The 57,671-nt window shown below is 59.5% G+C and carries 46 protein-coding genes, 1 tRNA gene and 2 pseudogenes (1 of these 49 running past the window's edge); 27 read left to right on the forward strand and 22 right to left on the reverse strand.

The features are described from left to right. From Q0X21_RS04005 to Q0X21_RS04030, 6 genes and pseudogenes are all read right to left on the reverse strand, one after another. Positions 1–343: pseudogene (locus Q0X21_RS04005) on the reverse strand (DEAD/DEAH box helicase); the annotation flags it as partial. A gap of 4 nt (positions 344–347) precedes the next feature. Beyond that, complete coding sequence (locus tag Q0X21_RS04010; protein ID WP_297850466.1) at positions 348–1,466, reverse strand: restriction endonuclease subunit S; 1,119 nt, start codon at positions 1,464–1,466, stop codon at positions 348–350. Then, positions 1,466–3,052: a class I SAM-dependent DNA methyltransferase gene (locus tag Q0X21_RS04015; protein WP_297850467.1), complete on the reverse strand. Its 1,587-nt coding sequence runs from the start codon at positions 3,050–3,052 to the stop codon at positions 1,466–1,468. The genes Q0X21_RS04010 and Q0X21_RS04015 overlap by 1 nt, the downstream gene beginning before the upstream one ends. Before the next feature lie 10 nt (positions 3,053–3,062). Next, positions 3,063–4,982 carry an N-6 DNA methylase gene (locus tag Q0X21_RS04020; protein WP_297850468.1) on the reverse strand — a complete coding sequence of 640 codons (1,920 nt, stop codon included), beginning with the start codon at positions 4,980–4,982 and terminating at the stop codon, positions 3,063–3,065. Continuing rightward, positions 4,983–5,537 (reverse strand): NYN domain-containing protein, encoded by a 555-nt coding sequence (locus Q0X21_RS04025; protein ID WP_297850469.1) that lies wholly within the window; start codon positions 5,535–5,537, stop codon positions 4,983–4,985. Between the two features lie 212 nt (positions 5,538–5,749). Then, on the reverse strand, positions 5,750–6,319 hold the full coding sequence (locus Q0X21_RS04030; RefSeq protein ID WP_297850470.1) for a hypothetical protein: 570 nt from the start codon (positions 6,317–6,319) through the stop codon (positions 5,750–5,752). Positions 6,320–6,581: 262 nt separating this feature from the next. Here Q0X21_RS04030 and Q0X21_RS04035 point away from each other — a divergent pair, with 262 nt between their 5' ends. The 3 genes from Q0X21_RS04035 to Q0X21_RS04045 all read left to right on the forward strand — a co-directional run bounded on the left by Q0X21_RS04035 (position 6,582) and on the right by Q0X21_RS04045 (position 9,289). Continuing rightward, the gene (locus Q0X21_RS04035; protein WP_297850471.1) at positions 6,582–6,923 is read left to right on the forward strand and encodes a hypothetical protein; all 342 of its coding nucleotides are present in this window, start codon (positions 6,582–6,584) and stop codon (positions 6,921–6,923) included. Further along, a complete protein-coding gene (locus Q0X21_RS04040; RefSeq protein ID WP_297850472.1) occupies positions 6,905–7,444 on the forward strand; it encodes a DMT family transporter in 540 nt (179 codons plus the stop codon). Before Q0X21_RS04035 ends, Q0X21_RS04040 begins: the two co-directional genes overlap by 19 nt. A 132-nt stretch (positions 7,445–7,576) precedes the next feature. Beyond that, positions 7,577–9,289: an RNA-binding domain-containing protein gene (locus Q0X21_RS04045; RefSeq protein ID WP_297850473.1), complete on the forward strand. Its 1,713-nt coding sequence runs from the start codon at positions 7,577–7,579 to the stop codon at positions 9,287–9,289. A 558-nt stretch (positions 9,290–9,847) separates the two neighbouring features. Here Q0X21_RS04045 and Q0X21_RS04050 read toward each other — a convergent pair. Then, complete coding sequence (locus Q0X21_RS04050; RefSeq protein WP_297850474.1) at positions 9,848–11,143, reverse strand: glycosyltransferase family 87 protein; 1,296 nt, start codon at positions 11,141–11,143, stop codon at positions 9,848–9,850. 321 nt (positions 11,144–11,464) lie between these two features. On the opposite strand from Q0X21_RS04050, the gene Q0X21_RS04055 reads away from it, so the two are divergent. Further along, positions 11,465–11,698 carry a three-helix bundle dimerization domain-containing protein gene (locus Q0X21_RS04055; RefSeq protein WP_297850475.1) on the forward strand — a complete coding sequence of 78 codons (234 nt, stop codon included), beginning with the start codon at positions 11,465–11,467 and terminating at the stop codon, positions 11,696–11,698. 57 nt (positions 11,699–11,755) lie between these two features. Here the strand turns inward: Q0X21_RS04055 and Q0X21_RS04060 are convergent, their stop codons facing one another. Further along, positions 11,756–12,994 carry an HNH endonuclease signature motif containing protein gene (locus Q0X21_RS04060; RefSeq protein ID WP_297850476.1) on the reverse strand — a complete coding sequence of 413 codons (1,239 nt, stop codon included), beginning with the start codon at positions 12,992–12,994 and terminating at the stop codon, positions 11,756–11,758. A 290-nt stretch (positions 12,995–13,284) separates the two neighbouring features. Between Q0X21_RS04060 and Q0X21_RS04065 the strand changes: the two genes are divergently transcribed. The 13 genes from Q0X21_RS04065 to Q0X21_RS04125 all read left to right on the forward strand — a co-directional run bounded on the left by Q0X21_RS04065 (position 13,285) and on the right by Q0X21_RS04125 (position 32,272). After that, complete coding sequence (locus Q0X21_RS04065; protein WP_297850505.1) at positions 13,285–15,225, forward strand: glycosyltransferase; 1,941 nt, start codon at positions 13,285–13,287, stop codon at positions 15,223–15,225. Continuing rightward, on the forward strand, positions 15,215–15,733 hold the full coding sequence (locus tag Q0X21_RS04070) for a phosphatase PAP2 family protein (RefSeq protein ID WP_297850477.1): 519 nt from the start codon (positions 15,215–15,217) through the stop codon (positions 15,731–15,733). Before Q0X21_RS04065 ends, Q0X21_RS04070 begins: the two co-directional genes overlap by 11 nt. A gap of 2 nt (positions 15,734–15,735) precedes the next feature. After that, the gene (locus Q0X21_RS04075; RefSeq protein ID WP_297850478.1) at positions 15,736–16,719 is read left to right on the forward strand and encodes a decaprenyl-phosphate phosphoribosyltransferase; all 984 of its coding nucleotides are present in this window, start codon (positions 15,736–15,738) and stop codon (positions 16,717–16,719) included. Between the two features lie 10 nt (positions 16,720–16,729). Then, complete coding sequence (locus tag Q0X21_RS04080; RefSeq protein WP_297850479.1) at positions 16,730–18,535, forward strand: hypothetical protein; 1,806 nt, start codon at positions 16,730–16,732, stop codon at positions 18,533–18,535. Between the two features lie 90 nt (positions 18,536–18,625). Next, positions 18,626–19,639, forward strand: coding sequence for an alpha/beta hydrolase family protein (locus Q0X21_RS04085; RefSeq protein WP_297850480.1), 1,014 nt, complete (start codon positions 18,626–18,628; stop codon positions 19,637–19,639). Positions 19,640–19,857: 218 nt separating this feature from the next. Continuing rightward, a complete protein-coding gene (locus tag Q0X21_RS04090) occupies positions 19,858–21,822 on the forward strand; it encodes an alpha/beta hydrolase-fold protein (RefSeq protein ID WP_297850481.1) in 1,965 nt (654 codons plus the stop codon). Between the two features lie 4 nt (positions 21,823–21,826). Next, positions 21,827–22,309 (forward strand): DUF732 domain-containing protein, encoded by a 483-nt coding sequence (locus Q0X21_RS04095; RefSeq protein ID WP_297850482.1) that lies wholly within the window; start codon positions 21,827–21,829, stop codon positions 22,307–22,309. A gap of 17 nt (positions 22,310–22,326) precedes the next feature. Then, positions 22,327–23,256: a cutinase family protein gene (locus Q0X21_RS04100; protein ID WP_297850483.1), complete on the forward strand. Its 930-nt coding sequence runs from the start codon at positions 22,327–22,329 to the stop codon at positions 23,254–23,256. Between the two features lie 20 nt (positions 23,257–23,276). Further along, positions 23,277–25,058 carry a FadD32-like long-chain-fatty-acid--AMP ligase gene (locus tag Q0X21_RS04105; RefSeq protein ID WP_297850484.1) on the forward strand — a complete coding sequence of 594 codons (1,782 nt, stop codon included), beginning with the start codon at positions 23,277–23,279 and terminating at the stop codon, positions 25,056–25,058. Positions 25,059–25,138: 80 nt separating this feature from the next. Beyond that, positions 25,139–29,902: a polyketide synthase Pks13 gene (pks13, locus tag Q0X21_RS04110; protein ID WP_297850485.1), complete on the forward strand. Its 4,764-nt coding sequence runs from the start codon at positions 25,139–25,141 to the stop codon at positions 29,900–29,902. A 10-nt stretch (positions 29,903–29,912) separates the two neighbouring features. Continuing rightward, positions 29,913–31,454 carry an acyl-CoA carboxylase subunit beta gene (locus tag Q0X21_RS04115; protein WP_297850506.1) on the forward strand — a complete coding sequence of 514 codons (1,542 nt, stop codon included), beginning with the start codon at positions 29,913–29,915 and terminating at the stop codon, positions 31,452–31,454. Between the two features lie 240 nt (positions 31,455–31,694). Next, a complete protein-coding gene (locus tag Q0X21_RS04120; RefSeq protein ID WP_297850486.1) occupies positions 31,695–31,964 on the forward strand; it encodes an antitoxin in 270 nt (89 codons plus the stop codon). Then, complete coding sequence (locus Q0X21_RS04125; protein WP_297850487.1) at positions 31,964–32,272, forward strand: type II toxin-antitoxin system VapC family toxin; 309 nt, start codon at positions 31,964–31,966, stop codon at positions 32,270–32,272. The genes Q0X21_RS04120 and Q0X21_RS04125 overlap by 1 nt, the downstream gene beginning before the upstream one ends. Positions 32,273–32,381: 109 nt before the next feature. On the opposite strand, the gene Q0X21_RS04130 is transcribed toward Q0X21_RS04125, so the two are convergent. Both Q0X21_RS04130 and Q0X21_RS04135 read right to left on the reverse strand, forming a co-directional pair. Then, positions 32,382–32,744 (reverse strand): DUF3054 domain-containing protein, encoded by a 363-nt coding sequence (locus Q0X21_RS04130; protein ID WP_297850488.1) that lies wholly within the window; start codon positions 32,742–32,744, stop codon positions 32,382–32,384. Positions 32,745–32,945: 201 nt separating this feature from the next. Further along, on the reverse strand, positions 32,946–33,671 hold the full coding sequence (locus Q0X21_RS04135) for an IS3 family transposase (RefSeq protein ID WP_367172706.1): 726 nt from the start codon (positions 33,669–33,671) through the stop codon (positions 32,946–32,948). A 272-nt stretch (positions 33,672–33,943) separates the two neighbouring features. Between Q0X21_RS04135 and Q0X21_RS04140 the strand changes: the two genes are divergently transcribed. Together Q0X21_RS04140 and Q0X21_RS04145 are read left to right on the forward strand one after the other, a co-directional pair. Beyond that, a complete protein-coding gene (locus Q0X21_RS04140) occupies positions 33,944–34,630 on the forward strand; it encodes a hypothetical protein (RefSeq protein ID WP_259902279.1) in 687 nt (228 codons plus the stop codon). Between the two features lie 229 nt (positions 34,631–34,859). Beyond that, positions 34,860–36,443: a vWA domain-containing protein gene (locus tag Q0X21_RS04145; protein WP_297850489.1), complete on the forward strand. Its 1,584-nt coding sequence runs from the start codon at positions 34,860–34,862 to the stop codon at positions 36,441–36,443. Between the two features lie 51 nt (positions 36,444–36,494). On the opposite strand, the gene Q0X21_RS04150 is transcribed toward Q0X21_RS04145, so the two are convergent. The 4 genes from Q0X21_RS04150 to trmB are packed head-to-tail and all read right to left on the reverse strand — an operon-like array spanning position 36,495 to position 41,257. After that, positions 36,495–37,496 carry a YbhN family protein gene (locus Q0X21_RS04150; RefSeq protein WP_297850490.1) on the reverse strand — a complete coding sequence of 334 codons (1,002 nt, stop codon included), beginning with the start codon at positions 37,494–37,496 and terminating at the stop codon, positions 36,495–36,497. Between the two features lie 6 nt (positions 37,497–37,502). Then, on the reverse strand, positions 37,503–39,785 hold the full coding sequence (locus Q0X21_RS04155; RefSeq protein ID WP_297850491.1) for an MMPL family transporter: 2,283 nt from the start codon (positions 39,783–39,785) through the stop codon (positions 37,503–37,505). A gap of 30 nt (positions 39,786–39,815) precedes the next feature. Further along, complete coding sequence (locus Q0X21_RS04160) at positions 39,816–40,487, reverse strand: NYN domain-containing protein (protein WP_297850492.1); 672 nt, start codon at positions 40,485–40,487, stop codon at positions 39,816–39,818. Next, positions 40,484–41,257 (reverse strand): tRNA (guanosine(46)-N7)-methyltransferase TrmB, encoded by a 774-nt coding sequence (trmB, locus tag Q0X21_RS04165; protein ID WP_297850493.1) that lies wholly within the window; start codon positions 41,255–41,257, stop codon positions 40,484–40,486. Before trmB ends, Q0X21_RS04160 begins: the two co-directional genes overlap by 4 nt. A 306-nt stretch (positions 41,258–41,563) precedes the next feature. Between trmB and Q0X21_RS04170 the strand changes: the two genes are divergently transcribed. Beyond that, positions 41,564–43,378: a phosphoenolpyruvate carboxykinase (GTP) gene (locus Q0X21_RS04170; RefSeq protein ID WP_297850494.1), complete on the forward strand. Its 1,815-nt coding sequence runs from the start codon at positions 41,564–41,566 to the stop codon at positions 43,376–43,378. On the opposite strand, the gene Q0X21_RS04175 is transcribed toward Q0X21_RS04170, so the two are convergent. Beyond that, complete coding sequence (locus Q0X21_RS04175) at positions 43,375–44,124, reverse strand: class I SAM-dependent methyltransferase (protein ID WP_297850509.1); 750 nt, start codon at positions 44,122–44,124, stop codon at positions 43,375–43,377. The two genes, Q0X21_RS04170 and Q0X21_RS04175, sit on opposite strands and share 4 nt — an antisense overlap. Positions 44,125–44,190: 66 nt before the next feature. Between Q0X21_RS04175 and Q0X21_RS04180 the strand changes: the two genes are divergently transcribed. Both Q0X21_RS04180 and Q0X21_RS04185 read left to right on the forward strand, forming a co-directional pair. Next, positions 44,191–44,481, forward strand: coding sequence for a hypothetical protein (locus Q0X21_RS04180; protein ID WP_297850495.1), 291 nt, complete (start codon positions 44,191–44,193; stop codon positions 44,479–44,481). A gap of 163 nt (positions 44,482–44,644) precedes the next feature. Next, complete coding sequence (locus Q0X21_RS04185; RefSeq protein ID WP_297850496.1) at positions 44,645–45,718, forward strand: glycosyltransferase family 4 protein; 1,074 nt, start codon at positions 44,645–44,647, stop codon at positions 45,716–45,718. Between the two features lie 51 nt (positions 45,719–45,769). Here Q0X21_RS04185 and Q0X21_RS04190 read toward each other — a convergent pair whose 3' ends face one another. Next, the gene (locus Q0X21_RS04190; RefSeq protein WP_297850497.1) at positions 45,770–47,269 is read right to left on the reverse strand and encodes a hypothetical protein; all 1,500 of its coding nucleotides are present in this window, start codon (positions 47,267–47,269) and stop codon (positions 45,770–45,772) included. After that, a complete protein-coding gene (locus Q0X21_RS04195; RefSeq protein WP_297850498.1) occupies positions 47,256–47,885 on the reverse strand; it encodes a porin PorA family protein in 630 nt (209 codons plus the stop codon). The genes Q0X21_RS04190 and Q0X21_RS04195 overlap by 14 nt, the downstream gene beginning before the upstream one ends. Between Q0X21_RS04195 and Q0X21_RS04200 the strand changes: the two genes are divergently transcribed. Beyond that, positions 47,884–49,038: an acyltransferase gene (locus Q0X21_RS04200; protein ID WP_297850499.1), complete on the forward strand. Its 1,155-nt coding sequence runs from the start codon at positions 47,884–47,886 to the stop codon at positions 49,036–49,038. The genes Q0X21_RS04195 and Q0X21_RS04200 overlap by 2 nt on opposite strands. Before the next feature lie 1,117 nt (positions 49,039–50,155). Here Q0X21_RS04200 and Q0X21_RS04205 read toward each other — a convergent pair. Together Q0X21_RS04205 and Q0X21_RS04210 are read right to left on the reverse strand one after the other, a co-directional pair. Continuing rightward, positions 50,156–51,874 (reverse strand): annotated as a pseudogene (locus tag Q0X21_RS04205) (alpha-(1->3)-arabinofuranosyltransferase family protein); the annotation flags it as partial. A gap of 13 nt (positions 51,875–51,887) precedes the next feature. Beyond that, entirely contained in the window at positions 51,888–52,085 is a 198-nt protein-coding gene (locus Q0X21_RS04210) for a DUF2613 domain-containing protein (protein ID WP_297850510.1), read from the reverse strand. 71 nt (positions 52,086–52,156) lie between these two features. Between Q0X21_RS04210 and Q0X21_RS04215 the strand changes: the two genes are divergently transcribed. Both Q0X21_RS04215 and Q0X21_RS04220 read left to right on the forward strand, forming a co-directional pair. Further along, on the forward strand, positions 52,157–53,281 hold the full coding sequence (locus tag Q0X21_RS04215) for a glycoside hydrolase family 3 N-terminal domain-containing protein (protein ID WP_297850500.1): 1,125 nt from the start codon (positions 52,157–52,159) through the stop codon (positions 53,279–53,281). A gap of 56 nt (positions 53,282–53,337) precedes the next feature. Further along, positions 53,338–55,020: a VanW family protein gene (locus tag Q0X21_RS04220; RefSeq protein ID WP_297850511.1), complete on the forward strand. Its 1,683-nt coding sequence runs from the start codon at positions 53,338–53,340 to the stop codon at positions 55,018–55,020. Here Q0X21_RS04220 and Q0X21_RS04225 read toward each other — a convergent pair. From Q0X21_RS04225 to Q0X21_RS04235, 3 genes are all read right to left on the reverse strand, one after another. After that, entirely contained in the window at positions 55,017–55,757 is a 741-nt protein-coding gene (locus Q0X21_RS04225; RefSeq protein WP_297850501.1) for an alpha/beta fold hydrolase, read from the reverse strand. The two genes, Q0X21_RS04220 and Q0X21_RS04225, sit on opposite strands and share 4 nt — an antisense overlap. A gap of 9 nt (positions 55,758–55,766) precedes the next feature. Beyond that, positions 55,767–56,024, reverse strand: coding sequence for a hypothetical protein (locus Q0X21_RS04230; RefSeq protein ID WP_297850502.1), 258 nt, complete (start codon positions 56,022–56,024; stop codon positions 55,767–55,769). Between the two features lie 92 nt (positions 56,025–56,116). After that, positions 56,117–56,190: transfer RNA gene (locus Q0X21_RS04235), tRNA-Gly, on the reverse strand. An 86-nt stretch (positions 56,191–56,276) separates the two neighbouring features. Between Q0X21_RS04235 and dcd the strand changes: the two genes are divergently transcribed. Together dcd and Q0X21_RS04245 are read left to right on the forward strand one after the other, a co-directional pair. After that, entirely contained in the window at positions 56,277–56,840 is a 564-nt protein-coding gene (dcd, locus tag Q0X21_RS04240; RefSeq protein WP_297850503.1) for a dCTP deaminase, read from the forward strand. Positions 56,841–57,039: 199 nt separating this feature from the next. Further along, positions 57,040–57,671 carry part of the coding region annotated (locus Q0X21_RS04245) for a UDP-glucose/GDP-mannose dehydrogenase family protein (RefSeq protein WP_297850504.1) on the forward strand (this coding region is incomplete at its 3' end). The annotated region continues 521 nt past the right edge of the window, so 632 of the 1,153 annotated nt are shown.

The following is a 57,671-nucleotide window of genomic DNA, read 5'->3' on the forward strand; positions in this document are numbered from 1 at the left end:
AAAAGAACGTGATGGTGGGGTTTAGCCGTTTCCCATCTGCATCGACGTACTCAATGCCGCGGTATCCCTCAACGAGAACCTCATGCAAGCGACGGTTCTCCGCGATCGCACTCTGCGATTGAGGCGTAACCACCTCGGCCATCGCCTGGCGGAGGTATTCATCCGGTACCCCGGGATTGAGGTTCCGCAGGGCATTGAGGAGACGACCACGCAACACGATGTCATGCCAGTTCTCTCGTTCCCTGCTACCGGGAGCGAGCTTTCTACCCTCGACTGGCTTCCAGTCGAGCTCACCAAGCAGCTCAAGCACATCGATCTCAAGCATCGCCTCGCTGTAAACCATGGTCTTACGCCTCGCTCCCCTCACTCGGGACTTGTACCCCGGCTGCTGATGCTTCCTGCTCAGCTTCCCTCACTGAGATCTTCCCATTCATGAGCAGTGGAAGCAGCTCATCGCGGGTTCTAGCGAGGGTGATGTTTTCCTTCTCCAGGACGCTTGCGTTGACCCACAGGGATTCCGCAAGACACAGATCTTCTTCGCGGAATTGGATCGGGATTTGGACATGTGCGTCCAGGTCAGACCTCTTAATATGCCCCATGGTCGTGGCTTTACCGGCTGCGATCATCCTGAAAAACTTCAGCTGCTGTTCAATCACACAATCGAGAAAAGCGAGCGGAAATCCACGGTCTGGGATGACCTTGAAAATGTGCTGATTTACTACCGCTTCATCGTATGGCCAGCGCTTTGTCATGAGCGTTCCAGACCAGGAGAAGAGTAACTCTCCAGTTCTAACAATTTTTGTTTCAGGTACATCCAACTCGTTTCGCACAGTGTTGTTCCCGATACCGCTGTTCATCTCTGCAATGCGCACAACTACTCTGCCCGTACCTGTCGCATTTTTTGTAAAAGCACCGCCGTTAACGAAGGAAGCTAGCGACGACAGAGGCGCAAGCGTGGTGCCATCGGAGAGATTTCGGTCCCAGAGTGCGTTTCGAAGTCTGTCGATCGCACAAACTCCTTCGACATTCGCGGCGATCTTGTCGTCGAGGGAACGGAGAATCAAGGAAATCGCACGCTGAGTCTCGAGATTGGGGATTCGGACGGGTAGTGCTTCGGCTTCACCACGATTGAGGCCGGGCACAGCGCTGTCAGTATTCATCTCGGATAAAGGCAAGGTTTGAAGGAAGTAGTAGCCAAACCGCAGATCGCATAAATCGGATCCCGTGGTGTAGAAAGCCGTGTCTGTGGGCCAGCAGGGATCAGCGCAATACGTGAGTGAACCCACGGTTCCCTTACGGCCGATGACAATCGAAGAGCCATCGACGAACGGTTCACAATGTGAATCGACTACTCCTGCAGAAGTGACAACATCAAATTCGCCTGAATGTGACCGCTTCGCTGCTGGTAGGTTCTTTCCGTATTTGAGAGGGAGTACCTCACCCAGAGTGGTTTCAATCCAAGCCATTATGCCAACCTCCCCAGCTGGTCACGGACCACGGCGTCGAGGCGTGCGGACTCGTCGAGGGCTGCGGTGAGCTCCACGGTGAGGCGTGCGATCTTTTCGTCGATCGGCTCGTCGTCCTCTTCCTCCTCCGCGAAACCGACATAGCGGCCCGGCGTGAGCGCGTAATCAGCCTCGCGGATCTCGTCTAGCGAAACGGACTTGCAGTAGCCAGGGACGTCCTCGTACTCGCCCTGAGCGGACGAGCGGCCACGCCAGGTGCGGAAAGTGTTGGCGATTTTTTGGATGTCTTCATCCGAGAACGCACGCTCAGTGCGATCGATCATGTGGCCGATCTCGCGGGCGTCGATAAACAGGAACTCCCCGCGACGATCCACGGAGCCCTTGGAACCAGCGCCCTTATCCTTAGCGAAGAACCAGACGCACACCGGGATCTGCGTGCCCCGGAACAGCTGGGCAGGCAGCGTGACCACACAGGAGACAATGTCGTCCTCAATCATGCTCTTGCGGATCTCGCCCTCACCGGAGGTATTCGATGTCATGGTGCCGTTAGCCATCACCACACCTGCTTCACCCTGGAGGCTGAGCTTAGAGATGATGTGCTGCATCCAGCCGAAGTTCGCGTTCTTTTCCGGCGGCACACCGTAGATCCAACGCTTGTCATCGGTGTTGCGCGCCCAGTCTTTGATGTTGAAGGGTGGGTTGGCGAGGACATAGTCCATCTCCACGCCCGGGTGGATGTCACGAGCGAAGGTGTCGCCCCAGCGTTCGCCAAGGCCCTGTGAGTTAAGCGCGTGGATAGCCAGGTTCATGCGTGCCATACGCCACGTGCGCTCGTTGAGCTCTTGGCCATAAACAGCAATCGCAGACGGGTCCTTGTCGTGCGTGTCCAGGAACTTCTCCGCCTGAACAAACATGCCACCGGAACCACAGCATGGGTCGTAGACGCGACCTTCGGTTGGCTCGAGAATTTCAACAAGCGTGCGAACCACCGAGCGTGGGGTGTAGAACTCGCCACCGCGCTTACCCTCTGCAGAAGCGAAGCGCGCGAGGAAGTATTCGTATACCTCACCTAGCAGATCGCGGGCGCGCTCCGGGCCTTCTGCAGTGAAGCGAGTGGTGCTGAACAGGTCCACCAGCTCGCCGAGGCGGCGCTGATCCACGCTATCGCTGTTGTAATTGTGCGGCAGCGTGCCCTCGAGAGAAGGGTTGTCGGACATGAGGGCCTCCGCGGCCTCGTCGATGAGCTTGCCGATGGACTTGAACTCACCGCCGGCGTCCTCCGTTTTTCCCTTGGAGTGGCGCTGCAGGTAATCCCAACGGGCCTCCTTAGCTACCCAGAAAACGTTCTTCTCCAGGTAAGCGTCGCGGTCCTCGAGCTCCTCCGCGATCTCCTCCGTGGTGGCGCCTTCCTCCTCCAGCGCCGCCATGAGTTCGAGACGGCGAGCGTCGAAAGCATCGGTCACATACTTGAGGAACACTAGGCCGAGAACGATGTCCTTGTACTGGGACGCGTCCATGGAGCCGCGCAGCTTGTCGGCCGCTTTCCAGAGGGTGTCCTGGAATTCTTTGATTGGGGTGGCAGTCATATCTGGGAGCCTACTTTCCTGCAAAGACAAGGTTGAGCAAAGCATCGCTCGCTTGTTCGGCTTCGTGCTCAAGCTGACGGGCAGCCGTCCGTGCATTATTGAGTGAACGGTGAGCTTCAGCGATAAATGAGCGTTGCTCGCGGTCGAGTTCTGGGATCGCAATTCGAGCTAGTGGATGGCGCTTCGCGATCATGCCTTGGGTGCTGATGTTCGTTGGTGCATTGAGGCACGCGGCGATGAAGTACGGGTCGTATTCATCTGAGGTGGGACGCAGGGCGATGAGAGCATCGGATGCGACCCATTTCTTATCGTCTTCCTCATGGACCCACGCGGGCAATTCGCCGATGCGTGGCATGAGGATATCGCCGGGGCGGAGAACATCAGTATCGTTGTATTCATCAACGAAAGCTGGACCTGCGCTTCGGTTAGGGCGAGCAAGGTACACATCGCCACTTTCAAGTTCGTTGTCTGCACGGTAGCGCCCATTGATGCGCTTGAAGTGCCCGTCCTTGATGAGGTCAGCGAGCATGGTGGAGGACGTAGCCGTTGGGACGGTGCTTGCGGTGATGCGAGGGGTGCGCATGTGTGAAAGATCCTTCGTAGTTGTATTGAGTGAATGAAGCGCTGCGTCGAAAGCAACTGCTGCTTCATGAGGGTTGCTGGATTCGGTGAGATAGATGGATGGGGAGAGCGAGCCGTCATTGGTAACCACATCCGCCAAGGTGACTGCCTTGTACATCACGTCGGTGGTTTCGTGTCTGCGGGCTGCATTCAGCCATTCACCGATCCGAGATGGAACCGAATCGGGTGACTGGTTCGAAGCGTCGATGAGCAGTGGCTCCGCAGCACCTCCTGCGCGCAAAACCCACAGCGCGACAGGAATGCGAGTAGCTGAGAGCACTCCACGCGGAAGCTCAACGAGGGCTTCGATCTGGCCTTGTGCGATGAGGCGCTGACGCTGCTCTTTAAATCCGCCCTGGTAAGTCGGTCTCATGCTGGTGATTAAGTACGCCCGACCTTTTTCGGTCAGATGCTGAGCCGCGTACAGAATGAATAGCTCTTCGCTGCCCAATCCTCTCAGGGGATATTCGGGATTATTCCGCTGCATTTGCTCCAGATCGCTCCTGCGGAAACGCATGGCTAGCGGAGGTTCACAAACCACGATGTCAGCTCGCACATCCGGAAACTGATCGGACATGAGAGAGTCTGCTGTTTCAATAGTTGCCTCGTTCCCAGTGAGATACGTGAGCAACCGCGCAAGGCTCGCAGTGGAAGGATTTATCTCAGTGCCCAGTAGTTGAGCCTTTGGGAAATGACTGCCGACACCAAGAAGCGTTCCGGCAATGCCACAAGCTGGGTCCAACACGGTTTCTGCGTTCTCGTGCGTACTGGAGGCTGCCGCCACGATAGCGGCGCTCGATAAGGATGCTTCCGTTCCGTACTGGCTGCGATCTCCACGTGAACCGATGCCGAGGAATCGGTCCACTACCAGTTGAGCAGCTTCACCGTGATTGTCCACGTGCAGTTTGGGGATGGCTCGCTGGACTTCATCGAGTTTTTCAGTGCTGATCCGTGAACTGAGCACATCGAATTCAGCTGATGGTTTGAAAGCGGGATCTTTGTCGATTGCCAGCAGTGTCAGCATGATCAGCGGAATGTCATCGATCGCTATCTCATTTCGCAACAGATTCGCGGCTGCCCAGAGGCTTGTGAGCTGCAAATGTTTTTCAGCATCCTCCGGGAGGAACTCGTTGGCCTTGAGCCACGAAACAACGTCAGCTGCTTCGAACAATGGTTTGTTCGGAGCGGACGTTTCCAGTGGCGTAGGAAAGTCGCTGTACCGCTTGCGCCAGTTGCTGACAGCAGGCCGCGATACCTGTGCGAGCTCAGCGATGTCTTTGAGAGTGAGGTGTCCGGTGGTTACAACCATTTACGCAGTTTCCTTGGTGTACGAGTGGAGCTGAATGATGTTGGTATTTGTAGAAGGGGAGCCCTGCTGCTCAGCAGCGCTTTGCGAGTAGCCGTCCTCCGCTAAGTAAACCTCAGCGGCAGCCATTCGCAGGCGCTCTGACAAGGTGAATCCGTGGGAATACACCTTGGTTGGCACTCCAAGCGCGGCCGCGCGTGCAACTGGGCCGGAGAAGATTCCATCTCCTGAGACAAGTGCAATCTCATCAAATTGGCCAAGGTTCATACGCTCAATCTCTTCGATGAGTCGAAGATCTGCGCCATCTGGGCCCAATCCCATAAGCAAGCGGGGGCCTTTCCAACCTGCATACACATTAAGGATGCCACTCTTGTCGGATGCGATGACGATGATTTCTCCTTCCTGGATGTTCAGCCAGGAAGTGAGCATCCTCTTGCACCATTTCGCTTCAGCGGGGCGCTGAATTGGGCTGCAGTTGAAATTCTCGATGTCAACGAGGATGAGACGTCGAGAGGGGCGGCTGTCCTGCTGGGGAGCGACAGTTTGGAGTGCGGTCATTGTTCGTGAGCCTTTCGCTGATCTTGCATCTACGTTCACAAGGTTAACCTACGTTCACAAGCCTGTCAACTAGATGTATATTCACAAAACAAAAAACCAGCTAAATGCGCTAATGTTCCCTCGGCGCCTGGAAGAGTATCTACGTTCACACGGTTTGTGAATGGGCCTTCATTCGAATCATCTGATGCTCTGTTGGCAGAAGGATGTTGAGATTAACGCCTCTTCCCCATACCGGGCAGGCCACCACGGAAACCGCGCATGCGCTCATGCGGTTCGAAACCGTCGTCACTCTGGCCGAAGCTGTCATGAGCGTAGAGCGCGTATGAATCTGAGAGACGGGCTTCGCGGCGTCGTTCAGCAGCTTCTTCTCGGCGCCGTTCGCGAGCTTCGGCGCGCTTAATGGCTGCACGCTTCTCCGAATCTTTCTTCGCTTGTTCTTGTTTATAGTGGTAGCGGCGAGTTTCGGGATCGCGGATCTTGTACTTCTCGACGTTCGCCAGAATTCTCTTCTTTCTCGCCCGCTCTTCGTCGGTAAGCACAGAATCCGGAGCTTTCAAGAGGGCCAAGCGGTTGTCGCGCTTTTTGCGTTTCGGTGGCACCCAAGGGTTGAAGATGAACTCTCTATTGCTTTCTAAGCAGAGATGGCCACGGTTGACATCATTGTGCTTCGGGAGAAGATTCGAAGACAGATCAGGTGATACCACTGTCTTGCATGACGGACACTTCACAGTACCGTCTTTGCGTAGCTGCAGTTTCCCTGTCGAAGGGGAAGTAGAACCCATGGTCTCCTCCAGGCTCGTGCTCTATGCGTTGATTAGAACATAAGCGCTTGGAGGGAAAACGTCATGCGTTTGGTGTTTTCGGTTGGGGGCGAAGGTCGTATGATCATCAACGTCCAAGTTCTTTACTATCTCTTACTATTTTTACTATTTTTACTATTTCGACGCGATGGGCCTTCTGGCGAAATGCCCCGTCTTCCTCGCATGCACTACTCTTTCCCGGGTGTCGCGCGAAAGTAGCCAAACTCGATTGACCCGGCAAGGCATGAATACGTTCCTTGCCTTGCCGGCGGCCCCGGTTCTTATGGTGCTCATCGGGTCGCTGGGCACACAGGCCGCCGCCGTGATAGTCACGGACATGCTGGCCACCGTCGGCGCGCCGGGGGTGTCGGGTCTGCGCATGGCTGCTGCGGCGGTGATCATGGTCGCGCTGTTCCGGCCGAAGCTCACCGGCATGACGCGCGCCCGCGCGATCAACATCGTGGTCTACGGCGTGGCCATGGGCATGATGAGCATGATGGTCTACGCCGCCATCGCGCGCCTGCCACAGGGTGTCGCCGTCACTATCGACTTCCTTGGCCCTGCGTCGTGTCGTTTCTCGGCCTGAAAATGTGGCGCTCCCGCCTGTGGGCCATCGGCGCATTCATCGGCGTCGCCCTTATCGCGCAGCCATCAAATGACCTGGACATCATAGGTATCGGCTTTGCTGTCACCGGTGCAGTCTTCTTCGGTGCCTACACACTCTTTGCTGAACGCATGGGCGGCAGCGAAAGCGGTGGCCTGCCGGATCTCGCCTTGTCGGTGGTCGTCGCCGCGCTCATTCTCATGCCATTTTCAATCCCCGCAGTGCCGCTTATTAGCAGCCCAATGTGGGTCACCCTCATCATTTCCGGCTTCATCGGCGCCGTGATTCCCTACGTCATGGACACGATCGCGGCGGGGATTGTGTCGGCGGCAGTCGTCGGCACGCTCTTTGCCCTTGATCCCGTGATCGGTGCGATTCTGGGCTGGGCCTTCTCCGGCGACGAGCTGACTGCTTCCATGGTCGCGGGCATCGTCCTCATTGCGGTTGCCGGCGCCATCATCACGTGGCGTGGGGCTCAGGAGTCGCCGAACATCGGGGAGTAATAAACAACTCGAAACAACTATGCCTGCCTGCATAAATGTGCTGTTTTCGGTGTGTTTTTCGAGGAGTTGTTTGCCTAGTTGTTGCAGAGTTGTTTGAAACAACTCCTAAACAACTATTGCTAAACTGGACGCATGCTGGACGCAGGTTTTGAGGTTGTGGAGGAAGCGCTATCGGCGATTGAGGCAGGTGATAGCGCTGGTGATTGGGAATCCCAGGTGCTGGATTTCAAGGAGGATCCTGCTGTTCATCCGGAAAACAAGAATCCTGATGCGGGATTGGTCGAGTTTCTGGTTGATGAGGTCATCTGTTTCTCCAATGCTGATGGTGGCGTTGCCTATATCGTCCTGGGTGTCAACGACAAGAAGGCGGGACATTCCGCATTCACTGGGACCGTCCGTCCTTGTGCGTGGTTGGTGGAGACGATCTACCGCAAAACTCAACCCCACATCCAAGTTGAAGCCTTTGAAATTCAACGGTGCGATGCCCGCTTAGTAGTCTTGCGCATTCCTCGCGGGATGGCGTTGTATCAACGCCCTAAAGGCCAGGCAAGCAAGCGCGTTGGCAAAAGCTGCGTCCCCTTGAGCGAAGACCAGCGCCGGATTATCCACTTGTCGCGGTCTAACCCTGATCTCAGTGCGGGAAGGTCACGGCGCGGGCCCGAAGATCTGGACGTGCCCGCTGTTGAGCGGGCGAAGGCTCTGCTTGCGAACCGGAAGAGCGCGCTCGGTGACACATCGCCTGCCCCTCAGACAGGTCTTGAACTATGCAGCGAGCTGGGTTTGCTCACGTCCGATGGTGCCCTGACTTTCGCGGCAGAAATACTGTTCATGCAGCCGTTGCACAATCGGACTGTGGTGCGCCATTTGCTTCGCGACGTCCCCAGTGGCGACCCCAAAGTCACAGAGATTTCCGCGCCGCTAATTACCGCTTCTGAACAGGTACGTGCGCTAATCAAGGCGAATACAACGCAAGAAATTGCTCGGGTTCACCTCCCGAATGGGCAGGAATTCCCAATTCCAGCATTCCCCGCCACCGCTGTGGATGAGATTGTGTCCAATGCCTTCGCACACCGTGATTGGGGAGCGATCAACGCGATCGTCGTTGATCAGTCACCTACTAGTTTGACCGTGTGGTCTCCCGGTGGTCTTCCTGTTGGTGTGGCTGAAGAAAAGATCCTGACTACCCAATCCATTCCCCGCAATCCGGTTCTTATGGGGGCATTGCGTCAGTTGGGTCTTGCGGAAGAATCTTCCCGTGGATTCGATCGTATGTGGGTATCCATGCTGTCTAGTGGCAGGCAGGCTCCGAGCCTGAACGCTGATGGGCCGTTCGTTGAGGTGACTCTGCCATCGGGAAGTGTGGATTCAAGTTTCATTAGAGCGTTGTATCTGCTGCGTGCTGAATTCGGCGAGGCTATTTTCGACAGTGTTAATGGCCTCTTAGTCACCAGCCATTTAGCCCACAATCAGATCCTCATGACATCTACTGCCGCTCGGCTGATGCAAGTCTCGGAAGCGCAGGCCCAGGAAACCTTGGCGTGGTATTCAAGCCAGGGCTTCCTGGAGCAGCTGCGGGATGCACCGGAGTGGATCCTCTCTGCACGTGCCCGGGTTGCCTTTGATGGGGAGCCGTCCACCGTGGTTAGCGCTGTCACCACCGAGGATTGGGTCCTCGCCCAACTCCGTGACGGCAAATCTTTGAGTGCCCGCGAGGTTGCTGATGAACTGGGCGTTGATCAAAAGTCGGTCAGTGCACTCCTGCGTCATCTGCGTGACGTTGGCAAGGCGAAGAAAGCTAGTGATAGCCCTGCGCGTGGCCCGAGTGTGCGCTGGGTGTCCACATAGTTTGGGTTTCACCTAAGTGAAAACAACTCCAAACAACTCCAAACAACTATGTCTGCCTGCGTAAATGCGCTATTTTCGGCCTGTTTTTCACAGGAGTTGTTTGAAACAACTCCTGCACGATTCGTGCGTTCTAGCCACTCACAGGCACGAACGTTGTCACCAAGTATCGGTTGGTGTCGGAGCGGTTGATGATTCCGCTGATGATCTACGTGGACGTCATCACTAGGTACAACGGCTTGGTGTTGAAGTCGGCCATGATCTGGTTGCAGCCGACGTTTAGGAAAGTTTCATTGAAGTTAGCATTCAATGCGCAAATCAATTTCGTTTCAAAACGCCAAGCAAAAGGTTTTCAAAACGCAAAGTGAAGGCGTTTCAGAATGCAAAATGCACAGGTGGATCGGGCGGGTCTGCATCGCTGAGTGAGATTGCTCATGGCAATGCTCCTGAATCTGCGACATCTTCCCTGACCTTGGATGAGCTTGCGGAGCGTATGTGGCGTGGCGGTTTCTCTGAAGCGATTCGCTGATCACGTGAAGCAGGAAACCGTGGAGGTCATTGTTACCTCCGGTGGTCCGGCGCATCGTCGTGCTGACGGGGTGATTGTCGTGCCAATTGGTGCACTCGGCCCCTAAATCCGTCTTCCTCTCGCGGCCGGTTCACTGCCGCCCACGCCGCGACTGCAAGCGGTAACGCGATGAACATGAACGACGGAAGGAACGCCAGAACGAGGCCGGCGGTTGGGTTTCCGGTATCCGGCCAGGTCCAGTTGGCGTACATGAATAGCAGGATGAGAACAGTGATGGGCCAGTGCATCGGGGATTTACGCTGAGCGATGGTGAGCACGAGTGGAATGAGCCAGATGGAGTAGTAGTTCTGCATCAATCCGCTCGCCATGAACCCGCCGGCAAAGCACACGCCCGTGGCGACGAAGTTGAACATCACCGGGTCGATCTCTTTCCACCGCCACAGCAAAGCGACGGCACCGAGAGTCGTGATGATGACGAAGATCGTCAGCACAGTCACCGCAGCATCTGGCCAGTCGAGAACGATGCCGAGGCCGCCAACAGAACCGTTGAAGCGGGGGCGGGGCTCGCTCAAGTAGGGGACCAGGTTGGTGAAGAACAGCTCCGGCTCGGCGATAGTGAACCAACCAATCGTGAAGAGCGCAGCGGCGACGAGGGCAGCAACGACGACCACTGCTACCTGCCAATAGGCGAGAGACACGATGAACAGCACCGCGAACTGGGGCTTGATCGACAGTGCCACGCCCGCGATCGCGCCCGCTGCCCATGCTTCAGGGCGATTGAAGTGGTTCAGCCAGCCGACATTCTTTTCCCGCAGACGTAGCGAGAACCAGATGAACAGCACCTGTAACAGCAGCATGAAACCGTTGATATTGGTCAACGCCAAAGTGGTGCGTGCCGGCTCCGGAGTGATGAAGAAGAAGCTCACCGCGATCGGAACAATCACGTGGAACCAACGCGGTCGGACCATGCGCGCAGCCAAGGCGATGGCGGCGATGATGCAGAGTGCACCGAGCGCAGCCATCACTGCGCGTGCAGTTTCCTGCGAACCGAACAGCGCGACCGGTGCGATCAGTACTGTTCCCGCAGGTGTGTACAGGTAGTGCGGCATGTCGATCGTGTAGTCGGAATTGAACACCGGCTCACCCGAGACATATTTATTGGCCGCGGTCCAGATCGGTGTGAAGTCCGTACCAGGGTTCACTTGTGGGAACACCATGGCTGAACGGAGCAGAACGAAAGCCATCACCGCATAAAGAAGCGGGATAGCTATGCGCAATGCCGCTGGGGTGGGGGAGTGGTTGGGGCGCTGGGGGCCGTCGATAAGCACAGCGGGGACGTTAGCACGCAGAAATGACTCTCTGAACCTGCCTTAGTTAACCAAAAGGTTAACGATCGGGAAGGTTAACCATCTTGAAAGTAAACACTGTGTTAACTTGCGCGGTGCGCAAAAAGTTGTCTATTTACATTCATGCCCTTCATGCAGGTCAACGGTGCTGCAATTGAAGTGCGCCACCTAATGATTGTCGTTCACCAACCATCTGCTAAAGTTAACGACAGGTTAACAAAGAGCGACGCTCAAACCTTGCCGGAGGTTCCCCTCCGGCAAAGCACAATTTCATGGCAGTCAGAAACACGAAAGGAGGATGCCATGATCGCACTGAATAACATTTCTAAGGACCTGCACGCACGGTTCGACGGAGAGGTCGGCGCGCACGTCGTCGAAACGATCTTCCGTGAAACCGTGAACGAGCATCTGCAGCGAGCAACCGTGACCGAGTGGGTTCCCGTTCTCGCCGGCCGCGACGCAGCTGAAAAGCTCGCGGGCTTCGCAGACGGCACCCTCGATGCCGGTAACTACTCCGGTAATCTGATCGCCGCATAACGCGTCTGCGAATCGAGCCTCGTGCCAGTACTAGCTGGGCGAGGCTTTTTTCGTGCGCTAAACATTGACCGGTTCCCGGGCGGTATCGGCGAATGAATCCGCGTCGTCCCAATCCTCACGGTGCGGCTGCGGCTTTCGGGAGTTGTCCTTCCTGGTCATCGAATGATTGTCGGAGACGAATGCGGAACCGTCGCCCATGAAGAAGCAGATCTGGTTGCCCTGTCGCTCAATGAGCGCCCAACCGTCGGTGACTAGCGAGTGGCACGCGCTACACAGGGGGACCAGGTTGTCCATATTGGTCTCGCCGCCATCGGCCCATTCCTTCATGTGATGGATCTCCATGAAGCGGGTATGAGTGCAGCCGGGCATCGCGCACTGGTGGCCCCACATGGTCATCAAGGCATTGACCTGCGCGTCAGTGGCCAAACGCTGGGCCCGGCCGACATTCAAAATCAGCCCCGAACTATCGCCGACATTGAGCCTGCTCAAGCCATTCGCAACGAGATTTGCCAGTGCTGCGGAAGGAACTTTCGGTGAGGCGGGCATATAGGCATGCCCATCAGCGTTGAGCACGATATTCACGTGCGCACCGGGCGTGCGCAGCGTGTTCGTGGGCTTGCTGCGCACCATGTTCACCATGCCCATGAAAGCCTGCAGCAAGGACCGGCCGATGGGCATGCCGTAACCAGACACAGTCTGTCGCGCCGGGCGGGTCTCCTCGGCGGAAGCCTGCTGCTCGGTGTGTTCCTGCTCGTAATAGGCCATTTCGCCGATCTTGAGCGCAGCGCGAAACAGTGCGCCATCGGTGCTACTCATCACGATTTCAACGCGGACCTTGCCGTTGGGTAGATCCTTGATGCGCAGGTTCGGATCGGGGCTTTCCTTCTTGGGCTCGGTGGCCTCACGGCCGGCGAGGTACTTCTTCATCTGCTCGTGGCCGAGTTCTTGTGCCATCTCGACGAGCTCCACTTCGTTATCCGTGGTCAGATACTTGAGCAGGAGGCGGACGGTGGAATAGTCAATCTCAGCTGCGCGGAAAGCGTCCATGAGAAAGGTGAAATCCACCGCTTGTCTGGCTACGCGGAGCCACTCATAAGCGGTGGAATAGGCGATGCCGAATTCACGGACCATCCATGCAGACGTGGACGAAGCGCCGAAGGCTTGGGCGAAATCGTTGCTGTCGAAGTCGTAGATCAGTTGGAACAACTCGGCCTTATTCTTCGTCAACGCCCGGACCAGATGTCGGATCCGGTCAACGAGGAGGATGACGTCTTTGTAGTATCGGAGGGTGCGCATGGTTCTACCTGCCATTTCAGTGTTTCTCGTGTGGTTGGTTTTGGTGTTGAAAGCACCATACAAACCGAGGTGAACCATCGACTTCGCGTCGAAGAGAAAGCCTGTGGATAACTACCAGTGACGGCACTATGCCCTGCATAGTTGCTGGGGTTTTGGGGGAGGGGCGGGGAGGCGTCGATAAGCGTGCCCACTATGCGCTGCATAGTTCCTGCGGTTTTTCGAAGCGGGGCTACCCGCGCGCCGGGGAATGGCAGCACGAGACAGCTATTAGTGTTGAGGCCGTGAATGACATGAAAGCCGTCGATGTCCTGCAACGAATTCTGCTGCCCCGGAAGGGCGAACCGCACGATGTGCGGATGCTCTACCTCGTTGAGTCAGAGCAGAACACCAAACGTGTGATCTGGCCAGATCGCTCGCGCGCGACGCTTCCCGAAGGCTCGGAAGTGTCGTTTGAGACCTACTTCAACGCCTTCCCCGCGTCCTATTGGCGCCGTTGGTCCCAGCTGGACACGGTTGTGTTGGGTATGGATGTGGAAGGCGCGGCGACGATCTCGGTGTACCGCTCGAAGCACGATGGTGTGCGCGTGTCCGTGCTCAATGTCGATGCTGCTGATGAGCGCGTGGAGATCCCGCTGCCGCTGCGCAATTTCGAAGATGGTGGCTGGCTGTGGTTCGACGTGACCACGGGTGAGGGCGACGCGACGATCAGCAATGCTGGCTGGTACGCCCCGCACGAGCCGAAGGCGCAGGTGCTCCCGGACGGAACGACGATTGATCCGTCGGAGAAGAAGGTCGCGGTGGGGATCCCGACATTCAACCGCCCGCGCGATGCGGTCAATGCGCTCCACGCGTTGGCGGAAGATCCGTTGGTGCTCGGTGCGATCACGGACGTGCTCATGCCTGACCAGGGCAACCAGCACCCGGCGGATGAGCCGGACTTCGCGGAGGCAGAAGCCAACCTGCAGGGCCGACTCAAGATCTTTAGCCAGGGAAACCTCGGCGGTTCGGGCGGCTATTCCCGCATCATGTACGAGGCGCTGCACCAAACGGATGCGCCATTCATCCTGTATATGGACGATGACATCGCGATTGAGCCGGACTCCATCCTGCGCGCGGTACAGGCAGCGCGTTATGCCAAGAGCCCGATTCTTGTGGGTGGTCAGATGCTCAACCTGCAGGACCGCAGCCAGTTGCGCACCTCGGGTGAGCGCGTCAACCGCGCGGACTTCATGTGGGGTGCGGCGCCACACGCGGTGTACGACCATGATTTTGCCAAGTACCCGCTGAGCTACGTGGGCACGGAGGAAGAGGACCTCGACCCGCGCAAGACCACGTCGCGTCCACTGCACAGGCGTATCGACGTCGAGTTCAACGGTTGGTGGATGTGCCTCTTCCCGCGCGTGGTCGCGGAGAAGATGGGCCTCCCGCTACCACTGTTCATCAAGTGGGACGACACGGAGTACTCGCTGCGCGCAGGGCAAGCAGGCTTTCCGACGGTCACCTGGCCCGGCGCCGCCATCTGGCACATGGCCTGGGCTGATAAGGACGATGCGATTGACTGGCAGGCATACTTCCACCTGCGCAACCGTCTGATCGTCGCATCGATGTACCACGATGGCGACCCGAATGGGCTGCTCAAGTCCATGCTGAAGTCCAGCTACAAGCACATCATGTGCATGGAGTACTCGACGCTGGCGATCCAGATCGAGGCGATGAAGGACTTCTTGGCGGGCCCGGATCAGCTCTTCGAGATTCTCGAGTCCTCGCTGCCGCGCATCCAGGGGATCCGCAAGGACTACTCGGATGCGCAGGTCATTGAGTCGGCAGCGGATCTGCCGGCACCGACGGGTGCGCCGGGCGTGCCCACGAACAAGATCGGTGGGCGCTTGGCCAAGATCAAGAAGATTCCGTGGGCGATCAAGTCGCTGCGCCACCTCGCTTCCACTGAGGACCGTGCGCACTGGGAGGCGCCGCAGCTCAACCTCACCGCGGAGGAAGCTCGTTGGTACACGCTTTCCCGCGTCGATTCCGCGACGGTGTCTACCGCGGGCGGCACGGGCGTGGCCTTCCGCAAGCGCAACAAAGCACTGGCGGATGACCTGCTCAAGCAGACGAAGGAGCTGCACAAGCAGATCAAGGAGCAGTGGCCGGAGCTGACCCGCGCGTACCGCGAGGCCAAGCCGGAGCTGACCGGCCACGAGAACTGGGAGAAGATCTTCAATGAGCAGTAACAACTCGTGGGACGCCAAAGAGGCAGGCGTACTTGAGCAGATCCAGGACACGCTTTTCGACGCCCCCGGGGTCCTGCCCACCGCACGCGGCCTGAGCCACTTCGGCGAACATGCCCTGGGGTGGTTGGGGATCGCTGGGGCGGGGGCGGCCGTCGATAAGCAAAGGCGCCGGAAGTGGCTGGCCATGGGGGCTGGTGCTTTCACCGCGCATGCGGCATCGGTGGTGCTCAAACGCATTGTTCGCCGACGTCGTCCCCATGACGCGCGGGTGAAAGTCGGTGTGGGCACTCCGTCGAAACTGAGTTTCCCGAGTTCGCACGCGACGTCGACAAGCGCTGCGATGGTGCACTTGGCCGACATCACTGGGTCGAAACTTCCGTACGCCGGAATTCCAATTATGATGACCTCCCGCATGGTCCTCGGGGTGCATTACCCCACGGACACCCTGGCCGGCGCGCTGCTCGGTATCGGGGTGGCACGAGCCGCGATCAACCTTGAGAGGCAATAAGCGTGACACAACCTGTTGACGAGCCGTTTCTGAAGTCCGAGCCCCACACCGAGGGCGTGGATTACAACCGGAAGAAAACTCCGCCGAAGAACCTCCCGGACGCAATGATCAAAGGTCTGCGTCCGAAGCAGTGGGTCAAAAATGTCCTGGTGCTGGCCGCGCCATTAGCTGCGGGGGCGGATTCATTCACGTCCCGCACAATTCTGGATATCGTCCTGGCATTCGTGGTGTTCTGCTTCGGTGCGTCCTCGATTTACTTGATCAACGACGCACGTGACGTGGATGCTGACCGTGAGCACCCCACGAAGCGTTTCCGTCCGATCGCATCGGGCATGCTGCCGATTAATTTGGCATATGTCATGTCGGTCGTGCTGATTGTTGCAGCGATCGGTCTGGCATTCCTCGCGTCTGATGGTCCGGCGTTGGCCACGGTTGTGGCGGTGTACATCGCGCTGCAGCTGGGATACTGCTTCGGCTGGAAGCACATCCCGGTGATCGATATCGCGCTGGTGTCTTCAGGCTTCATGCTGCGCGCAATGGCCGGTGGTGTCGCGGCGGATATTGAGCTGTCGCAGTGGTTCTTGCTGGTCGCGGCGTTCGGTTCGCTGTTCATGGCTTCCGGTAAGCGCTATGCCGAATTGCTGCTGGCGGAGCACACGGGTGCGAAGATTCGTAAGTCGCTGCAGGGCTACACGCAGACCTACCTGCGCTTTGTGTGGACGCTGTCCGCAACAGCGGTTGTCATGTCGTACGCGCTGTGGGGCTTCACACTGAGCAGCGGCGTCGCGCCTGCTGAAGGTCTCTGGTACCAGATTTCGATGGTGCCGTTCATCATCGCGATCCTGCGCTATGCCGCGGAGGTCGACAGCGGAAACGGTGGCGCACCAGATGAGATCGCACTGGAAGACCGCGTTCTGCAGATGTTGGCACTGCTGTGGATTCTGACCATCGTCATGGCTGTCTATGTTGTGCCACTCATGAGCTAATATTTCCGGCATGGAAAAACGCGCCCGCTTATCACTGCTTATATCCGCAGCGCTAGCGGGCGTTCTCGCATTCTGGGGCGGGTGGGCTCGCCGCTGGATTTGCGATGACGGCGTGATCGTCCTGCGTACGGTCCGCAATATCCTGGCTGGCAACGGTCCGGTGTTCAATGCCGGTGAACGTGTGGAGGCCAATACCTCCACGTTGTGGCAATACCTCATCGCGGCTTTCAGTTGGGTGCCGGGAATGCGGCTTGAAGATGTGGCGATGTGGTTGGCGCTCATCTGCACCGTCATCGGTGTTGTGGCAGCCACCATGGCGTCCGGCAAATTGTGGCAGCGGGTCAGTCCGGGATTGGTCGCACCGTTTGGTGTGATCATTTATGTTGCGCTGCCGCCGGCACGGGACTTTGCCACCTCTGGTTTGGAATGGGGCTTGTCCCTGGCGTGGATCGGTGTGTGGTGGGCACTGCTGGTCCGCTGGTCGGCGGGTAATCGCGGTGAGTTGCTTTTGGCGTTCTGGGCAGGTCTGTCGTGGCTGGTTCGTCCGGAGTTAGCTCTTTACGGCGGGCTCACCGGTCTCATGCTGCTGGTTGCCAGCCGGATGGATTGGAAGCGCATTGGCGCAATCTGTCTGGCAGCACTTCCAGTGCCGTTGGCGTACCAGATCTTCCGCATGGGTTATTACGGTCTGCTCACCCCGCATACTGCGGTGGCGAAATCGGCCTCTGGTTCCGAATGGCGTGCTGGTGTCCGTTATGTGTGGGACCTCGTTGGCACGTATGCCCTGTGGGCGCCGTTGCTCGTGGTTGCCGGGTTGGGCATCTGGTGGGTCTTGCGTCTCGGTGCGCAGGAGAAGGTGATTGTTGCTCTGGCTGTCGGCTGCGGTGCCTTGCACATGCTTTACGTGATGCGTGTTGGTGGGGACTTTATGCATGGTCGCATGGCGCTACTGCCACTGTTTGCGATGCTGTTGCCGGTAGCAGCGCTGCCGCTGACTCTGCTCAGCGGTGTGGCTGCGACTGCGCTCGCGGTGTGGGCCGGCATCGTGTTCGCCCGTGGACACGAGCTTGGTTTCGAACCGTTCGTGGAAGGGCCAGAGGCACTGGCCACTGTCGACGAGCGTGAGTTCTGGACAGCGGTGCTGTTGCGTGAATCGGGCAATCCGCCACGTTATTCGGAAGACTTCCTGGCCAGTGACTTGATGGGCGGGTGGAAAGAAGGACTCGCTAAGGCAGAAGAAGAAAATGCCGCGGCAATGCGTCTTGTGCTTCTGCAGGAAGACCCAAATGTGTACACGTGGGAACCACTCGCACGAGTGAAGCACGACACAGACCTGCTTAACCTTCCCAATACTGCCTACATGATCAATCTGGGCATGGTCAGTGCGAATTCGGGTTTGGATGTGCGCATCCTCGACAATGTCGGATTGGCTACTCCGTTGGCGGCACGACAGCCGCGTATTGAGGATGGCCGCATCGGTCACGATAAGAATCTGCCGACGCATTGGAAATATGCGGATACGGCGGTGGACCCGGATGAGGTTGCTGGGTTCGTCGATAAGCAAAAGCTCCTGCAGGCGCGCGCGGCATTGCGCACACCGGAGATTGCGGACTTGTTGGCCACCTCGCGTGAGCCGATGAGCGCCGAGCGCTTTTTCAAGAATATGAAGTACGCGCTGGGTCCTGGTCGGTCTTTGGAAATTTCTGAGGACCCCGCTGTGTACCTTGATAGCGCCACGTTGGAGCGCATTTCTCGTGGTGAGGATGTGGGCCTGTCCGGGCAGCGCATCGCGTGGCCCGTGAAAAACGTGCAATAGGGATAACGCGATTGATAACATCGCGATAACGCTTTGCGATACACCTGTGTGTAATCACAAATATTCCTGACTTATCTGATTGGTGGACACATGAACGCGATTCACTCCATGCGTCGCACGCTGCTTGCCCTTGTGATGGCACTGGCTGCTGCGATGACGCTCATGGTGGCAACCCCGGACAATGCGCAGGCTGCCGATAACCGTGGCTGGCTTCGTCGTGACGCGACCGGCCACTGCACCTGGGATCCGGTGAAGTACTGGGTACAGCGTTGTGACGTGTACTCCCCGTCCATGAAGCGCAATATCCCGGTGCAGATCGTTCCGGCTGCACGTGGCGGTAATGCTGGCCTGTACCTGCTCGATGGTCTGCGCGCGACTGAGCGCACCAACGCGTGGGTGAAGGATGTCAACGCGGCTGCTGTGTACAAGAACTCGAATATCACCCTGGTCATGCCGGTCGGTGGCGAGTCTTCCTTCTACGCTGACTGGCAGCATGATCCGAAGTACGGCCAGGGTCAGCCCTATAAATGGGAGACCTTCCTGACTAAGGAGCTGCCGGGCTACCTGCAGCGCAACTTCGGTGTCTCTCCGCGCAACAACTCCATCATTGGCCTGTCCATGGGTGGCACCGCTGCGATGAATATTGCGGCGAAGAATCCGCAGCAATTCCGTCAGGTGCTGTCCTTCTCGGGCTACCTGACCACGACGCTGCCGGGCATGCAGACCATGTTGCGTCTGTCCATGCTTGATGCGGGCGGCTACAACTTGAACGCAATGTACGGTTCGATGATCAACCCGCAGCGTTTCGCCAATGACCCGTTCTTGAACATGAGCGGTCTGCGCAACAGCGACATTTACATCTCTGCTGGCTCTGGTGTTCCTGGCCCGGCTGATGCGAAGTATCTGCCGCAGCACAAGGCGGCCGGCATGGCGCTTGAGTTCGGTTCGATGATGTCCACCCGTATCTGGGAGGCGAAGGCTCGAGCACAGGGCCTTCGCGTGACGTCGGATTACCCGGCACAGGGTCTGCACAACTGGGACCAGTTCGGTTACCAGCTGCACAAGACGAAGGGTCGCGTTCTTAATCACATGAACGCGTGGTAAGCGTTTCTTCGTACTAACCCTGGGAGACGGTGACTGCAGATGCAGCTGTGGTCAGTGTTTCCCAGGGTTTTTCTGTGTTCACGGCGTGTCACCCTGTAAAGTCTCAAGTGAAACTTAAACTTCATACCGAAGACCGGGCCCGGCCTGGGGGAGGGGAACCCCCAGGGCGGAGCGCCCGTTAGTCCGCCGTACCAACAATCAACAAAGGGCTCTCTAACATGCGCTTTTCACCCCGACGTACTCCCCGCAAGGTCACTAAAGGCCAATTGCTCGCGGTCGCCGCAGTTCCCACAGCCTTAGCTGTCGGGGTGGCCGTGGTGCCAGCAGTGGCTCAGAACAGCTCGTCTGGCCTGTCCAGCTCGCTGTCGTCCGGCCGTGGAATCTCTGACGGTCTGCGTCCGTCCGATCCGCCGCCGCGCACCCCGATTGAGGTGGACGAACACCCGCAGATCCCGGGCCTGCCGGAGGGTGTTTCCGTTGACCGTATTGAGTGGCTGACACAGCGTCGTGTCGCTGTATTCATCAACTCCCCATCGATGCCGGAAAAGCCGATCCAGGTGCAGATCCTGCTCGCGCGTGACTGGCACTCCAACCCGCAGGCCAAGTTCCCTGAGGTGTGGGCACTCGACGGCCTGCGCGCACGTGATGACGAGAGCGGCTGGACCATCGAGACCAATATCGAGCAGTTCTACGCTGACAAGAACGTCAACGTGATCATGCCGGTGGGCGGCGAGTCCTCCTTCTACTCCGATTGGCAGAAGCCGAATAACGGCAAAAACTACAAGTGGGAGACCTTCCTGACCAAGGAGCTCGTCCCGCTGCTGAACGAGCACTACCGCTCCAACGGCAAGCGCGCCGTTGTCGGTCTGTCCATGGGCGGCACCGCTGCAGTTAACCTGGCTGAGCGCAACCCGCACCTGTTCAACTTCGTCGGTTCCTTCTCCGGTTACCTGGACACCACCACCTCTGGCATGCCGCTGGCGATTAAGGCTGCACAGAAGGATGCAGGTGGCTACGACTCCGAGGCAATGTGGGGCCCACTGGGCTCCCAGGACTGGATCGACCACGACCCGAAGCTGGGTATTGAGAACCTGAAGGGCAAGACTGTTTATGTCTCCGCTGGCTCCGGTCAGGATGACTACGGTAAGCCTGGCTCCGTTGCTACCGGCCCGGCTGTTCCGGCTGGTGTGGGCCTGGAGGTCATTTCTCGTATGTCCACCCAGACCTTCGAGCGCTATGCAAAGAAGGCTGGCGTGCCGATCATCACTCGTTACCGCCCGTCCGGTGTTCACGCATGGGATTACTGGCAGTTCGAGATGACCCAGGCATGGCCGCACATCGCTGATTCCCTCGAGGTCAGCGAGGCAGACCGTGGCGCAGAGTGCACCCCGGTCGGCGCGATTGCTGAGGCCACCAAGAGCGGAATCATCGGCAGCTGTGTCACCAACGAATATGACGTTGCTGGCGGCAAGGGCAAGGCTGAGGAATTCCGCGGCGGTACCGCATTCTGGTCTGAGAAGACCGGTGCACAGGTTCTGGTCGGCGCGATCCTGGCAAAGTACAACCAGCTCGGCGGCCCGGCCGGCTGGCTCGGCTTCCCCAAGACCGGTGAGCTGAAGACTCCGGACGGCAAGGGACGCTTTGTCCACTTCGAGCACGGTTCTGTCTACTGGACCCCGCGCACTGGTGCCCAGGCCATCCCGGGCGACATGTTCGCCGCATGGGGTGCAGGCGGCTACGAGGGTGGCCCGCTGGGCTACCCGGTCGAGGAAGCCAAGGCTGCAGGAGGCGGCTACATCCAGAAGTTCGAGAACGGCTACCTGACCCGTAACCCGGATGCTAAGAAGCACTACATGGTCTTCGGTGCGATCGGTGCCAAGTACGGCGAGCTCGGTGGAGCAAGCTCTGACCTGGGTTACCCGAAGGGCAATGAGAAGAAGATCAAGGGTGGCTTCTTCCAGGAGTTTGAGAAGGGCAATATCTACTGGTCCCCGAAGACCGGTGCTCATGTGATCTACTACGGCGCCATCTTCGACCACTGGGGCAAGAACGGATGGGAGCAGGGCAAGTTCGGTTGGCCGACCTCCGACATGAAGGAGATCCCGACCGGTGGCCTGACCATCAACTTCGAAAACGGTGGCCTGGACCAGATCTTCGGCCAGGTCCGCGAACGGAAGAACTAAGCGTATGCGCAAAACAGCGATGACGGCAGTCCTCGCTGCGGTGGGGCTTTCTCTCGCCGCATGCGGGGGAGCCACCGTGGACAGCGAAGATGTGACGGCCACGCCGTCCACATCCGCAGCTGCTCCTTCCAGCAGTGTTGAAGAGTCTCAGAGCGCTACCGAAACTGAGTCCAGCTCAGCAGCGTCCGCTCCGGCCGACGATCCGGCTGCCGGCGAAGGCGCCGCCAGCGAAGTAGAGAACACCCCGGATGCAGCACCGATGCGTCCGGATCAGGACGAAGCATTCCTGGAAGCTCTACGCGAAGGCGGAGTCAACGTTGAGGGAAATGAGGAGCAACTCGTAGGTACCGCCCGTACCATCTGCGGCGGAAGCGACATCACGCGTGACGCAGTGGCCGGTCAGCTCATTGAGCAGCAGGCCACCCAGCTGGAATTCGACGATCTGACCAAGCTCATCGACTCCGCGGCACGCGATAACCTCTGCTAGAAGGAGGGCCGCACGCCGTGCGTACCCGTAGAGTTTTCACGATCATTGCTGCGCTCGCCCTCATTGGCGTCATTGCCTTTGGGGCGGCGCAGTGGCTCGGCCCGGGCGAAGGGCCGGTCCCATCCATTCCGGCGCCACGCGAAAAACAAGCAAAAGAGCCGGATTGGTGCCCGGCAGTAGAAGTCATTTCTGCACCGGGTACATGGGAATCGGCGAAGGACGATGATCCTTTCGCACCGACCGCGAACCCGAAGAGCTTCATGCTCTCGATCACGCAGCCGCTTCAGCAGCAATACGACATCAATGATGTCCGTGTGTGGACATTGCCGTACACCGCGCAGTTCAAGAATATTCAGACCCCTGCTGGTCGGGCTGAGATGAGCTATGACGATTCCCGTAATGAGGGCATGGCTCGTTTGAATGGGGAGATGCGTTTCATCAGTGAGACGTGCCCGTCGACCGAGTTCATTCTCGCGGGATTTTCGCAGGGCGCCGTGATCGTGGGTGATATCGCCAGCGATATCGGCAACCACCGTGGTGTGGTCACCCCGGAGAAGGTGCGTGGCGCGATCATGATCGCGGACGGACGACGTGAAAACGGTGTGGGCATTAACCCAGGTGTTCCCCTTGGTGGTATTGGTGCGGAGATCGCGCTCCAACCGCTGAACCGTCTTATCCAAGCTGTGGTGCCAGGTGCGACGATGCGTGGTCCTCGTGAGGGTGGCTTCGGTGCATTGAGTGATCGGGCGATTGAGATTTGCGCACCGAATGATTCCATCTGTGATGCCCCGCAGGATGTGGGTAATGCGCTGGGTCGAGCACGCGACCTCGTTGAGGCCAACGGCGTCCACGCCATGTATGCCTCGAATCCAGAGGTGATTCATGGCACCACTGCGAACCAATGGGTCGTAGAGTGGATTCGCGAAAGTATCGACAACAAAAACTAATTGGCCTTTAAAGGAGTTCCATGGATCTCGAACAGCTGCTTTACCAGTTCTACGACGACGACAAGATTGATCTGCCGCCGGAGCTGTCCCTGTTCCAGCTGTGCGAAATGCTCTACCAGGGCAGTAAGGAAATGGGCACTGGTGAGGTGCACCAGCTGCGCTACTGGGACTTCTCCGAAGACCGTGACGGTGTGGCGGTCGACTTCACGCGTGATGAGGTGATCACCCGCATCAAGGCTGTGGCAGCACGCCTACAGCAGACCGGTCAGCCGGGTGATCGTGTGGCGATCATGGCGGCGAATTCGCCGGAGTACCTCTTCGCATTCATGGGTGCGATCTACGCCGGTCAGGTACCGGTGCCGTTGTATGACCCGAATGAGCCGGGTCACGGTGAGCAGCTCACCGCTGTGCTATCGGACTCCCAGTCCGCAGCTGTGCTGACAAATAATGCCGGGGCGAAGGCGGTACGCGCTTTCTTTGCTGAGGTGCCGCGTGCTAAGCGCCCGCGCATCCTAGTTGTCGACGCATTGCCGGATTCACTGGCGGAATCCTGGACCGCACCGGATGAGCCGGAAGATTCCGATGCTGTGGATGAGGTCGCGTTCTTGCAGTACACCTCCGGCTCCACCCGTCTGCCGGCTGGTGTGGTGTTGACCCACCGCGCGATTTTGACGAATGTTCTGCAGATTTACGATGCAGTGGAATTGAAGATGCCGCTGCGTCTGTCCACGTGGCTGCCGATGCACCATGACATGGGCATTATTCTGACTGTCTTTGTCACCATCATGGGCATTGAATTTGAGCTGATGGGTCCGCGTGACTTCATTCAGCAGCCGAAGCGTTGGGTCGACCAGATCAATAAGCGCGAAGACGATGAAGAAAATGAGACCTTCGTTTACACAGTTGTGCCGAATTTCGCGCTTGATCTCGCTGCCCGTTATGCCGCACCGGAGAACCCGGATGAGTACGATCTTTCCGCGCTCGACGGCATCCTGATCGGTTCGGAGCCGGTGACTAAGGCAGCGGTGGAGACTTTCGTCGAAGTATTCAAGGATTCCAAGCTGGATCCGCAGGTGCTGCGTCCATCTTATGGTTTGGCAGAGGCCACGTTGATCGTGTCCACCCCACAGACGGAAGAGCGTCCGCTGTTCAAGACCTTCGACCGTGAAGAAGTGGGCAATGGCCGCATCGTTGAGGCGGAGGACGGTATTCCGTTCGCTTCGAATGGTCAGCCGGTGCCCGATATGCGCTATGCCATCGTGGACCCGGAGACCAAGCAAGAGGTTGATAACGGCCAGATCGGTGAGCTGTGGCTGCACGGCGACAATGTCGCCGCCGGCTACGAGGGCCGTGAAGAGGAAACCCAGAAGACCTTCAATAACCACCTGCGTGATCAGGACGGTTGGTTGGCTACAGGCGACCTCGTCGCTTTTTACGACGGCCACCTTTATATCACCGGCCGTTTGAAGGACCTGGTGGTCATCGCGGGACGCAACCACTACCCGCAGGACATCGAAGCCACTGTCATGGAGGCTTCCGACCACGTTCGCCCCGATTCGGTGGCGGCATTCGCGGTGCCGGGGGAGGACGTCGAGAAGCTCGTGCTGCTCGTTGAGCGCGTTGAAGGCGCCGACGAGGCCGGGGACGCGATCGCTGAAGATGCGATTCGTGGTGCGGTGTCGAATAAACACGGCATCAGTCCGGAGGTCGTGCGCTTCTATGCGCCGAACGAAATTGCCCGCTCCAGCTCCGGAAAGATTGCACGTTTGGTCAACCGGGCGAAGTTCCTGCAGGAAAGCTAAATCGTTAACGCCTTAGGCTAATAGCCCGATAAGAAGGCCGTAAGAATTTTCAAGAAATGAAAGGACGTGGTCCGCGAGCCATGACGGAAAGCGAGCTCACCACCTGGTTGCAGTCGTGGATCTCCGATGCGACGGGGGCTGACGAAGTTGATCCGTCTGTTCCACTCGACAACCTCGGCCTTTCCTCGCGCGATGTTGTCGTGCTCTCCGGCGAGCTCGAGCGCTTGCTGGACATCAGGCTCGATCCGACAGTCGCGTACCAGTACCCGACGGTTGAAGCGCTCGCGCACGGTCTGCTCGCACCACAACAGGAAGACGCAGATCGCTTTTCGACGGCTGCGACGCAGGCCCTCCGCGGCACTTCCATCGGCTCTGGCGACATCGCGATTATCGGTCGCGCTGGACGTTTCCCTGGCGCGAAGAATGTCGACGAGTTTTGGGATCTCTTGGTCTCCGGCCAGTCCGTCACTGGTCCGCTGCCGGAGGGACGTTGGACTGAGTATTCGCAGGACCCTGTGATGTCCGCGAAGATGCGGGAGCAGAATGTTCAGGGCGGTTACCTGGATGACATCCGCACCTTCGATAACGAATTCTTCGGTCTGTCTCCGCTTGAGGCGGAGAATATGGATCCGCAGCAGCGCATCATGCTCGAGCTGGCGTGGGAGGCACTGGAAGATGCGCACCTTCCGGCGAATGAGCTGCGTGGCGAGTCCGTTGGTGTGTTTGTAGGTTCCTCGTCGAATGACTACGGCATGCTGATCACCTCTGATCCGGCATCCGCGCACCCATATGCATTGACGGGTACGTCTAGCTCGATCATTCCGAACCGCATTTCTTATGCGCTCGATTTCCGTGGCCCGTCGATGAATGTGGACACGGCATGCTCGTCCTCGCTGGTCGCTGTGCACCATGCGGTGCGTGCTCTGCGCAGCGGTGAGGCCGAAGTGGCGCTGGCTGGTGGCGTGAACATCCTGGCCAGCCCGTTCATTTCCACTGCTTTTGCAGAACTCGGCGTGATCAGCCCGACGGGCAAGATCAGTGCGTTTTCCGATGATGCAGACGGTTTCGTCCGTGCGGAGGCAGCTGGCTTCATCGTGCTCAAGCGCGTTGAGGATGCCATTGCTGATGGTGATGAGGTCCTCGCGGTGATCAAGGGCTCCGCCACCAACTCGGATGGTCACTCTAATGGTCTGACCGCCCCGAACCCGGAGGCACAGGTAGATGTGCTGCGTCGTGCTTATGCCGATGCTGGCATTGATCCAGCGGCAGTGGACCTGGTTGAGGCTCACGGCACTGGTACCGCACTCGGCGACCCGATTGAGGCGACCGCGCTCGGCCAGGTGCTGGGCGTTAACCGTGAGGCTGCTGACCCGCTGCTGCTTGGTTCGGCGAAGTCCAATATCGGCCACTCTGAATCCGCTGCTGGTGTCGTGGCCATGATCAAGGTGCTGGAGGGGCTGACCCACAACACTGTTCCGCCGACGGCGAATTTCACCGAGGGCAATAAGTTCATTGATTTCGACGCGACCAAGATCGAGGTCGTTGAGGACCCGCGCGAGTGGCCGGAATACTCCGGCCGCCGCATTGCTGGTGTGTCCGGCTTCGGTTTTGGTGGTACGAATGCGCACATCGTCGTGAGCGATTTTGACCCGTCGGAATATGACGTTCCTGCTCGTGAGCCTTCCGCTGGTTTGATTGATCCAGCCAACCCGGATCAGGTTCTGCTGCCGGTCTCTGGTCTGCTGCCGTCGCGTCGTCGTGAGCTGGCTAGCGCTGTTGCGGAATCCTTGACCGACAAGACTGACCTGCGCGCTGTTGCCCGCACTTTGGCTGGCCGCAACCACGGCCGTTCGCGTGCAGTGGTCACAGCCAGCAATGTGGAAGAGGCGCGCAAGCGCCTGAACTACGTGGCTGAAGGAAAGGTCACCCAGGGGGTTGCGTCTGCGGATTCGCCCGCTTCCAATGGGCCTGTCTTCGTCTACTCCGGCTTCGGCTCGCAGCACCGCAAGATGGTCAAGCCGCTGCTCGAGCTTTCCCCAGCATTCCGCGCGCGGATGCAGGAACTGGACAAGGTCGTTGATTTCGAATCCGGCTGGTCCATGCTGGACATCATTCTGGACGATGAACAGACCTACGACACCGAAACCGGCCAGGTCACCGTCACTGCTATTCAGATCGCACTGACTGATCTTCTGGCCAGCTATGGCATCACCCCGGCTGCCACGATGGGCATGTCCATGGGTGAGATCGCTGCTGCATACGCCGCCGGTGGTCTGTCCGCTGAAGACGCCATGCTGATTGCTTGCACCCGTGCACGCCTGATGGGCGAAGGCGAGAAGACTGTCCAGGGCACGGACGGTGAAGGCGCGATGGCGGTGGTGGAGCTGTCGCGAGAGGAGCTGGAAGGCTTCGTCGATAAGCATCCTGAAGCGCAGGGCGTGGAACCTGCTGTCTACGCGGGCCCGGGCATGACCACCGTCGGTGGACCGGGTAAGGCCGTGGACTTCCTGGTCGCGGCCTTGGAAGAGGAGAGCAAATTCGCGCGCAAGCTCAATGTGCGCGGTGCAGGCCACACCAGCATGCTTGATCCGATTCTCGGTGAGCTCGCTGGCGATATCGCTGGTATTGACCCGCAGCCGCTGCGTATCCCGCACTTCGGTTCGGTTGATGGCACGCACCAGCCGGGCGAGACGGTCCATGATGTGGATTATTGGATCCGCATGACCCGTCAGCCGGTGCTGTTCCAGGACGCGACGGAAGCCGCGCTGAATGCTGGGCATACGACGTTGGTGGAGATTTCCCCGAATCCTGTCGCGATGATGGGCATGATGAACACGGCATTCACCGTGGGCAAGCCCGATGTGCAGCTGCTGTTCACCTTGAAGCGCAAGGAGAACGAGGTAGCTACCTTGCTGGACCTGGCAGCCAAGCTGTACGTGTCCGGCATGCCGGTTGATTTCGCAGCTCTTGCTGGCGATGGTGTGCGCGCGGATGTTCCGCACACCCCAATGCACCGCAATGACCTGTGGACGTCGGCTCGTCCAAGCTCTTCCGGTTCCGGCCCGCTCGGTGCGAAGGTGACGCTGCCGGATGGCACGATTGTCTTCGCCGCACCGGCAGACCAGATCTTCTCCGCCATGCAGATCGTGGAGCTCGCTGCAGCTGATGTGGATGCGAATGCCACTGTGGTCGCCGCTGAAGAGCGTGCACCATTACCAGCTGCTGGTGAGCTGACCACCATGGTTCACCGTGGCCTGGGCGGGTTGACCATCACGGTGTACAACGGCTCGGTGCTGGTTGCGGAAGGTTTTGCCTCCACCCTCGACTTGGGCCAGGCAACGCTGCCTGGTGTGACCAATGCACCTGAGCCAACACCTGAGGTCCAGGCTGCTCGTGAACAGCTGATCCGTGGTGCCACCGACGATGCCGATGTGGTGCGTTGGGACCCGGAGAAGGAAACGGTGGAGGAGCGCCTCCGCGCGATCGTTTCTGAGTCCATGGGCTATGACGTGGATGATCTGCCGGATGAGCTGCCCCTGATTGACCTGGGGCTGGATTCGCTGATGGGTATGCGGATTAAAAACCGGGTGGAAAATGACTTCCAGATTCCGCCGCTGCAGGTCCAGGCGCTGCGTGATGCGTCCGTCGCCGATGTGATCGCAATGGTTGAAGAGGCCGTGGCTGGCAATTCTGATGCCGCGCAGCCAATGGCAGAAAATGACCCGAACCGTGATCCGGAACAGGCTGCTGAGAAGGCCAAGGGTGTTGGCGTCGCTCCGCGCGATGCTTCCGAGCGAATGGTCTTCGGTGCGTGGGCGAAGTACTCGGGTGCCGCTGCTGCGGGCGTGACTTCGGAATTGCCGGAGATTACTCGCGAGCAGGCCGAGCAGGTCGCCACGCACCTGACGGAGCGTTCCGGCATCGAGGTCAGCGCTGATGATGTGTTGGCTGCCGAGACGCTTGAGCCACTGGCTAATGCTGTGCGTGAGGGTCTGGAGACCCCGGTGGACGGCAATGTCCGCGTGCTGCGTGAGCGCACTGATGAGACCACGCCGTCTGTGTTCCTCTTCCACCCAGCTGGTGGGTCGAGCTCTGTGTACCAGCCGCTGACCCGTCGCCTGCCGGATAATGTGCCGGTTTACGGCATTGAGCGTCTCGAGGGCAGCCTCGAAGAGCGCGCGGCTGCCTACATCGCAGACATTGAGCGTCTTGCCGCTGGTCAGCCGATCGTGCTCGCCGGATGGTCCTTTGGTGGCGCACTCGCCTACGAGGTCGCGCACCAGCTGGAGAATCGCTCGGATATTCAGATCCCGGTGAAGTTCATCGCTCTGCTGGACACGACTCAGCCGTCGAACCCGACTCCGGACACCCCGGAGGAAACGAAGAAGCGCTGGGAGCGCTACGCCGCATTTGCGAAGGAGACTTACGGCCTCGACTTCGAGGTGCCGTATGAGCTGCTCGAATCCGCTGGCGAGGACGCTCTGCTGACCATGCTCGCCGAATTCTTGGCTAATACGGATGCGTCCGAGCACGGTTTGGCCGCCGGCGTGCTTGAACACCAGCGTGCCTCGTTTGTGGATAACCAGATTTTGGGCAAGGTGGACTTGCAGCGCTGGGCAGACGTGGACCTGCCGGTCTTGTTGTTCCGCGCGGAACGCATGCACGATGGCGCAATCATGCTTGAGCCGGCATACGCGGAGATCGACCCGGATGGTGGCTGGGGCGCTATCGTGGATGACCTGACTATCGTGCAGCTGCCGGGTGATCACCTGGCGGTTGTGGACGAGCCCGCGGTGGGGATCGTGGGCAAGCACATCTCCGAATGGATCGCTGAGGTGGATTAAGACAATGACGATGACGACCGCTGAGAAACTTGCTGACCTGCGCGACCGCCTGGAGCGTGCGCAGGATCCGGGCTCCGAGCGCGCCCGCAAGCGCCGCGATGATGCCGGGCAAACCACGCCGCGTCAACGCATCAATGCGCTTCTCGACGAAGGCTCGTTCGTAGAAACCGGCGCCCTTGCCCGCACCCCGGGCGATGACGAGGCAGTGTATTCCGACGGCGTTGTCACGGGCTATGGGCGTATCGACGGCCGACCGGTTGCCATCTACGCCCACGACAAGACCGTCTACGGCGGTTCCGTCGGTGTGACTTTCGGCCGCAAGGTCGTTGACGTGATGGAGATGGCCATCAAGGTCGGCTGCCCGGTGATCGGTATTCAGGATTCCGGTGGCGCCCGCATTCAGGATGCGGTGACCTCGCTGGCGATGTACTCGGAAATCGCGCGACGTCAGCTGCCGCTGTCGGGTCGCTCGCCGCAGATCTCGATCATGCTGGGCAAGTCCGCAGGCGGCGCCGTGTACGCCCCGGTGACCACCGACTTCATCGTCGCAGTGGAGGGCCAGGCCGAAATGTATGTCACCGGCCCTGCCGTTATTCGCGAGGTCACCGGTGAGGATGTCTCTTCCGCTGAGCTCGGCGGCGCGATGCAGCAGGAGCAAAACGGCAACGTCTCTGTCACCGTTCCGAGTGAGGAGGAGGCCTTCGACTTCGTCCGCGATCTGCTCGGCCACCTGCCCACGAGCGCTTTCGACGAGCCGCCGGTGGCATGGGCGCCCGCCGATGATGAACTGGATGATTCTGCGCTCGATGAGTTCATGCCGGATGACACCAACGCGGGCTACGACATGATGGACCTGCTGGTTCAGCTTGGTGACGATGAGGAGATCCTCGAGATCCAAGAGAATTACGCCCCGAATCTCATCTGCGCAATCGGGCGTATCGACGGCCGCCCAGTCGGCTTCGTCGCCAACAACCCCATGCACTTCGCTGGCTGTATTGATGCTGATGCCGCTGATAAGGGTGCACGCTTCATTCAGATCTGTGACGCCTACAACCTGCCGCTCATCTTCGTGGTGGACACCCCGGGCTATCTACCGGGTGTGGACCAGGAGAAAGTCGGCCTGATCCACCGTGGTGCGAAGCTCGCGTTTTCCGTGGTGCAGTCGACGGTGCCGAAGATCTCCCTGATCGTGCGTAAGGCCTACGGTGGTGCGTACGCCGTGATGGGTTCGAAGAACCTCTCGGGCGACCTCAACTTCGCATGGCCGACCGCCCAGATCGCCGTGATGGGTTCTGCCGCTGCTGCCGTGATGATTCAGGGCAAGCAGCTCGCCGCCATTGAGGATGAAGCACAGCGCAATGCCATGAAGAAGATGTTCATGGACTTCTACGAGGAGAATATGACCTCCCCGTACGTGGCTACCGAGCGTGGCTATCTAGACGGCATGATTCAGCCGTCGGAGACCCGCCTGACCCTGCGTCGTGCGCTCCGTCAGCTGTCCACCAAGTACGACGCTGACCTGCCGAAGAAGCACAATATTCACCCGCTGTAACGCAGGAAAAGTCTGCTCCGATATTCGTTAACGAAACAGATTCATCCACAATCCATTATTGAGGAGGAACAATGCTTAGCAGTGTCCTGGATATCAGCTCCGAACTGATCAACTACCTCGTGTGGGCTTTCCGCATGATCTCGAGCGGTCAGCTTCCGTTCTAAGAGAGATTCATTCAAATCTGGTCGCTTGAAGTGGCTGTCCCTGTATAAACTCAGACATATATACAAGGAGGTCACGATGACAGAAGCTTCAGCTGCTCGGTCTGTAGCGACTTCAGTATTTATGTCCGGCAATACCCAGGCGGTCCGTATCCCAAAGGATTTCCGATTGGATTCGGACACAGTCTGGATCAAAAAGATCGGCGAAAAGCTTTATTTGTCTCCCGAACCGCTTTCAGCGATGGATGTCATCAACGCCATCAACGCTGAATTGCCGGAGGGATGGCCTGACGGGTTGGAAGAGCCCAAGGAATTGCCCTTAGATGATGTGACTTCCTGGGGCGAGTAGTGACTTATCTTTTGGATACAAACGTCTGGATTGATGCTCTTCGGGGCAGTAATCCGAAAGTTATCCAAAGATTGAACGAAGTCGCCGCAGATGAAATTCGACTCTCCTCAATAGTCCTTGGCGAGCTCCGCTTGGGAGTGAAGAAACAGGGTTCTTTGAGGCAGTCTCGTGCTATCGAAGTATTATCCGGAAGTTACGAACCTGTCGGAGTCGACATTCCGGTGGCAGAGGCTTATGCCGATATCCGTCTTGAACTGGAATTGGCGGGGCAACCAATAGGGCCTAATGATTTATGGATCGCGGCTTAGGCCAAAGTAAATGAATTTGTGCTGGTGACTGCAAATACTGGGGAGTTTTCTAGGGTCGCATCACTCAATGTCGTGAACTGGCGATCCTGAAAGGGAGATCTAGTCCCATCTAACGCTTAATCAGGCGCGCAATCCCGCGCCAACCCAACATCAGCAGCGCCGACATCACACTGGCCACCACAATGAAGGACCAGTGCGGCAGCTGCTGATTTCTTATGCCCCAGATGATCAGGCCGGTGGCAACGGTGATCAGCCAAATGAACACGCTTTTGCCCTTGGTCTCGCCCTTTGCCGCCAGAGTGATGATCACCCACGCGAGCGCCACACCGACCAGGAATGGCCACAGAGTGGACAGCCACCCGGTGAAATTCAGCGGCATTTCATCTGTCTGATGCGCAATGCGCGCCAAAAGTGCGAAGACGGCGATGGCGAGGGTGTCCATTGCAATGGCGACGGGGGTGGAGATCTTCATAGATTCAGGATAGCTCGTCCGCGCTGCATTTAAGTACAGGTGAATTAGCCCCGGATGAGGGTTATTTTTCGAGAAAAACTAGCTTTAATGGTTGGTCTTCTCTATTTCAGTGACAGATCTGTTGCACAGGGTCCGGGGGCGTTATAGCTTTCACTTCAAGACCTTGCTTCTGGGGTGGCCTAAGAATTCGGTCCAGTTGGTTTAAGCGTTGACCGTGTTTTCATGTTTCCATTGTTCCGCATACTTCAGTGGACTGAGGTAGCCCAGCGAGGAATGCGGGTGGAAGTCATTGTACCGCTGCGACCACTGGGCCACGAGCATCCGTGCATGTTCGAGATTCTCGATGCTGTTGTCTTCTAAGAGTTCGTCACGCATTCGGTTGTGGAAAGACTCGACATAACCGTTATGCCAGGGCTGACCGGGCGGGATAAACGCCTGAATCGTTTCATCCTCCCCAGCCCATTCCTTGAGCGCATGAGCGATGAACTCGGGGCCGTTATCCATCCGGATCACCCGCGGGCGCCCGCCTTGGTCACAACAAGCGAGGTCGAGCAGCTCGATCACCGAATCCGCGTCGATCTTCTTGTCGACTGTGAAGGCGACGTGCTCGCGAGTGTATTCATCGATGATGTTGCAGATCTTGATCGTCTTGCCGTGCCATGTTGAATCGAACTGGAAATCCAGCGCCCACACGTCGTTCGGGTACTGGCCGGCAGGAACATCGCGCTGGCCGTGACCATCGACGCGTTTGCGCTTCTTCCTGGGTAGGACGCGCAGGCCTTCTTCACGCCAAATCCTCCGGAAGGTTTCCCGGCATATCCCGTACCCCTGGTCTAGCTTTGATGCAAAGCCAAACCAGGTTCTTCTAGTTAATGTGCCGTGTATGAAAAATGAACTCCGATGAATCGAGAGCGAGGGGCGGTGGATGCATTACCGTCTCTTTTGGGAGACAGTCGTCCAATGAGAGAATTCCAAAATAAGAAGGTAAGAATGGGTAAAAAATCAGCCGTAATGTCGTTCACCGCCGTCCAATTGCTCAGTTTCTTGGGACTCCTCCTGTCAGGGATTCTTTGGACACCGGTATCGCTAGGTGTTACTGCGATGGCAATCCTAGGTTCTGTCGCTATCGCCACACTCGTCTGGGTCCCAGTCTTCTACTTCATCACCAAGTACAATCAGAAAAGGGGTTCAGCTGCAAGATGAAAAAATTCACATCCGCTCTTCTCACAGTCGCTTTTGCAATAACTCTGGGTCAGCCAAATGCCGGTGCGCAGGAAGCTTCGAACGTACCAGTAGATGAAGAGTGTAAGGCTCACGCGGTGGCGGAACAGCCAGATCAAAAAGTGGGGCGTGATGCCACAGGTGCGGAAAAAGAGTTTCTCGAGGATGGTCTCGTGAACGGAAAGATTCCGCACGTTGCTCCGGTGGAAGACATAGATCTTGGCCAGGCTGTGGCGGTGGAAGGCGATACCGAGACTGTGTACAGGCTCCCGCTCGCTGGCGAGTTCGAAGACACGAATTACATCTTGGTACGAACGTCAAATGACGACATCGATAGTGTGGCCGAGACTCAGATTACGAAGAGTGGAGAGAATGATGCGCGACTTCAAATCTGGATCGATGGAAAGCCCGAGTTCGATGATGTAGTACGAGAATCCGATGCGGCATACCAGACACGCAGTGTTGGTGATGCTTGGAGCGCATTCAATAGCTGCTTGAGTAACGCTGGGGTTCCGTGGGCAGTCGTCACTGGGCTCTCGTTGGCTTGCGGTTTTCTGGGAACCTTTACGGCAGGTGTCGGCGCTCCAGCTTGTTTGATAGCTGCTGCCGGAGGATACGCAGCAACAGTCAGTTTCTGCTACGGCAGAGCACTCAAAGCATTGTGACAGTTTGAAAATGATCTAACATCGGCACCCGGACATCAGGTGCCGGTGTTTATACGTGTTCTCGCTTACTAAGGAATCCTTAGTAGATATTTTCCCAAATATTTGTATAAGAGACCCAGTTCGCACGGAAGAAGGCTTCCGTAATCGACTTTTATTATGCCGACCATTCTGGAGAGTCCTAAGGCACTCCACTTCAAGGTAATTTTCATATTCTATGGAGTGAATTCTTATGAACGCACACAAACGAGTGAGCCTGCAGTGGGTGCTCCTCACGCTGTTCACGGCCCTCACACTGATCGCTGGTTCCTTGGTGGCGGCACCGCAGGCATCTGCCGCGCCAGTGGAAGCTGGCAGCGAGATCGGTAAGAACCCGCCCCTGCCGGAGAAATGCGGTGGCCTGAGCATGGCTCTGGTCTTCGACGTGTCCGGCTCGATCAAGGACGAAGGCCTCGCCCAGTCCAAGGAGGCTGGCAAGGCTGTTGTTGAAGCGCTTGAGGATACGCGGACTGATATCGGTATCTACAGCTTCGCGTCGACTGCGCCGGCAAAGGGGCTGACCAACCTGGATAAGACCCCGTCTTCCAAGCAGCAAAAGCTCAAGGATCACATTGATACCCTCGCGATCCCTGAGACCAGCAGGGGCACCAACTGGGAGAAAGGCCTGGGACAGGTCAAGGGGCAGGACTACTCCGTCGTGTACCTGATTACGGATGGCGAGCCGAATAATCATGGCGCTGCTAAGGGCGGAAAGAAGGAAAGCGTCCAAGCAGCGGTGAAGGCCGCTAATGAGCTCAAGGCAGAAGGCACTCGTGTTGTTCCGCTGGCTGTCGGAAAGGCAGTAAAACCAGGCACCGATGCATCCACCTACCTTAAATACATCTCCGGTCCGAATGACGCGGTCGCTGTGACCGAGTACACCGAGCTGTCCAATAGGCTGGTCGACCAGGCCACCAAGGGCTGCCAGGGTGAGATCCACATTGAGAAGAACTTCGTGGATAAGAAGGGCAACCCGGTTGAGCCGACGGAACCGACCACGAAGGACGGTTGGAAATTCTCCATCGAGAACCCGGTCTCGAATGACCCGAAGAAGACCATCGCGGCATTCGACGAGGAGTTCATCACTGATAAGGATGGCAAGGTCACGCTGCGTTACCGCACGTCCCGTCCGGGCACTGAGGGCACGGTCACCGTCGCTGAGGAAAACGGTCAGCTGAAGGGCGTGACCTGTACCGACGCCGAGGGTGCTGAGGTCGAGGTGAGCCCGGAGGAGAACAAGTTCACCGTTCCGGCGAAGACTGGTGCGGAACTGTCCTGCCAAGTCTCCAACCTGGATGAGAACATCCCGGGCCCGCTGGACAAGGCATCGAGCGCCCCGATTTCAGAGCGTTGCCTCCCGGCTGTCGGCGGTCTGCTTGGTGTGCTGCTTCTGGCTCTCCCGCTGATGGCTTTGAAGAATGCCAAGATTCCGGGCCTGGAAGGTCTGCAGGGCAATCTCGGCCAGCAGATCCAGCAAGCGAATAACCAGCTGCAGCGCAACCTGGGTATTTACAACGAGCAGGCAGTTCAGTTCACTGCACAGCTGAACAACCAGTTGAAGGCCTTCGGCACTAATTCGCAGGATGTGCTCGCTGTCCTGGGTGGTCTGGCAGCACTCGCCGGCCTCGGTGGTTACCTGGCCGCATTCTGCGCACCGGGCACCGGTAGCTCTGGTGAGCAGACCACCATTGGTGAAGTCTTCGCTGGTTCTTCGAAGGCATCTGAGGAGCAGGGCAGCGAAGAAGAGCAGCCGGGAGGCTCTTCCGAAGAGGAATAAACTCCCCCTCGCTGTTGGCGAGAATTAACTGATCATGCTCGGTGGGCTGGTTTAATCCGGCTTACCGAGCATGAAGCCTTTTCCGGCATATGCCACAAGGTAAATCACCCAGCCGATGGCGGTGATCAGGGCGAAGGACACGATGCGGTAGATGAGGGTGGCGGCGGTGGCGTCGATAAGCGTCAAGCCCGAAGCGACCAATGAAGCAGTAGCGACGGGCTCGACGGTGCCGATGCCGCCCGGCGTCACCTGGGCGGCGCCGGCGAGCTTGGTCATGATGAATGCCAAGGTCACGCCCTGAATCGTCGTCTCGTTCAGCCCGGCTGAAAAACCGGGGAGTACGCCGGTGACGGCGGAGACGGAGAAGTAGAGGGTGGCTACGTCGATCAACTGATTGAGCAGTGAGAAGACTGCCGCGGCCAGAAAAGCACCAGGTGACATGCGGATTGAGGCGAGCTGATCGACGACATCGGCAACCTTGCCCCGGACTTTCTCCGGCAGGAAGCGCACCCAGCGGCGGAGAACCTCGGGGTGATAGACCGCCCAGAACAGCGCGATGATCGCAGCCAGTGCGAAGGCGAGTGAACCGACCAGCGCCCAGACGGACAGGCGAGCGCCGAGGAAAATCACTGCGGCGATGCCGATGACCACCATCCACACCGTCGACAATGCACCGGAAATAACGAAGAACCAGCCGCACAGCCCCACCGATGCACCCCAGGAGCGGTGGACGTTGAATGTCAGCCACGCCGACAGGGCCGGGCCGCCCGGAATGGTCGTGGACCAAGCATTACTTGCCAAAGTGATGGCGGTGGCATTACCCAGATTCACGCGCACGCCCTCTTTGGTGAGGAGGATGCGCATGACCACTGCCATCGACACGATCGCTAGGACAGAGCACACAACGGCCGCTGCGACCGAAGTGGGGGAGGCGTGGTTCAGTGCCGCAAAAGCCTGACCCAGAAATGGCAATTGGTCGCGGAAGACCACACCAATGATGGCCAGCACCGCCACGGGTGCCAGCCAACGAATCCACGCCTGGGCATTCGACATTGGCGCCTACTGGTTCAGTCGGCGCATCAGTTCATCGAACGGGATCAGCTGTGTGTCCTCGTCCACGGAAACACCGGAACGGGCGTGCTGTTGTGCCGGAACGGTCTCCCCGATGGGGATTTCGCCGGTGCGGGGGTGGGTGGGGGCGTCGTCGATAAGCTTTGGCGTGTTGTTGTCGCCACCTTCCCCGAAAGATTCCGCGGCGCGTTTGATCCAGCGGGGTGCCCACCAGTTGTCCTCACGCAGCTCGTGCATGACGGCGGGAACGAGGAGGAGGCGGATGAGCGTCGCGTCGAGCGCCAGCGAAATGATGAGACCGTAGGAGATGTACTTCATCATCACGATCTCACTCAGCGCGAAGGCTGCCGCGACGACGATCATGATCAGTGCGGCCGCGGTAATGATCGAGCCCGTGTGCGCAGTGCCGTACTTGATCGCCTGGTCCGTGGTCGCACCTTTATTGCGTGCCTCCACCATGCGGGAGACAAGGAAGACCTCGTAGTCGGTGGACAGGCCGTACAAAATGGCGATGATCAGCACCAACACCGGACTCATCAGTGGGCCAGGCGTGAAGCCGAGCACGCCCGCGCCGAGCCCGTCAACGAAGACGAGGGTGAGGAAACCGAGGGTGGCGCCGATGCCGAGGATGTTCATGATCACGGCCTTCACCGGCAGAATCATTGAGCCAAACAGCACCGCCATCAGCAGGAACGTAGCCACCACCATGTACACAGCCATCCACGGCAGGCGGTCCAGGAGCGCTTCAATCGACTCGACCTCCATCGCCGGGGTGCCGCCGACATGTAGCTTCACGCCTTCGGGGGCCTCAATCGCGCGCAATTGCTTGACTACGTCCTCGCCACCGTTCCGGTCCGCCAATGTCCCCGACAGGACAAAAGTGCCGTCCGGAGTGGACTTGGTCTTCTCCATCGGGGAAGCAAGACCGGTGATGCTGCGGGTCTGCCAGACGATGTCGACGAGCTCCTGGTTAGAGGCATCCTCGACAACCAGCTTCACCGGGTCGGTGCGGAAGGCCGGGAAGGTCTCGTTGAACTCATCCTGGGCCTGACGGACCTGGTTGGACGGCGGGAGGTAGGACTCGTTGATGCCGCCGAAGGTGATGCCCACGATCGGCAAGGTGAGCAGCATCAAAGCGCCAGCAACACCAACGATGACCGGCTTGGAGTGGCGCATCGCCCAATTAGGGATCTTGTACCAGATCGTGTCCTCGATCCGGCGGGCCCTCCTGCTGGTGCGGCGCACCGAGAATTTATCGATATTGTGGCCCAGCATGCCGAACAGCGCCGGCAGCACAGCCACCGAAATGATCGCGGCGAGCACCACAGCACTGATCGCACCGTATGCCACGGATTTGAGGAAGGCCTGCGGGAACATCAACAGACCGGATAGTGCCACACCGATCATCAACGCGGAGAAGAACACAGTCTTGCCCGCAGTTGTGGTCGTTTCCGCCACCGCATCTTCGATGCTCTTGCCTTGGTCAAGCTCCTCGCGGAAGCGGGAGACCATGAACAAGCCATAGTCGATGGCCAGGCCCAGCCCCAGCAGCGTGATCACTGACTGGGAGAAGACATTGACCTGCTGCACCTGCGCCAGCAGGGAGAGCACCGACAGTGAGCCCAGAATGGACAAAATGCCCACCACCAGTGGCATTGCTGCGGCGACCACACCGCCGAAGACGAAGAGCAAAATGATCGCCACGAAAATCAGGCCGATTTTCTCCGCCCGGGCAATATCATCAGCCATTCCCTGGTCCAGCGCGTCAGCGATCGCCGTCGCACCAGCCACCTGCACTTTCGCGCCTTCCGGCAACTGAATGTCGTAGAGGGAATCTTCAATCGTGCGGAAGTCCTTCAGCGTCTGCTCACCATCGCCTTTCAGCCCAATGGCAGCAAAAGCAGTTTTGCCATCCTCGGAGAGCAACTGCTGGTTCGGCCGATCGAAATAGCTGGTGATGCTATCGATCTGCTCCGGGTACTGCTGCTTGAGCGCGCTGATCTGGCGGTTCGCCTCAGCCACGACCTGTTTGTCATTGATATTGCCGCTGACCACCAGGATCACGTCGCCGGCATTATCGCGGCCGAAGACCTCTTCTTCGACCATCGCGGCAGTAGTCGAGTCCGCGCCCGGGTCTTCCCAGCCCTCCTGCGAGAGCCGGTCGCCCAGCTTGGAGCCCCATAGCACCTGCATGAGCAGAATGATCGCGATCACCACCACCGGAATGATTCGGCGGTGGCGGTAGGCGATCTGGCCCCATTTGTAGAACACGGGCTCTCCTATCTTTTGACCTTCGCGGCTTTAACCTTTGTTGAGCAGCACCGACAGCGGACGGAATGGCTGCAGCCAAGCGCCTTCCTCCGGCAGCTGGTCCAGGTTCACACGCGGCAATGGTTCGCGGAAGACCCCTGGAATGTCCTCTAAGTCTACGAATGAAATGGTTGGCGACGTCACTGCCCAGCTGGCGTGTTCGTGGAATCCGAGCACGGTGACGGGCAAACCATCCGCCGCGAGTTCGTCTAACAGCTCGTGGAAATTCTGCCCATCAGCAGACGCGACAACGACACCACGCAAAACGCCTTCCGCTTGTCGACGTCGGATGTGCTCGACCATGTCTGCATCCACGTCCGAATCTTCATCGGCCTTTGGCTTAGCAAACACAGCGAAACCGACATTGCGCAATGCCTCAACCCATGGGCGCACCACATCGGCGCTGCCGGGGGAGACATTGGTGAAAACGGTGGCTTCCGGCTCGATGTCAGTGCCAGTTTCTTCGCCGAGTTCGACGGCGCGCATGGCCAGCCAACGGCCGATTGCGTCGAAACGCGGGCGGTATGCGGCAGTTGGGCGTCCACCCAAGATCGCGCCGAGCCCCATGTCCAGGTTCGGTGCATCCCAGACCAGGAGCAGATTGTCCGGTCCCGCCTCCGCACCAGCGGTGTACGGGTGGGGCATATTGTGCAGGTCAGTCATTTCTTCACCCACAGGTATTCGCGGATCACGTGGTCTTTATCCAGGCCCTTGCCTTCGAACTTCGTGATCACTTGTCGGTCAGTCAGGATCGGTGCTTCGTCCCACGGCCAGCCCTTGTACTCCAGGGTCGGCTCCACTTCGACGAGCTCGTCGATCCATTCAGCGTAGTCAGCGTGGTCGGTGGCAACATGCAGTACACCGCCCTTTTTCAGGCGCGAGCTGATCAGGTTCAGTGTGCCCGACTGGACGATACGGCGCTTGTGGTGGCGTGCCTTCGGCCATGGGTCAGGGAAGAAGATGCGCACCGCGTCGAGCGATTCCGGCGCGATCATGCGGGCCAAGACTTCCACGCCATCGCCACGGATCATGCGCACATTCTCAATATCGCCGCGGACGACCGAGCCCAACAGTTTTGCCAGGCCCGGCTTGTACAGCTCCACTGCAATGACATTGGTATCGGCCTCCAGCGGCGCCATCGCAGCTGTCGACGTTCCCGTGCCCGAACCGATCTCCACGATCGTCGGGTGCCCTTCGCGGCCGAACCATTCGTCGTAATCAATGGTCTGGTCCTCATCGGAATGGGTGAGGACGCGGCCGAGGCGGGGCCAGTGCTCGTCGAAAAGCGCCTGCTGATTGTCCGTCAGCGTGCCGCGACGAAACGTGACCGAGCCCAGGCGCGGGTAATCAAGGCCGGTGTCGAACTCGGTCTGCGGTGGCCGACCGGCAGGAAGCTCGCCGAGTTCGCTGGTGCGGGAGTCATTTTCGTTCACGCTGATATTCTCCACGAGCCTGCATTTTCATGCGCGATGCCCCCCGCATAGGGGAACCAAAAGGACTCTGGCTTCGTCGGGTAAGGGGTTGTTCACACAACCGCACTTCATGCCTGCTTCCCTGAGGTAAGAGCAGCATAACAAGTAGAACCGCGGGGAATAGTTGGGAATTACCCACACTCTTTTGGGGGTAGTGAATGTGTAGTTTCACGCTAATTAAATGGGCGGTTAAAGAGTTAGAACCAGACATAGCGGAACTCCGATACGCTAAAAGTGAGGAACCGCCGACAATTAGAGGAGAAGCAATTGGCCACTGCAGTCAAGGGGTTGAAGGGGCAAACCCCCACTGAGAACGAGCAGCTGATCGAGTGGATCAACGAAGCTGTTGAATTGTTCCAGCCGGATCAGGTGGTTTTCGCTGATGGTTCCCAGGAAGAATGGGACCGTCTCGCCGCCGAGCTGGTGGAGAAGGGCACGCTGATCAAGCTCAACGAGGAGAAGCGCCCGAATAGCTTCCTCGCACGTTCGCACCCGTCCGATGTGGCGCGTGTTGAGTCCCGTACGTTCATCTCCACCGAAACCCCGGATGGCGCTGGCCCGACCAATAACTGGGTCGCCCCGGACGAGCTCAAGGCTGAGATGACCGAGCACTTCCGCGGTGCCATGAAGGGCCGCACCATGTACGTGGTGCCGTTCTGCATGGGCCCGATTTCGGACCCGGACCCGAAGCTGGGTGTGCAGCTGACGGACTCTGAGTACGTGGTCATGTCCATGCGCATTATGACTCGTATGGGCCAGGAAGCCCTGGACAAGATCGGCAAGGACGGCAACTTCGTGCGCTGCCTCCACTCCGTCGGCGCCCCGCTGGAGCCGGGCCAGGAAGACGTTGAGTGGCCGTGCAATGACACCAAGTACATTTCCCAGTTCCCGGAGACCAAGGAGATCTGGTCCTACGGTTCCGGTTACGGTGGCAACGCCATCCTGGCGAAGAAGTGCTACGCCCTGCGCATCGCTTCTGTCATGGCCAAGGAAGAGGGCTGGATGGCTGAGCACATGCTCATCCTCAAGCTCATCGACCCGGAGGGCAAGGCTTACCACGTCACCGGTGCGTTCCCGTCTGCGTGCGGTAAGACCAACCTGGCCATGATCACCCCGACCATCCCGGGTTGGAAGGCCGAGGTCGTCGGCGATGACATCGCATGGCTCAAGCCCGGCGAGGACGGCCTGTACGCTGTCAACCCCGAGAATGGTTTCTTCGGTGTCGCACCGGGCACCAATTACGCCTCCAACCCGAATGCGATGCGCTCCATGGAGCCGGGCAACACCCTGTTCACCAACGTCGCACTCACCGACGATGGCGATGTCTGGTGGGAAGGCATGGACGGTGAGACCCCGGAGCACCTCATCGACTGGCAGGGCAATGACTGGACGCCGGAGTCCACCACCCCGGCTGCTCACCCGAACTCCCGTTACTGCGTGCCCATCACGCAGTGCCCGTCCGCGGCAGAAGAATTCGACGACTGGCGCGGTGTAAAGGTCGACGCGATCCTGTTCGGTGGCCGCCGCCCGAGCACCATCCCGCTGGTCACCGAGGCACGTGACTGGAACCACGGCACCATGATCGGTTCCCTGCTCGCTTCCGGCCAGACCGCTGCATCCCTCGAGGCGAAGGTTGGTTCCCTGCGCCACGACCCGATGGCGATGCTGCCGTTCATCGGCTACAACGTCGGTGACTACATGCAGAACTGGATTGACCGTGGCAATGAGGGCGGCGACCGTATGCCGTCGATCTTCTTGGTCAACTGGTTCCGTCGTGGTGAGGACGGCCGCTTCCTGTGGCCGGGCTTCGGCGAGAACTCCCGCGTGCTCAAGTGGATCGTTGACCGCATCGAGGGCCGCGTCGAGGCTGACGAGACGGTCGCTGGCAATGTCGCCCGCGCCGAGGACCTCGACCTTGAAGGTTTGGATACCCCGATCGAGGATGTCCGCGAAGCACTCGCCGTCAACCCGGAGGAGTTCGCCGCTGACTTCGAAGAGGGCAAGGAGTACCTGGGCACACTGGGCGATCGCATCCCGCAGGAGATCTTCGACGAGCTGGAGAAGTCCCGCTCGATGATCTAAGCCCGCAGGACCAGCACAAGGTTCGACACCGCGAACTCCCGCACCACCGGCACCGAGGTGAGCCACCAGGCCCAGCTCGGGTGGTAGCGGGGGAACGCGGTGATTTTTTCTGCCTTCACTTGGTCGGCCCAGTCCAGGCCCCATTTCGCGGACACCGCGAAGAGCGATTCGCCCCACACATTCTTCGGCGGGTGCCCGTGGATGCGCTCGTAGCGCCGCCGCGCGAAATCACCGCCGACATAATGCGGCCACAACCCCGTCTCATGCCCGCCGAATGGCCCGAGCCACACCGTGTAACTCACCACGACTAGCCCGCCCGGGCGCGTCACCCGCAGCATCTCCTCGCACATCGCCGCCGGATCAGGCACATGCTCAACCACATTCGACGAATACGTCACGTCGAACACGTCATCCGCGAATGGCAGCGCCACACCATCGCCACGCACCGCGCCGTAACCACTCAAGCCCGCCGCCGACATTTCGCTTATCGACGGCTCCAGCCCCACATACCACGCCCCCCTTTCCCCGAATGCGTCTGCGAAATACCCGGGACCCCCACCAACGTCCAGGACACGCTGACCGTTCAACCCCCGGCCCAGCACATCCTGACTGAGCGCCTCCAGCAACTCCGCCGTATCAGTCGCCAGCGCCCCATAGAATTTCTCCGGCTGCGACTGCTCATATTTGAACGCGCGCAGCAGCCCCACCGAGCGCTTCAACGTGGCTAAGCTGCGCGTGCGTCCCATACGAATGTCCACTTCAGTGACACTAACACTGTTCCCAAGTTCAGCTAAGCGTGTTAATTTGTCAGCATGACCAGCACGCACGCGAACCATAGGCGGATTCGCCCCGAGAGCCATGTGGAGGGGGCACGCCATATTTCCGTGCGCGATTTACAATCCGAAATCGACAACCTGCATCGTGAGCTCGCCGCAGGCGCCGCTTATGTTCTCACAGATCGCGGTATGCCAGTAGGGAAAATCACCGCTTTGAATGAGCCCAGGGTTGTTCCCGCACGCAACCCCGGAAGGTGGGAAGAGCTCGATATTGATCCCCCTCGAAGCGGCCCCAGCGTGATGGAGATTCTCGATGAACTGAGGTGAATTCCTCGTGCTAGCTCATTTCCTCCGCGCTTTTGGAAACTGAGCTACGACGCGTGGCTCTAAAAGCGGGTGAATCGCAAACGCGAGCAAGGGACAAGCGGATGGTCGAAGCCGCCGAGTACTTCGGCATGGAGGTTCACTCACCCGCGTAAGATCAGCCGGGATGAAGATCCTCTTGCTGTGCTGGCGCGACACCACCCACCCTCAAGGTGGCGGCAGCGAACGCTACCTGGAGCGTGTCGGGGCGCACCTGGCTAGTCAGGGACACGAGGTGATTTACCGCAGCGCCAGCCACACCGATGCACCACACCGCTCAGTCCGTGACGGCATTCGCTTTCAGCGCTTCGGTGGGAAGTACACGGTCTACCTGCGCGCTCCTTTTGCGGTGTGGGCCAGCGGAGCGGATGTTGTCGTGGATACCCAGAACGGCATTCCTTTTTTCGCGCGGTTATTTACTCGCAAGCCGGTCGTGTTGCTCACTCACCACTGCCACAAGGAACAATGGCCCGTCGCGGGTCCTGTGATCGGCCGGTTGGGCTGGTTCTTGGAATCGAAGGTGGCTCCTTTGGTCTACCGTGGCGCGCAGTATGTGACTGTGTCGGAGGCATCACGCACGGATCTGGTTCGCCTCGGCGTGAACCGTGATGACATCGCCATCATTGAAAATGGTGTTGATCCTGTCCCCGCCGATCTGCCATCGCTGCAGCCAGATGGCAAAACGCACCTCGTCGTGCTGTCACGACTCGTGCCTCACAAGAGGATTGAACAGGCTATTGACACGATCCGTGATCTGCCCGGTGTGGTTCTGGACATTGTTGGTTCTGGCTGGTGGGAAGACCAACTGCGCGCCTACGGCGCCGACCTCGGCGACCGCGTCATCTTTCACGGCCACGTCGGCGACGACCTTAAACACGCTCTTCTCGCTCGCTCTGACCTGCACCTTATGCCGTCTGCGAAGGAAGGGTGGGGCATCGCGGTCATCGAGGCTGCTCAGCACGGTGTCCCCACCGTCGGCTACCGGGAGGCCGGTGGCCTGCGTGATTCCATTATTGACGGTGAGACCGGCATTCTGATCGATTCAGAAGAAGAATTCCGCGCCGCCGTCCGAGACCTTGTCTCCGACCCTGACCGCCGCACAAATCTTGGCACCGCTGCCCGATCACGTGCTGCCCAGTACTCGTGGCAAGAAACCGGCCGTAAATTCGAGGCATTGCTCCGCCGCGTCGTCAGGCACTGAACGGGCCGATTTCGGTTGACCAGGGAGAACTAATTTTTAGACTTAACTTCCTCACCGAAGAAGGCGGAGCCGGCGCCCAAGAACCGGCGCGAATGCGAGTACCGGTAGCAGGAACCACAGCACCAGCAACGCGATGCCGGTGCGGGGCAGCGCGCGGGCGGGGTAGCCAGTGTCTTCGATAGTGCCGTCGGGATGCACGACGAGCGCGACCTGGGGGTCCGAATAATAAAGCTGCACCGAAAGGTCCGCGTCGGAGGGGAGCTCCGGGCGGGGCGTCGTGCCGAAGATATCGGTCGCGGCACGCCAGCGCGGGGACGGCTCGTCCACGCGGACACCGTCGACGACGAGTTCGCCGGATTCGACGACATTCATTGCCTTGGTGGCGGGGTCGACAATCGGCAGGCCATCGGGACGGGTGAGCAGGTGGGGGCGGCCGTCGAAAAACACGTCGCGGCCCTGATGATCCACAGCCGGGACAGAAACCTGCACTGGCGCGAGAGCAGCAACAGCACGTGGCGCATCGGGGACCTGGACTAGGGCGAGAAGAAGCGCGACGGCGGGAAGACGTAAATCGATTCGGTCGAGGCGGGCAGCAGCCATGACGAACGCGGGTAGCGCGAGTGCGACGAATTTCTGGGCATCGCGGAAGAGGCCGGCGCCGGGGATGTTCTCCACGAACCACCCCATCGCGCCGGGCATAAGCCACGAGAAAAGCGGAATGGCGAAACCGATGCCTGCCAGGGCTAATAGGGGGCGTGGCACGAACCGCCATGCCAATGCCAGCACACCGAATAGGGCGATACCGGCCACTGCAAATCCGGCTGAACGTGAGGCAGGGACGGCGGATGCATTCCAGATTCCACCGAGGCCGACCAGGGAGCCGAGAGTGCCGGCGAAAGTCTCGGCACGCGGGGCGAAAGCTGTGGCAGAGGATGCCAAAGCGGTACCGGATGAGGCTGAGAGAACTGCCGGAACCAGCCATGGCGTACACGCGAGAAGGCCGAAGGGAAGAACGCGTCGGTTAGTGAACAGTGCAGTGAACAGTGCAAAGAGACCACCGGTCGGGGTCAGCGACGCACCCCACATGGCCCACAGCTGCATAGGTCCCGGACATAGTGCGATGGCGGGCAAAAGCCATGCGGCAAGGGCGAGTGACCACTGACCCTGCAGGAGGCGCTCGACCACGAAGGGATTCCACACGGCCACGGTCATGGCCGCAGCACGGGTCCATGGGCGGGATCCCGCGCGCGCCCCAACCCACGCGGCGACACCGGCGGCGGACACCATCGCCAAAGCCACGAACCATGTGGCCGGCAGGACCTTGCCCACCACAGCGAGCACACCATCTTGCGGTGCGCTCCGCGCGGGAAGATCCCCAAAACCTAATGCGGCGTGGGTCAGCGCGGGGTGGGGCAGGACCATCATGTCGCGCAGCGCCAGCGCACTGCCCGGGGAGGAGAAAACCAGCAGAAATGGCCAGGTCAATGCCCCGACCAGAAACACGCCCCACGCGATCAGCGCGGTGCGAGCCGCCCAACTAGCGCCGGACAAAGAACACCACTCCGGTCACTGCAGCGATAAATGCGATGAATTTGCCCAGCCAGGTGAGGATCTGGAGGAGTTTGAGGATGCGGGTTTTGTGGGTGGCGGCGTCGATAAGCGATTGCTCCGTTGCAGAATCGAGCGTGTACATGCCTTCGGCCGTTTCCCATGTGGCGCGGAGCAGGGTGCCGGTTTTGCGCTCGACCTCGAAGGTGCGCTCCTGGCCGTCGAGGGTGCCGTGGAAGACATATGTACGCAGGTCGGCGACTTCGCCGGGGCCGACATAGTCGACCGTGCCTTGCGTTTCAGTGACCGGGTCGTAGAAGCGGAAGCTGCGGCGATCCGGCTCGTAAGGGAATAAAAACACCAGGCCACGGCTTGTTTCAGCGGTGTAGCGCGAGATCTCATCGGTGAATTCGCGCCCCTGCCCGCGGACAGTCACGTGCGCATCCTTCTTCGCGCCGTCGACTTCGATCTCTGTCGTGACTTTCTCCGGCCCGTCCCACGTGAGCATGGTCGTGCCGTTGGCCAGCGGTTTCATTGAACCAATAATCGGGGGTGCGACGAGTGTGCCCAGGACCATGCCGAAGATGAACAGGGCAATGCACCAGTACAGCCGCTTCATGGCCCTCCTTTACACTTGCAGTATCTCGAACACTAGCAAGCTGCACAGCACGATCCTTCCGGAGCTCGAGGGCCTGCGCGCGGTCGCCGCCCTCGGGATCGTGGTCACGCACGTTTCCTTCCAGACCGGCCTGGGCAGCGCACTATTTGAGCGTTTCGATTTCTTCGTCGCCGTTTTCTTCGCCCTTTCGGCTTTCCTGTTGGCCCGCGGAAAAGCACGCTTATCGACGTACCCCTCCCACCGCCTCACCCGTATCCTCCCTGCTTATCTGGTGTGCGTGGTGGTGGTCATGGCGGCACTGCCCAGCCTGTCGAATCTGTCTTGGCAGCAGGCTCTGGCCAACCTGACGCTTACACAGATCTACGTGCCGGACGGGCTGATCCCAGGGCTGACGCAGCTGTGGTCGTTGTGCATCGAGGTGGCGTTCTACCTGGTCTTGCCTCTTTATTTGGTGGCCGGTCAGCGGGTGCGCGCGGTGCTGCTGGTTGGCTCCGTGCTATTCGGGTTGGCGTGGCCGTGGCTGATTGATGGGCTCGATGTCCTGGTGAATCTGCAGATTTTCCCTCCGTCTTATGCCGCGTGGTTCGCCGTGGGGCTGGGGTGTGCGGAGCTGGAGCGCGCCGGGGTTCGTCTGCCCGTGACAGGTGTGGCGCGCTGGGTCTTCCCGATCTCGGCGCTCGGCGTAGCGTGGCTGGCTGGCCAAGAGTGGGTGGGGCCACGGGGACTCACGCACCCGAGCCCGTCTGAGTTCAATGTCCGGATCATCTTGGGCACGGTCTTTGCCGCGTTGATTCTGGTGCCTTTTGCCCTTGCATCGCAGCGTGATGGCGTCCTGGCCAGCCCGGTGATGCGTGCTTTGGGCAGGTGGTCCTATTCGATCTTCTTATGGCACGTGGCAGTACTGGAATTCGCTTTCCCGATCCTGGGCATCGAACTGTTCACCGGCCGGCCAGTCGATTTCGTGCTGGTCCTGGTCTTTACGGTCGTGGTGTCGGTGGCGGTGAGCTACATCAGTTATGAGCTTGTCGAGGCCCCCGCCATGCACTGGCTGCGAGGCAACTCAAAGCAACGCAACCGGCCAGAGTCACTGCCAGAGAATCTCCTGCATAATTCGCCGCCGGCCACGGTGCCCGCGCCAACCACAGGCCCATGATCCCGGCGGCACCTGCTGAAAGTGCCCATGGTGGAATGAGGGTGAATCGCCGGATCAGGTAAGTCGCCACGAAGACCGCCATACCGGGGATGCCGCCAATAATCAGCACGGCCAGCCCGGCTGCCGTAGTGATGCCTACCGTCTTGTCACCATTCGCAGTCGTGCCTCGAGTTCGCCGCGCCCACAGCACGCACAGTCCGAGCGTCAAAAGACTGACCACACCACCGCCGAAGAGGCTGGCGCGGAAGAATTTCTCCCCGGCGAAGGTCATCGCAAATTCGCCGTGCACACCGGCGGGGACGTGGAAGGCGAGCATGCCGGAATCCACACGCATCGGCTCAACCGGCGTCCCGGCCACGCTGCCGCGCAGCCCCGTATTGAAAGACCGCGTGGTCACGATCAGCTGGTCGGTGGGGGACTGGTTCACGGTCCCACTGAAAGGCGCCCACTCCGCCGTCTTCGAAGCGCGGCTCAGCGCAATTGTTTCTGCATCAGTGACGATGGTGTGCTCACCGGCAGCGAGTTCGACTTTGCCTTTCTCGTGTGCCTCTCCGTCGATCTCCGCATCGTGGGACAGGGTCCACGTCCCTGCCCGGTCGGTGGTGAATGCACGTCGGATCATGTCATCTGCGGGGAGCAGACGCTGGAAGAAGTATGTGTTGCCCGTGCCTTCGACGGTGACCGTGCGGGTGATTCCGGCGTCGATCTCACTGATCCCTGCTGGTTCGTCCAATTCCACGCGGATCGGCCCCGCGTCAACAGCAACGGTGAGTGGTTCGCCCGCGGCAAAGGAGACTTTGCGGGAATTCACGGTCGCCTCGACATCGTCGGTGGCGGTGATGGTCACTGTGTCTACGGGTGTGTCAGGTTCGACTTCGATCCACGGGTCCTGATCGCCCGGGGTGGGGTGCCATGAGGTTTGCTCCAACCCATCCGTGGCCGCCGTCAGCGATTCAGCTGGCTTCGCACCACCAAAGGATGTGGCATCTGCTGCGGAAGAGGAGGCCCGTACGGTACCGCCGGTCTCAGTGACGCGGACGCGCCGGGCATCGGACGGGTAGTCGGGGACGCGATTACGGATCGCCCCGCCCTCCGTCAGGTCGCGTAGGTGGGGAGATGTAGCCCCGGTCAAAGTGCCATAATTACGTTTCGCCAGAGCAGGGGTATCGGTGATGATATCGGCCTGCTCAGCGCTAGTGATCGTGCGTGGGGAATACCCGAATTCCCTATCAAGCAGTGGCAGAACTTCACCGCCACCGGCAACGGTGGGCAGGTCAGTTGTGGCGATCATCATGTCGCGTTCTGGTTCGACCAGGTAGACGGAGAGATCGCCGAAGTGCTCAGGCTCACCGAAACTCTCATCGAGCTCAGGGGCATCAGGCCCCGAAGCCAAATCGTCGCGCAAAACCACGGCGCCGACACCGATGGCGCGCATCGCTTCCGGATCCAGAGCAGCCATTTGGCCGTCGAGCCCACGGATCGCTTCCGGGTCCACGAGTGGGACGGCATCGCGGGCGGCAAACCTGGTGGAGGTGAGCCCTTGGATTGGCTCGTCACGCGTCCAGCCCCAGGTTTGGCGTGCGAACTGCACCTCTGGGACGACGAGAGTGCGGGTTCCAGCAGCATTCGTCTCGATGAAGGAGGCTGCACCCTCCCAATCAGAAGACACCGCTGTCCACGTTCCTTCCGGTGCCAGGCGCAGCGTCCACGCGGGCGATGTCGCCAACGCAGTGGCCAGCACAGCAGCGACCACCACGGGCATGCGCGCCCGATTGACCACGTACCCCACACCAAGCGCGAGCGGCAGGCGCACCAGCGGGTCGAGTTTGTGGAGGTTGCGGAAGGGGGCGGCGGGGCCGTCGAGAAGCGAAAGCCATGCGCCTCCCAGCGGTCCGTGCGCGGCACCCAGCAGCGCGACGCCCACGCACAGCAACACGATGAGATAACCGCGCCACGGCATGTCACGCAGCGCGAGTCCAGCTAGCCCGAATGCCGCAATGGCGAGGGTGACCAGCACAAAGGCAGGTTCGGTGACCAGAAGATGGCCGGCGGTGCGCTCCGTGTCCACGAACGGCGCCCACGAGGTCGTCCCGCGCAGCACCTCCGCCAGATTCAGCCAGCGCGTGGTCACATAAGACGACTCGATGTAATCCGTGAACGGTGGCGAATATCGCCCCAGGACCAAAAGCGGGCCGATCCACCATGCAGAAACCAAAACCACACCGAGCAGCCACCCCAGCAGTGGTTTCCACGCGAAACGGTAGATGAGCAGCACGAATGCGGGCAGGCACGCCATCATCGTCGCAGTCGCATTCACCGCGCCCATCAGCGCCACCGGAATCACGGCCCCAGCCACATTCCCGCGCGTGATGCGCTGCCCGAGCAGCGGCGCCAGCGTCCACGGCACCAGCGCAACGGGCCACGCCTCAGAAGAAATCGCGGTCAGCGTGGTCAAAATCCGCGGGCTCAGCGCGTACACAACAGCAGCAACGCTTATCGACGCCCCCTTGAGCCCCACACGCCTTCCCAGCACCACCATCCCGGAAAACGCAGTCCCCATGACGATCGCCCACCACAGGCGTTGCGCGATCCAATCCGGCAATGGTTCTGTCAGCCAGAAAAATGCCCCGTGGGGGAAGAGGTAGCCATAGGCCTGGTTCTGGATCTGCCCCAGCGTGAAGCGGTCGGTGTACGCATGCGTGGCGGCAGCGAGAAACGCGCCGGGATCAGCGGTCAGATCGAATTTGGTGTCCGCCGCTGTTCGGCCGGGTGCCTGCAGGAATGCAAGGAGGGTGAGAAGGAACCACCCGGCGAGATGCGTGCGCAGGGACCGCATTTATCAGGGAGGGTTATTGACGGGAGCCGTATTCCGGGCCGCCGAGGACAGCCTCATCGGCGGGGACAGCATTGCCGGACGGCACCTGGTTCTGCCCAGAGAAGGAAGCAATACCAACAACTCCGACCACGCCGAGCACGATGCCGGTGACCGAACTGGCCAGCACAGGGCCAAGCGAGCGGCGTGGCATGGACTGGCTGGTGCGGATCACAGACGTCATGGGAACTGAGGTTACCAGGGGGATAAGATCGTCGATAAGCGATTGAAAGAAGGGGGTCCGTAATGCGCATTGGTGCTGTGGCCGTCGGCGTGGCGGGGTGCCTCGTGTGCGCAGCATGCGCGGGACCGGAACCCGAAGTAGAGCCCGTGCCCGTCGAGCAGACGGAAACCCAGACCGTGACGGAGACCCTCCCCGCGATCCCTGCTGACCTGCGCGAACGCGTGGCTTCGCTGATGGTTGTTGGCGTGACCACCTACGACGAAGCGCGCGCCGCGCTCGAGCAGGGCGCTGGCGGACTGTTCTTGCCCAGCTGGTCCGACCCCGCATTGCTCACGCAGGAAGGCCGCAATATCAACGCCCTGCGCAAGGAATTTGACCGCCCATTTTCCGTGGGCATCGACTTCGAAGGTGGTCGTGTGCAACGCCACTCGGACATCTTGGGTTCCTTCTCCTCGCCGCGTGATCTTGCGCAGGAGCCGCCCGAGGCGATCCGCGATCGCGGCTTTGAGGTGGGCACGCGGCTGGCGAGTTACGGCATCAATGTCGATTACGCGCCGCTGCTTGATGTGGATGCAGCCGGCCTAGACATCGTCGGTGACCGTGCTTTCGGCTCCTCGCCCGAGCGTGTCGCGGAAGTCGCCGTGCTCTTTGCGCAGGGGCTTATCGACGCCGGCGTTACCCCCACCTTCAAACACTTCCCCGGCCACGGACGGGCCAGTGGAGATACCCACCACACGCTCGCACTCACCCCGCCGCTCCAGGACCTCAACGCCTTCGATCTCGCGCCCTATGCAGCGGTGTTGCCGAAATTCCCGAATGCCTCTGTCATGGTCGGGCACATGGTCGTGCCGGGGGTTGGGGATCCGAAGACGCCGTCTTCGCTCAACCCGGATGCGTACCGCCTGCTCCGCACCGGCGATTACCCTGGTGGGCAGCCTTTTGAGGGTGTTGCCATCACCGACGACCTGTCCGGTATGCGTGCGATCACTGACCTGATGCCCACACCCGTTGCCGTCCGCCGTGCGATTGCCGCGGGCGCCGACCAAGCACTGTGGTCTTCGGGTAAAGACCTCAAAGAAGCCATCGACGGCACCGTCGCCGCCGTGGACAAGGGTGAGATCCCCGTTTCGCGTATCGACGACTCCGCCCGCCGCGTCCAGCAGCAGCTCAAGGCCGGTTCCCGCTAGCCCCCTTTTTCCGCCGATTGTGGCTGCGTCCACTACTCTTGAAATCCGTGAGTACTGTGCATGCGAGACGCGAGACCAGCGGATCTCGCGGCGTGAAGATCGCCGCGGGCTTCATCGTCGGCCTGATTGTGCTCCTTTTGGGGCTGTATCTGGCTGACGTCGCTTTCAACCGCGGCAATGTTCCCCGCGGCACCGCCGTCGGTGGCGTTGAGGTCGGTGGAATGGAGCCCGCGGCTGCCGTGGACAAGCTGAGCAGTGAGCTCGGTGGCGTCACCGACAAGCCGGTCACCGTCACCGCTGGCGAGAAGACCACCGAATTCATTCCCGCCAGCGCAGGGCTTGGCGCCGACTGGCAGGCAACTATCGATGCTGCTGGCACCGAATCGCTGAATCCCTTCACCCGCCTGATGGGGCTGTTCCGGACCACGGAGGTGGATATCGTCTCCTCCACCGACGATGCGGCGCTGAAGCCGACTGTCGACCGAGTAGCTAAAGATCTGACCATTGAGCCCGCTGACGGCGCTGTGGCCATCAAGGACGGTAAGGCGGATGTCACCGACCCCAAGCCGGGCCAGGACATCGATGCCGACGAGCTAACCCGCGCCATGAGTGCCAACTGGCTCAATCCCGATGGTGTCACCGTCGAACCCGAAGTGACCCAGCCAGCTATCGACGAAGAACTGGTCAAAGAGACTGTCGACGGGCCCGTCGCCCGCGCGCTTGATGGCCCGCTGACCCTGAAGGGGCAGAAGGACACCGACGCTGTGATCGATGGCGACCGCATCGGCGAGGTGGTCACCTTCCGCAATGACCCGAAGGAACGCCGCATCGTGCCTGAGGTTAAAGCTGACGTTGCCCAGGACATCTTCGCTGAACAGCTGAAAGACACCGTCAAGGAAGGTAAGAACGCGACTATCTCTGCCTCCGGCGAGGTCAGCCCGTCCGTCGACGGCAACGAGATCCGCTGGGACGAGACCATGAAGGACTTTGGCAAGCGCGTGCTTGGTAGTGAACCGCGCACCTGGGAAGCCCAGTACCGCGAAGTGCCCGCCACCTTCACCACTGAGCAGGCGAATAATGCCACCTTCGATGATGTGGTCGGCGAGTTCACCACCAGCGGCTACAGCGCTGCTTCCGGCACGAATATCTCGATCGTGGCTAATACCGTCAACGGTGCGATTGTCAGCCCTGGTGAGACCTTCTCTTTGAACGGCTACACCGGCCCGCGCGGCACTGCGCAGGGCTATGTGTCCTCCGGCATCATCATCGACGGTCGTGCAGGCAACGCTGTCGGTGGTGGTATCTCCCAGTTCGCCACCACCTTGTACAACGCCTCCTATTTCGCTGGCATGACGGATGTGGCCCACACGCCGCACTCGTATTACATCTCCCGTTACCCGGCTGGCCGTGAGGCCACCGTGTACGAGGGTGCGATTGACCTGTCCTTCAAGAACGACACCCCGCACCCAGTCAAGATCACTACCGATTTCGGTGGTGGTCAGATCACCGTGCGTCTGATGGGTGTGAAGGACCGCGAGGTCGAGTCCATCAATGGTGGCCGTTGGGCGTACACGTCCCCGACTCCGAAGACCGTCACTGGCGAGTGCATTCCTTCCGGCGGTGCTCAAGGCTTCACCACCTCGGATACCCGCATCGTCCGCGATCTGTCCGGTAACGAGATCAGCCGCGAGACCCAGACCACCGTGTACGACCCGCAGCCGATCGTGCGCTGCGGCTAATTCGGGTGTTGCTTGCCCACGGGGCGCTCTAGCCCCCACAGGGTGAGCTCGCAGATCTCCTTGTCCCGCATCATCAGCTGGTGAATCGGCTCGCCGGGGACAGGAATATTGACCACATCGGCACCGTCCACGGATTTCAGCATCGACGTGGCAATCGGTGTGACCAGCGTGTCGCGGGTGGAGTACAGGTTCGTGTACACCACCGATGGGTCGGTGTCCGGCAGCGGATCAGCGTTTTCACGCATCCACGTTGAGCCCGCCAATTGCTGCTGCACGCTAGCGGTGAGCAGCACGCGGGTCAGAGTGGGGAATTGGTCGAAGCGTTTCAGAATCCGCGGCGCCCGGCCGAGCATGTCCGTCCCGTGAAAATTTGCGCCCATCGCGACGACGCGTCGCACTTTAGCGCTCCCACCGTGTTCGATATACAGCCTGGTCAGCAGCCCGCCCTGTGAATGGGCCACGATGTCGACTTGCTCCGCACCCGTCTCTTCAAGCACACGGTCGACATTCGCGCGCAACTCCTCCAACGAGTCTTCGAGCGGTCCCGTGCCGTAGAGCCCAGGCAGGAACATATTGCCGTAATCGAAGCCCCACACCCAGTAGCCGTGATCACGCAAAAAGCGCGCGTTACGACGAAACCCGCTCGTCCGACTATGAATCCCATGCACGTATAGCACTGGGGTCGGATGAGTTGGTGTGAAATCTGGGTCGTTGAAAAGAGGCTCGATCAGGCGCACACAGCCACGCTAACAGCGAGTCGGCGTATGTTCTCCCCGATCGCGTTCCAGACCCCACGCGACTAGTGCAGTGATCTTGGGGTTCTGTGGCATGAAAATGTGGTTGACCTTGCCGCCACACACGGATTGGACCTCCATATTGGCCACGTCCGCGCCGTCGACGGATTCAAGGATCGAGCTGGTGTACGGCGTGACCACTCCGTCGTTTTCCGAGTACAGCGATGTGTACACCACCCGCGGATCTGTATCCGGGAATGTGTTCAGCATGCGGATATGCTCCGAATCCCAGGGCTGCTGTGACACTGCAGAGAAGTCGTTTCATGACCAAAACAGTATCAACGGGATAACTGGGGTGGAAGTGGAGCCGGCGACGAGAATCGAACTCGCACTCTCAGCTTGGGAAGCTGATGTTCTACCACTAAACTACGCCGGCAGCGCTAGTCATCGTAGCACCGCGAGGTGCCGGCACTTAAAAGGCCCGGCAGTGTCTAGTGCAGGGGAGCGTCGTAAGATGAAGGCGTGCTTCTTTCTGACCGTGACATTCGCTCCGCCATTGATGCCGGCCGTCTGAGCATCGACCCGTTCAGCCCAGACCTTGTTCAGCCATCCAGTGTGGATGTGCGCATCGACCGCTTCTTCCGCGTGTTCAACAATTCCAAGTACACGCACATTGACCCGAAGCAGGAAATGCACGACCTGACCACTGAGGTTGAGGTCCCCGAAGGTGAACCGTTCGTGCTGCACCCAGGTGAATTCGTGCTGGCTGCAACGCTGGAGAAATTCTCCCTTCCTTCCGATCTCGCCGGTCGCCTTGAGGGCAAGAGCTCCTTGGGTCGCCTTGGCCTGGTTACTCATTCCACGGCAGGCTTCATCGATCCGGGCTTTACTGGCCACATCACCCTTGAACTGTCCAACGTGGCTAACCTGCCGATCACGCTCTGGCCTGAAATGAAAGTGGGCCAGCTCGCGTTGTTCAAGATGACCTCGCCGGCTGAGAACCCGTACGGTTCCTCTGTCGTAGGGTCGAAGTACCAGGGGCAGCGTGGGCCGACGCCATCGAAGGCATATTTGAACTTCCGCTGATCTTTGAGCACGTTTCAAATACGAAAAAGTTCTTCAAGAGGAATCGCAGCGACTGCTGCTAACGAGACCACCAACCAGGGCGGTCAGTGTGGGTGCGGGGGCGGGTGCGGGCACAAGTAAAGGTTTTAGAGGGCGTCGATAAGCGCCCTCTTTTTTGACTGCACTGCCAAATCGTGCGAGCCGGGCCATAATGACCCGTATGCGCATGACTGTGATTGGCACTGGGTACCTCGGAGCGACGCACGCGGCTTGCATGGCTGAGCTGGGGCACGAGGTGCTCGGTATTGATGTTGACCAGGCGAAAATCGACGCGTTGAAGAACGGCGATGTGCCGTTTTATGAGCCGGGTCTGCCGGAGGTGCTGAAGCGCAATATTGATGCTGGCAACCTCGGTTTCACAACTGATTATGCGAAGGCTGCAGCTTTCGCGAATGTGCACTTCATCGGTGTGGGTACGCCGCAGTTGCGTGGTTCGTACGCGGCGGACACGACGTATGTTGAGGCCGCGATCGATAGTCTCGTTCCGCATTTGGAGGGCGACCACCTGATCCTCGGCAAGTCGACGGTTCCGGTGGGTACGGCGCGCGCTTTGCAGGAGCGTGCTGATGCGCTCGTGGCGAAGGCAGGCAAAGGCGCCACTGTAGAAATCGCCTGGAATCCGGAGTTTTTGCGTGAGGGCTACGCGGTCAAGGACACGATTGAGCCGGACCGAATCGTGCTGGGTGTTCGCGCCGAGAATTCGCGCGGTGAGGAGATCGCCTGTGAGGTCTATGCCACTCCGTTGAAGCGTGAAACACCTTTCATCGTCACTGATTTGCAGACCGCTGAGCT

This window comes from uncultured Corynebacterium sp., from assembly GCF_947253065.1.
Lineage (GTDB): Bacteria > Actinomycetota > Actinomycetes > Mycobacteriales > Mycobacteriaceae > Corynebacterium.

Bases quoted from the DNA above. Each gene is read 5' to 3' on its own strand.
- Q0X21_RS04070 (WP_297850477.1), top strand. From the start codon at position 15,215: ATGAGCAGTAACAACTCGTGGGACGCCAAAGAGGCAGGCGTACTTGAG.
- pks13 (WP_297850485.1), top strand. From the start codon at position 25,139: ATGACGGAAAGCGAGCTCACCACCTGGTTGCAGTCGTGGATCTCCGAT.
- Q0X21_RS04175 (WP_297850509.1), bottom strand. From the start codon at position 44,124: ATGGGACGCACGCGCAGCTTAGCCACGTTGAAGCGCTCGGTGGGGCTG.
- Q0X21_RS04015 (WP_297850467.1), bottom strand. From the start codon at position 3,052: ATGACTGCCACCCCAATCAAAGAATTCCAGGACACCCTCTGGAAAGCG.
- Q0X21_RS04180 (WP_297850495.1), top strand. From the start codon at position 44,191: ATGACCAGCACGCACGCGAACCATAGGCGGATTCGCCCCGAGAGCCAT.
- Q0X21_RS04010 (WP_297850466.1), bottom strand. From the start codon at position 1,466: ATGGCTTGGATTGAAACCACTCTGGGTGAGGTACTCCCTCTCAAATAC.
- Q0X21_RS04200 (WP_297850499.1), top strand. From the start codon at position 47,884: ATGGCCCTCCTTTACACTTGCAGTATCTCGAACACTAGCAAGCTGCAC.
- Q0X21_RS04185 (WP_297850496.1), top strand. From the start codon at position 44,645: ATGAAGATCCTCTTGCTGTGCTGGCGCGACACCACCCACCCTCAAGGT.
- Q0X21_RS04105 (WP_297850484.1), top strand. From the start codon at position 23,277: ATGGATCTCGAACAGCTGCTTTACCAGTTCTACGACGACGACAAGATT.
- Q0X21_RS04130 (WP_297850488.1), bottom strand. From the start codon at position 32,744: ATGAAGATCTCCACCCCCGTCGCCATTGCAATGGACACCCTCGCCATC.
- Q0X21_RS04085 (WP_297850480.1), top strand. From the start codon at position 18,626: ATGAACGCGATTCACTCCATGCGTCGCACGCTGCTTGCCCTTGTGATG.
- Q0X21_RS04140 (WP_259902279.1), top strand. From the start codon at position 33,944: ATGAAAAAATTCACATCCGCTCTTCTCACAGTCGCTTTTGCAATAACT.
- Q0X21_RS04030 (WP_297850470.1), bottom strand. From the start codon at position 6,319: ATGGGTTCTACTTCCCCTTCGACAGGGAAACTGCAGCTACGCAAAGAC.
- Q0X21_RS04090 (WP_297850481.1), top strand. From the start codon at position 19,858: ATGCGCTTTTCACCCCGACGTACTCCCCGCAAGGTCACTAAAGGCCAA.
- Q0X21_RS04055 (WP_297850475.1), top strand. From the start codon at position 11,465: ATGATCGCACTGAATAACATTTCTAAGGACCTGCACGCACGGTTCGAC.
- Q0X21_RS04035 (WP_297850471.1), top strand. From the start codon at position 6,582: ATGAATACGTTCCTTGCCTTGCCGGCGGCCCCGGTTCTTATGGTGCTC.
- Q0X21_RS04020 (WP_297850468.1), bottom strand. From the start codon at position 4,982: ATGGTTGTAACCACCGGACACCTCACTCTCAAAGACATCGCTGAGCTC.
- Q0X21_RS04045 (WP_297850473.1), top strand. From the start codon at position 7,577: ATGCTGGACGCAGGTTTTGAGGTTGTGGAGGAAGCGCTATCGGCGATT.
- Q0X21_RS04080 (WP_297850479.1), top strand. From the start codon at position 16,730: ATGGAAAAACGCGCCCGCTTATCACTGCTTATATCCGCAGCGCTAGCG.
- Q0X21_RS04150 (WP_297850490.1), bottom strand. From the start codon at position 37,496: ATGTCGAATGCCCAGGCGTGGATTCGTTGGCTGGCACCCGTGGCGGTG.
- Q0X21_RS04115 (WP_297850506.1), top strand. From the start codon at position 29,913: ATGACGACCGCTGAGAAACTTGCTGACCTGCGCGACCGCCTGGAGCGT.
- Q0X21_RS04160 (WP_297850492.1), bottom strand. From the start codon at position 40,487: ATGACTGACCTGCACAATATGCCCCACCCGTACACCGCTGGTGCGGAG.
- Q0X21_RS04065 (WP_297850505.1), top strand. From the start codon at position 13,285: ATGAAAGCCGTCGATGTCCTGCAACGAATTCTGCTGCCCCGGAAGGGC.
- Q0X21_RS04025 (WP_297850469.1), bottom strand. From the start codon at position 5,537: ATGACCGCACTCCAAACTGTCGCTCCCCAGCAGGACAGCCGCCCCTCT.
- Q0X21_RS04145 (WP_297850489.1), top strand. From the start codon at position 34,860: ATGAACGCACACAAACGAGTGAGCCTGCAGTGGGTGCTCCTCACGCTG.
- Q0X21_RS04230 (WP_297850502.1), bottom strand. From the start codon at position 56,024: ATGCTGAACACATTCCCGGATACAGATCCGCGGGTGGTGTACACATCG.
- Q0X21_RS04095 (WP_297850482.1), top strand. From the start codon at position 21,827: ATGCGCAAAACAGCGATGACGGCAGTCCTCGCTGCGGTGGGGCTTTCT.
- Q0X21_RS04195 (WP_297850498.1), bottom strand. From the start codon at position 47,885: ATGAAGCGGCTGTACTGGTGCATTGCCCTGTTCATCTTCGGCATGGTC.
- Q0X21_RS04120 (WP_297850486.1), top strand. From the start codon at position 31,695: ATGACAGAAGCTTCAGCTGCTCGGTCTGTAGCGACTTCAGTATTTATG.
- Q0X21_RS04060 (WP_297850476.1), bottom strand. From the start codon at position 12,994: ATGCGCACCCTCCGATACTACAAAGACGTCATCCTCCTCGTTGACCGG.
- Q0X21_RS04215 (WP_297850500.1), top strand. From the start codon at position 52,157: ATGCGCATTGGTGCTGTGGCCGTCGGCGTGGCGGGGTGCCTCGTGTGC.